The organism is Streptomyces sp. NPDC052064 (assembly GCF_055585925.1).
The window spans coordinates 173,015-226,883 of record NZ_JBVJJE010000012.1 but is presented as its reverse complement, the minus strand read 5'-3'; the positions used below and the strand labels follow the sequence as shown (position 1 = coordinate 226,883).

At 72.0% G+C, this 53,869-nt stretch carries 54 protein-coding genes, 3 tRNA genes and 2 pseudogenes (2 of these 59 cut by a window edge); 30 read left to right on the top strand and 29 right to left on the bottom strand.

Features of this window, described 5'->3' with window-relative positions:
- The 4 genes from ACZ6TU_RS30305 to ACZ6TU_RS30290 form a co-directional block, all read right to left on the bottom strand.
- Nucleotides 1–887, bottom strand: partial view of a copper resistance CopC/CopD family protein gene (locus tag ACZ6TU_RS30305; protein ID WP_469552247.1) — the 5' portion only. Its footprint begins 988 nt before the window's first position; the window shows 887 of its 1,875 coding nt (coding positions 1–887); it begins with the start codon at nucleotides 885–887; the stop codon falls past the left edge of the window.
- Between the two features lie 222 nt (nucleotides 888–1,109).
- Entirely contained in the window at nucleotides 1,110–1,595 is a 486-nt protein-coding gene (locus tag ACZ6TU_RS30300) for a cupin domain-containing protein (RefSeq protein ID WP_467677873.1), read from the bottom strand.
- A complete protein-coding gene (locus tag ACZ6TU_RS30295; RefSeq protein ID WP_469552185.1) occupies nucleotides 1,592–2,200 on the bottom strand; it encodes a GNAT family N-acetyltransferase in 609 nt (202 codons plus the stop codon). Before ACZ6TU_RS30295 ends, ACZ6TU_RS30300 begins: the two co-directional genes overlap by 4 nt.
- On the bottom strand, nucleotides 2,193–4,295 hold the full coding sequence (locus ACZ6TU_RS30290; protein ID WP_469552183.1) for a penicillin acylase family protein: 2,103 nt from the start codon (nucleotides 4,293–4,295) through the stop codon (nucleotides 2,193–2,195). Before ACZ6TU_RS30290 ends, ACZ6TU_RS30295 begins: the two co-directional genes overlap by 8 nt.
- Before the next feature lie 81 nt (nucleotides 4,296–4,376).
- Between ACZ6TU_RS30290 and ACZ6TU_RS30285 the strand changes: the two genes are divergently transcribed.
- The 5 genes from ACZ6TU_RS30285 to ACZ6TU_RS30265 all read left to right on the top strand — a co-directional run bounded on the left by ACZ6TU_RS30285 (nucleotide 4,377) and on the right by ACZ6TU_RS30265 (nucleotide 7,779).
- Complete coding sequence (locus ACZ6TU_RS30285; protein ID WP_469552181.1) at nucleotides 4,377–5,099, top strand: siderophore-interacting protein; 723 nt, start codon at nucleotides 4,377–4,379, stop codon at nucleotides 5,097–5,099.
- 58 nt (nucleotides 5,100–5,157) lie between these two features.
- Entirely contained in the window at nucleotides 5,158–5,751 is a 594-nt protein-coding gene (locus ACZ6TU_RS30280) for an HhH-GPD-type base excision DNA repair protein (protein ID WP_467677881.1), read from the top strand.
- 867 nt (nucleotides 5,752–6,618) lie between these two features.
- On the top strand, nucleotides 6,619–7,182 hold the full coding sequence (locus ACZ6TU_RS30275) for an HdeD family acid-resistance protein (protein WP_467678215.1): 564 nt from the start codon (nucleotides 6,619–6,621) through the stop codon (nucleotides 7,180–7,182).
- A 31-nt stretch (nucleotides 7,183–7,213) separates the two neighbouring features.
- Nucleotides 7,214–7,552: a hypothetical protein gene (locus ACZ6TU_RS30270; RefSeq protein WP_467677883.1), complete on the top strand. Its 339-nt coding sequence runs from the start codon at nucleotides 7,214–7,216 to the stop codon at nucleotides 7,550–7,552.
- Between the two features lie 80 nt (nucleotides 7,553–7,632).
- Nucleotides 7,633–7,779 carry a hypothetical protein gene (locus ACZ6TU_RS30265; protein ID WP_467677885.1) on the top strand — a complete coding sequence of 49 codons (147 nt, stop codon included), beginning with the start codon at nucleotides 7,633–7,635 and terminating at the stop codon, nucleotides 7,777–7,779.
- A 28-nt stretch (nucleotides 7,780–7,807) separates the two neighbouring features.
- On the opposite strand, the gene ACZ6TU_RS30260 is transcribed toward ACZ6TU_RS30265, so the two are convergent.
- Nucleotides 7,808–9,406 (bottom strand): helicase HerA-like domain-containing protein, encoded by a 1,599-nt coding sequence (locus ACZ6TU_RS30260; protein ID WP_469552180.1) that lies wholly within the window; start codon nucleotides 9,404–9,406, stop codon nucleotides 7,808–7,810.
- A gap of 106 nt (nucleotides 9,407–9,512) precedes the next feature.
- Here ACZ6TU_RS30260 and ACZ6TU_RS30255 point away from each other — a divergent pair, with 106 nt between their 5' ends.
- Together ACZ6TU_RS30255 and ACZ6TU_RS30250 are read left to right on the top strand one after the other, a co-directional pair.
- A complete protein-coding gene (locus ACZ6TU_RS30255; protein WP_003991361.1) occupies nucleotides 9,513–9,809 on the top strand; it encodes a type II toxin-antitoxin system VapB family antitoxin in 297 nt (98 codons plus the stop codon).
- A gap of 121 nt (nucleotides 9,810–9,930) precedes the next feature.
- Nucleotides 9,931–10,548, top strand: a complete 618-nt coding sequence (locus ACZ6TU_RS30250; RefSeq protein ID WP_467678216.1) for a LytR C-terminal domain-containing protein — start codon at nucleotides 9,931–9,933, stop codon at nucleotides 10,546–10,548.
- A 50-nt stretch (nucleotides 10,549–10,598) separates the two neighbouring features.
- On the opposite strand, the gene upp is transcribed toward ACZ6TU_RS30250, so the two are convergent.
- Complete coding sequence (gene upp, locus ACZ6TU_RS30245) at nucleotides 10,599–11,234, bottom strand: uracil phosphoribosyltransferase (RefSeq protein WP_467677889.1); 636 nt, start codon at nucleotides 11,232–11,234, stop codon at nucleotides 10,599–10,601.
- Nucleotides 11,235–11,365: 131 nt separating this feature from the next.
- On the opposite strand from upp, the gene ACZ6TU_RS30240 reads away from it, so the two are divergent.
- The 8 genes from ACZ6TU_RS30240 (at nucleotide 11,366) to ACZ6TU_RS30205 (ending at nucleotide 16,015) form a co-directional block, all read left to right on the top strand.
- Nucleotides 11,366–11,689, top strand: coding sequence for a hypothetical protein (locus ACZ6TU_RS30240; protein ID WP_469552177.1), 324 nt, complete (start codon nucleotides 11,366–11,368; stop codon nucleotides 11,687–11,689).
- 275 nt (nucleotides 11,690–11,964) lie between these two features.
- Nucleotides 11,965–12,507, top strand: coding sequence for a tRNA adenosine deaminase-associated protein (locus tag ACZ6TU_RS30235; protein WP_467678217.1), 543 nt, complete (start codon nucleotides 11,965–11,967; stop codon nucleotides 12,505–12,507).
- A gap of 74 nt (nucleotides 12,508–12,581) precedes the next feature.
- Nucleotides 12,582–13,013 carry a tRNA adenosine(34) deaminase TadA gene (gene tadA, locus ACZ6TU_RS30230; protein ID WP_467677893.1) on the top strand — a complete coding sequence of 144 codons (432 nt, stop codon included), beginning with the start codon at nucleotides 12,582–12,584 and terminating at the stop codon, nucleotides 13,011–13,013.
- 45 nt (nucleotides 13,014–13,058) lie between these two features.
- Nucleotides 13,059–13,143 (top strand) — tRNA-Ser (locus tag ACZ6TU_RS30225).
- Nucleotides 13,144–13,259: 116 nt separating this feature from the next.
- Complete coding sequence (locus tag ACZ6TU_RS30220) at nucleotides 13,260–13,436, top strand: hypothetical protein (protein ID WP_467677895.1); 177 nt, start codon at nucleotides 13,260–13,262, stop codon at nucleotides 13,434–13,436.
- Nucleotides 13,436–13,729: a Dabb family protein gene (locus tag ACZ6TU_RS30215; RefSeq protein ID WP_467677897.1), complete on the top strand. Its 294-nt coding sequence runs from the start codon at nucleotides 13,436–13,438 to the stop codon at nucleotides 13,727–13,729. Before ACZ6TU_RS30220 ends, ACZ6TU_RS30215 begins: the two co-directional genes overlap by 1 nt.
- Before the next feature lie 177 nt (nucleotides 13,730–13,906).
- Entirely contained in the window at nucleotides 13,907–14,773 is an 867-nt protein-coding gene (locus tag ACZ6TU_RS30210; protein WP_467677899.1) for an RNA polymerase sigma factor SigF, read from the top strand.
- A 336-nt stretch (nucleotides 14,774–15,109) separates the two neighbouring features.
- Nucleotides 15,110–16,015, top strand: a complete 906-nt coding sequence (locus ACZ6TU_RS30205) for an RNA polymerase sigma factor SigF (protein WP_243380166.1) — start codon at nucleotides 15,110–15,112, stop codon at nucleotides 16,013–16,015.
- Between the two features lie 354 nt (nucleotides 16,016–16,369).
- On the opposite strand, the gene ACZ6TU_RS30200 is transcribed toward ACZ6TU_RS30205, so the two are convergent.
- Complete coding sequence (locus ACZ6TU_RS30200) at nucleotides 16,370–16,567, bottom strand: hypothetical protein (RefSeq protein ID WP_467677901.1); 198 nt, start codon at nucleotides 16,565–16,567, stop codon at nucleotides 16,370–16,372.
- A gap of 215 nt (nucleotides 16,568–16,782) precedes the next feature.
- Here ACZ6TU_RS30200 and ACZ6TU_RS30195 point away from each other — a divergent pair, with 215 nt between their 5' ends.
- From ACZ6TU_RS30195 to ACZ6TU_RS30185, 3 genes are all read left to right on the top strand, one after another.
- On the top strand, nucleotides 16,783–17,271 hold the full coding sequence (locus ACZ6TU_RS30195; RefSeq protein ID WP_467677903.1) for a MarR family winged helix-turn-helix transcriptional regulator: 489 nt from the start codon (nucleotides 16,783–16,785) through the stop codon (nucleotides 17,269–17,271).
- A 97-nt stretch (nucleotides 17,272–17,368) separates the two neighbouring features.
- A complete protein-coding gene (locus ACZ6TU_RS30190) occupies nucleotides 17,369–19,825 on the top strand; it encodes an MFS transporter (RefSeq protein ID WP_467678218.1) in 2,457 nt (818 codons plus the stop codon).
- An 88-nt stretch (nucleotides 19,826–19,913) separates the two neighbouring features.
- Nucleotides 19,914–20,735 (top strand): YceI family protein, encoded by an 822-nt coding sequence (locus ACZ6TU_RS30185; protein ID WP_469552173.1) that lies wholly within the window; start codon nucleotides 19,914–19,916, stop codon nucleotides 20,733–20,735.
- Here the strand turns inward: ACZ6TU_RS30185 and ACZ6TU_RS30180 are convergent.
- Nucleotides 20,718–21,419, bottom strand: a complete 702-nt coding sequence (locus ACZ6TU_RS30180; protein WP_467677907.1) for a GAF and ANTAR domain-containing protein — start codon at nucleotides 21,417–21,419, stop codon at nucleotides 20,718–20,720. The two genes, ACZ6TU_RS30185 and ACZ6TU_RS30180, sit on opposite strands and share 18 nt — an antisense overlap.
- A gap of 57 nt (nucleotides 21,420–21,476) precedes the next feature.
- Nucleotides 21,477–22,199: an ANTAR domain-containing protein gene (locus ACZ6TU_RS30175; RefSeq protein ID WP_467677909.1), complete on the bottom strand. Its 723-nt coding sequence runs from the start codon at nucleotides 22,197–22,199 to the stop codon at nucleotides 21,477–21,479.
- A 208-nt stretch (nucleotides 22,200–22,407) separates the two neighbouring features.
- Here ACZ6TU_RS30175 and ACZ6TU_RS30170 point away from each other — a divergent pair, with 208 nt between their 5' ends.
- Entirely contained in the window at nucleotides 22,408–22,770 is a 363-nt protein-coding gene (locus ACZ6TU_RS30170; protein ID WP_469552171.1) for an STAS domain-containing protein, read from the top strand.
- Between the two features lie 10 nt (nucleotides 22,771–22,780).
- Nucleotides 22,781–23,251, top strand: a complete 471-nt coding sequence (locus tag ACZ6TU_RS30165) for a PPOX class F420-dependent oxidoreductase (RefSeq protein WP_467677913.1) — start codon at nucleotides 22,781–22,783, stop codon at nucleotides 23,249–23,251.
- A 23-nt stretch (nucleotides 23,252–23,274) separates the two neighbouring features.
- On the opposite strand, the gene ACZ6TU_RS30160 is transcribed toward ACZ6TU_RS30165, so the two are convergent.
- The 8 genes from ACZ6TU_RS30160 to ACZ6TU_RS30125 all read right to left on the bottom strand — a co-directional run bounded on the left by ACZ6TU_RS30160 (nucleotide 23,275) and on the right by ACZ6TU_RS30125 (nucleotide 33,169).
- Nucleotides 23,275–24,033, bottom strand: coding sequence for a TetR/AcrR family transcriptional regulator (locus ACZ6TU_RS30160; protein ID WP_467677915.1), 759 nt, complete (start codon nucleotides 24,031–24,033; stop codon nucleotides 23,275–23,277).
- Nucleotides 24,034–24,179: 146 nt separating this feature from the next.
- Nucleotides 24,180–25,676: an MFS transporter gene (locus tag ACZ6TU_RS30155; RefSeq protein WP_467677917.1), complete on the bottom strand. Its 1,497-nt coding sequence runs from the start codon at nucleotides 25,674–25,676 to the stop codon at nucleotides 24,180–24,182.
- Between the two features lie 105 nt (nucleotides 25,677–25,781).
- Nucleotides 25,782–27,965, bottom strand: a complete 2,184-nt coding sequence (locus ACZ6TU_RS30150; RefSeq protein ID WP_469552168.1) for an ArnT family glycosyltransferase — start codon at nucleotides 27,963–27,965, stop codon at nucleotides 25,782–25,784.
- Complete coding sequence (locus tag ACZ6TU_RS30145) at nucleotides 27,962–29,371, bottom strand: bifunctional glycosyltransferase family 2/GtrA family protein (RefSeq protein ID WP_469552166.1); 1,410 nt, start codon at nucleotides 29,369–29,371, stop codon at nucleotides 27,962–27,964. Before ACZ6TU_RS30145 ends, ACZ6TU_RS30150 begins: the two co-directional genes overlap by 4 nt.
- A gap of 14 nt (nucleotides 29,372–29,385) precedes the next feature.
- Complete coding sequence (locus ACZ6TU_RS30140) at nucleotides 29,386–30,972, bottom strand: sensor histidine kinase (protein WP_469552164.1); 1,587 nt, start codon at nucleotides 30,970–30,972, stop codon at nucleotides 29,386–29,388.
- Nucleotides 30,969–31,709, bottom strand: coding sequence for a response regulator transcription factor (locus ACZ6TU_RS30135; protein WP_467677925.1), 741 nt, complete (start codon nucleotides 31,707–31,709; stop codon nucleotides 30,969–30,971). Before ACZ6TU_RS30135 ends, ACZ6TU_RS30140 begins: the two co-directional genes overlap by 4 nt.
- A 127-nt stretch (nucleotides 31,710–31,836) precedes the next feature.
- Nucleotides 31,837–32,709 carry a DUF2797 domain-containing protein gene (locus ACZ6TU_RS30130; protein WP_469552161.1) on the bottom strand — a complete coding sequence of 291 codons (873 nt, stop codon included), beginning with the start codon at nucleotides 32,707–32,709 and terminating at the stop codon, nucleotides 31,837–31,839.
- Nucleotides 32,710–32,755: 46 nt separating this feature from the next.
- Nucleotides 32,756–33,169, bottom strand: a complete 414-nt coding sequence (locus ACZ6TU_RS30125; RefSeq protein ID WP_469552159.1) for an HGxxPAAW family protein — start codon at nucleotides 33,167–33,169, stop codon at nucleotides 32,756–32,758.
- A 102-nt stretch (nucleotides 33,170–33,271) separates the two neighbouring features.
- Here ACZ6TU_RS30125 and ACZ6TU_RS30120 point away from each other — a divergent pair, with 102 nt between their 5' ends.
- The 3 genes and pseudogenes from ACZ6TU_RS30120 to ACZ6TU_RS30110 form a co-directional block, all read left to right on the top strand.
- Nucleotides 33,272–33,748, top strand: a complete 477-nt coding sequence (locus ACZ6TU_RS30120) for a MarR family winged helix-turn-helix transcriptional regulator (RefSeq protein WP_467677931.1) — start codon at nucleotides 33,272–33,274, stop codon at nucleotides 33,746–33,748.
- A complete protein-coding gene (locus tag ACZ6TU_RS30115) occupies nucleotides 33,745–34,017 on the top strand; it encodes a hypothetical protein (protein ID WP_469552245.1) in 273 nt (90 codons plus the stop codon). The genes ACZ6TU_RS30120 and ACZ6TU_RS30115 overlap by 4 nt, the downstream gene beginning before the upstream one ends.
- Nucleotides 34,014–34,208: pseudogene (locus ACZ6TU_RS30110) on the top strand (DNA-binding protein); the annotation flags it as partial. The gene ACZ6TU_RS30115 and the pseudogene ACZ6TU_RS30110, both read left to right, overlap by 4 nt.
- A gap of 86 nt (nucleotides 34,209–34,294) precedes the next feature.
- On the opposite strand, the gene ACZ6TU_RS30105 reads toward ACZ6TU_RS30110, so the two are convergent.
- The 3 genes from ACZ6TU_RS30105 to ACZ6TU_RS30095 all read right to left on the bottom strand — a co-directional run bounded on the left by ACZ6TU_RS30105 (nucleotide 34,295) and on the right by ACZ6TU_RS30095 (nucleotide 35,137).
- A complete protein-coding gene (locus ACZ6TU_RS30105; protein WP_467677933.1) occupies nucleotides 34,295–34,624 on the bottom strand; it encodes a GYD domain-containing protein in 330 nt (109 codons plus the stop codon).
- Between the two features lie 151 nt (nucleotides 34,625–34,775).
- Nucleotides 34,776–34,848 (bottom strand) — tRNA-Arg (locus tag ACZ6TU_RS30100).
- 198 nt (nucleotides 34,849–35,046) lie between these two features.
- Nucleotides 35,047–35,137: transfer RNA gene (locus ACZ6TU_RS30095), tRNA-Ser, on the bottom strand.
- Nucleotides 35,138–35,390: 253 nt separating this feature from the next.
- Here ACZ6TU_RS30095 and ACZ6TU_RS30090 point away from each other — a divergent pair.
- Together ACZ6TU_RS30090 and ACZ6TU_RS30085 are read left to right on the top strand one after the other, a co-directional pair.
- Complete coding sequence (locus tag ACZ6TU_RS30090) at nucleotides 35,391–35,999, top strand: SSI family serine proteinase inhibitor (protein ID WP_467677935.1); 609 nt, start codon at nucleotides 35,391–35,393, stop codon at nucleotides 35,997–35,999.
- Nucleotides 36,000–36,319: 320 nt separating this feature from the next.
- Nucleotides 36,320–41,200: a hybrid sensor histidine kinase/response regulator gene (locus ACZ6TU_RS30085; RefSeq protein ID WP_469552156.1), complete on the top strand. Its 4,881-nt coding sequence runs from the start codon at nucleotides 36,320–36,322 to the stop codon at nucleotides 41,198–41,200.
- A gap of 6 nt (nucleotides 41,201–41,206) precedes the next feature.
- Here ACZ6TU_RS30085 and ACZ6TU_RS30080 read toward each other — a convergent pair whose 3' ends face one another.
- Nucleotides 41,207–41,785, bottom strand: a complete 579-nt coding sequence (locus ACZ6TU_RS30080; RefSeq protein ID WP_467677939.1) for a TetR/AcrR family transcriptional regulator — start codon at nucleotides 41,783–41,785, stop codon at nucleotides 41,207–41,209.
- A 130-nt stretch (nucleotides 41,786–41,915) separates the two neighbouring features.
- Between ACZ6TU_RS30080 and ACZ6TU_RS30075 the strand changes: the two genes are divergently transcribed.
- Entirely contained in the window at nucleotides 41,916–43,127 is a 1,212-nt protein-coding gene (locus ACZ6TU_RS30075; RefSeq protein ID WP_467677941.1) for an MFS transporter, read from the top strand.
- A gap of 28 nt (nucleotides 43,128–43,155) precedes the next feature.
- Here the strand turns inward: ACZ6TU_RS30075 and ACZ6TU_RS30070 are convergent, their stop codons facing one another.
- The 6 genes from ACZ6TU_RS30070 to ACZ6TU_RS30045 form a co-directional block, all read right to left on the bottom strand.
- A complete protein-coding gene (locus ACZ6TU_RS30070; RefSeq protein WP_467678222.1) occupies nucleotides 43,156–44,799 on the bottom strand; it encodes a long-chain fatty acid--CoA ligase in 1,644 nt (547 codons plus the stop codon).
- A 157-nt stretch (nucleotides 44,800–44,956) separates the two neighbouring features.
- Nucleotides 44,957–45,517, bottom strand: coding sequence for a SigE family RNA polymerase sigma factor (locus tag ACZ6TU_RS30065; RefSeq protein WP_467677942.1), 561 nt, complete (start codon nucleotides 45,515–45,517; stop codon nucleotides 44,957–44,959).
- 133 nt (nucleotides 45,518–45,650) lie between these two features.
- Complete coding sequence (locus ACZ6TU_RS30060) at nucleotides 45,651–46,823, bottom strand: lipid-transfer protein (protein WP_469552154.1); 1,173 nt, start codon at nucleotides 46,821–46,823, stop codon at nucleotides 45,651–45,653.
- Complete coding sequence (locus tag ACZ6TU_RS30055; RefSeq protein WP_469552153.1) at nucleotides 46,820–47,203, bottom strand: MaoC family dehydratase; 384 nt, start codon at nucleotides 47,201–47,203, stop codon at nucleotides 46,820–46,822. The genes ACZ6TU_RS30060 and ACZ6TU_RS30055 overlap by 4 nt, the downstream gene beginning before the upstream one ends.
- Nucleotides 47,200–48,141, bottom strand: a complete 942-nt coding sequence (locus tag ACZ6TU_RS30050; RefSeq protein ID WP_467677948.1) for a bifunctional MaoC family dehydratase N-terminal/OB-fold nucleic acid binding domain-containing protein — start codon at nucleotides 48,139–48,141, stop codon at nucleotides 47,200–47,202. Before ACZ6TU_RS30050 ends, ACZ6TU_RS30055 begins: the two co-directional genes overlap by 4 nt.
- A 161-nt stretch (nucleotides 48,142–48,302) precedes the next feature.
- Nucleotides 48,303–48,521: a hypothetical protein gene (locus ACZ6TU_RS30045; RefSeq protein WP_469552151.1), complete on the bottom strand. Its 219-nt coding sequence runs from the start codon at nucleotides 48,519–48,521 to the stop codon at nucleotides 48,303–48,305.
- Here ACZ6TU_RS30045 and ACZ6TU_RS30040 point away from each other — a divergent pair.
- Genes ACZ6TU_RS30040 through ACZ6TU_RS30030 form a run of 3 tightly spaced genes read left to right on the top strand, consistent with a single transcriptional unit; the run spans nucleotide 48,520 to nucleotide 50,419 of the window.
- The gene (locus tag ACZ6TU_RS30040; RefSeq protein ID WP_469552148.1) at nucleotides 48,520–49,386 is read left to right on the top strand and encodes a bifunctional DNA primase/polymerase; all 867 of its coding nucleotides are present in this window, start codon (nucleotides 48,520–48,522) and stop codon (nucleotides 49,384–49,386) included. The two genes, ACZ6TU_RS30045 and ACZ6TU_RS30040, sit on opposite strands and share 2 nt — an antisense overlap.
- Nucleotides 49,387–49,420: 34 nt before the next feature.
- Nucleotides 49,421–49,885, top strand: coding sequence for a hypothetical protein (locus ACZ6TU_RS30035; protein WP_467677953.1), 465 nt, complete (start codon nucleotides 49,421–49,423; stop codon nucleotides 49,883–49,885).
- A 9-nt stretch (nucleotides 49,886–49,894) separates the two neighbouring features.
- Nucleotides 49,895–50,419, top strand: coding sequence for a DinB family protein (locus ACZ6TU_RS30030; protein ID WP_469552146.1), 525 nt, complete (start codon nucleotides 49,895–49,897; stop codon nucleotides 50,417–50,419).
- Here ACZ6TU_RS30030 and ACZ6TU_RS30025 read toward each other — a convergent pair.
- Nucleotides 50,416–50,730 (bottom strand): annotated as a pseudogene (locus ACZ6TU_RS30025) (GNAT family N-acetyltransferase); the annotation flags it as partial. The gene ACZ6TU_RS30030 and the pseudogene ACZ6TU_RS30025 overlap by 4 nt on opposite strands.
- A gap of 244 nt (nucleotides 50,731–50,974) precedes the next feature.
- On the opposite strand from ACZ6TU_RS30025, the gene ACZ6TU_RS30020 reads away from it, so the two are divergent.
- Nucleotides 50,975–51,544: a GNAT family N-acetyltransferase gene (locus ACZ6TU_RS30020; RefSeq protein ID WP_467677956.1), complete on the top strand. Its 570-nt coding sequence runs from the start codon at nucleotides 50,975–50,977 to the stop codon at nucleotides 51,542–51,544.
- A gap of 180 nt (nucleotides 51,545–51,724) precedes the next feature.
- Here ACZ6TU_RS30020 and ACZ6TU_RS30015 read toward each other — a convergent pair whose 3' ends face one another.
- A protein-coding gene (locus tag ACZ6TU_RS30015) for an nSTAND1 domain-containing NTPase (protein ID WP_469552143.1) crosses the window boundary here: on the bottom strand, nucleotides 51,725–53,869 show its 3' portion. The gene runs 1,929 nt beyond the window's last position; only the last 2,145 of its 4,074 coding nucleotides appear in the window; the start codon falls outside the window, past its right edge — the gene reads right to left on this strand; its stop codon occupies nucleotides 51,725–51,727.

The window sequence follows — 53,869 nt, the reverse complement described above, 5'->3', positions numbered from 1 at the left end:
CAGACGCCCGTCGCGACCAGGTGCAGCACGGACGACGTCATCGCCAGCGGCACCTGGATCCCGGCGGAGGCGTGCTCGGCCGCCGCCCAGGTCAGGGCCAGGGCGACGGCCAGGGCCGCACCCACCGCCCGCATCACGGGCTCCCGGTGGTCGCGGTGCCGGGACAGCCGCAGCAGGAGGGCGGCGGTCAGCAGCAGGACGGCCAGCCTGGCGAGCAGGGCCAGGCCCGGGCGGCTGGTCAGGGTGCGTTCGAGGGCGGAGATGTCGAAGGCCGCGGCCGGGCCCGCGCCCGTCTCGTACGGGGCGCGCAGCATCAGCAGGACGACCGTCGAGCCGAGCAGGGTCCACCAGGCCGCCACCAGCGGTCTGCGCAGCGGGGACGTGTCCGGGGGCCGGCACAGCAGCGCGAACGCCACCGTGCCGACGAGCAGCGCGGCGGCGAGGTAGGCGAGGTAGCGGGCAGCGTCGTAGAGACCGCCGGTGAGCAGGTCCTCGTCCGGACCGGTGTCGACCTGCGCGGTCGTCGCGGACCGTTTGCCGACGGAGAAGGTGAAGGCGCCGGAGACCGGGTGGCTGTCGGCGGACACCACCCGCCAGGCCACCGTGTAGGTGCCCTGGGCGAGTTTCCCGGGCAGTCCGACCCGGGCCGTGTCGGAGCGGCCGTCCGCGTGCCTCGCCTCGCCGGTGTGCACGCGGCGCTGGTCCGGGCCGAAGACCCGGAAGGAGTCGTCGAGCAGGCCGACGGACTCCGTGAAGGTCAGGGTGAGGTGGCGGGGGGCACGCTGAACGACGGATCCGTCGTCGGGGTCGGTGGTGCGGAGGGCGGCGTGGGCGGAAGCGGGGGCTCCGCTGAAGAGGAGCAGGACCAGCACGGTGCCGAGCAGCACCAGGGCTTGACGTCGCCGGGGGTGTCCGCCATTGGGCTCCTCGTTCCGCCGATGGTGCACGTGGTTCTCCGGGGTCGGGATGTACGGCTCCCGGTTATGTACGGAAGGGAGTTGTGCAGCGCTCAGCGGGGGAGGTCGGTGGCTGTGGATTGGCGGCTGCGGGTGCGTTGGGGTTGTTCGCGCCCGCGCGGCGGAGCCGCAGATCGACACAGCCCCGCGCCCCTAAAAAGCAGGTCGGCACAGTTCGGCGATGCGGTCGGCCGCTGCCGGACAGCGTGCCGTCAGCTCCGCCGCGTCCCCGTGCTCATAGCCCTCGAAGGTGAAGCCGGGAGCCATCGTGCAGCCGAACAGGGTCCACTGCCCGCCCTCGCGCACCCTGCCGCCCATCCAGGTGCCCGCCGGGACCGTGAACTGGACGTGCTGGCCGCCGAGGACATCCGGCCCCAGCACCGCCGTCCGCGTGCTTCCGTCCGGGGCGAGCAGGAGGAGCTCCAGGGGATCGCCGAGGTAGAAGTGCCAGATCTCGTCGGTCGGCAGGCGGTGCAGGGCGGAGAAGTCGTCGGGGCCCGCTGTCAGCAGGGCCACGATCGCCGTGCCCTCGGGTCTGCCGTCCGGGCGTTCGGGGCCGGCCCAGGTCTGGCGGAACAGGCCGCCTTCGCGGGGGATCGGCTCAAGGCCGTAATGGGCGATGAGGTCGTCGGGCGTCACCCGGGGAAGAGTATCTCCCGGTCGAGGAAGGCGAGCTGGGCCTTCTTCTCGGGCAGGTACACGTCCGGGAGGTCGATCTCCGGCATGACCACAACCGGCCCCGCCGTGAAGCCCAGTCCGAGGAAACGGGTGACCGCCTTCTCGTTGCGGACGTCCGGGTCGACCACGACCCGCCTGCGGTCCAGGCCGAGCAGGACGTACCGGGCGACAGCGGTCACCAGCCGTGCGGTCCAGCCGGAGCGCGCACCGCCCGGGCCGGCGGGGGCGAGCAGCAGGTGGACGCCGATGTCACCGGGGCGGACGTCGTAGCACTCGCCGACACGGTCCGCCTCGGGCTCGTAGGTCTGGAGGAGCGCGACCGGCTCGCCGTCCCGTACGACGAGGAAGGCGTGGTGGGTGGTGAGCGTGCCCATGTGGGCGTAGATCTCGGCCACCTGCCGCTCGGTGAGGCCGGTCATGCCCCAGAAGGCGGCCCGTTCCTCGCTCACCCAGCGGTGGACCGTCCCGGCGTCGGCCTCCGGATCCAGCGGCAGGACGCGGACGGTGCCGAAGCCGTCGGTCACCCGCTCGTGGACGGCGGTGCGGGAGGCGTACGGGTCAGACATCGGTCTCCTTCTTCAGCAGGGTCCAGTCGGTGACGACCGGGACGAGGTCGCCGGCGAGCCACAGGGGGAGCTGGTCGCGGTGGTGGGGCGAGCCGGGGACCCCCGAGGCGCCGAGCGGGACGACCCAGCGGCTGTCCTCGCGCCGGGCCAGGTCCCAGACGTACCGGGCCGCCGGGCCGCGCGCGGCGCGATCGGTGAGGCCCGGCACGCCCGAGGTGCACAGCACGCAGTCGTGGTCGCCGGACAGCCCCGGTTCGTCGTACGGCGTCTCCGGCTCCAGCGCCCGCCAGTGGACGAGCCGGTGGGTGTCGCCCCAGACGCCGGCGGGTGGCCGGGCGGCCACCTCCTCGACCGCCGCGCGGACGGTCGACGCGCGGTCGATTCCGTACAGCTCCTCGGCCCGCAGCAGGTGTTCGAGGGCGAAGCCGACGCGCGGGAGGAGGGCGAGCCAGGGCCGGAACACCTCCGGGTACGCCGGCGGCGCGGCGAGTGCGGCGAAGGCGGGGTGTGCCGCCAGCTGCCGTACGACCGCGCCGCGCACGGCCGAGTAGAGGGCCGCGTCGGCGCTGTCGGCGTCCATGCGGCGGTTCCAGGCGAGGAGCCGGTCCCGGAGGGCGGAGGCCTCCGGAGTGAGGGCGTCGAGGGCCCGGAGGTGGTCCAGGAGGGCGGACGCGGAGGCGAGGTGGGTGTCCGTGTGGATGGCGGGCATGTCGGCGGCGGACCAGCGCTCCTTGCCGGCCAGCAGCGCGGCGATGCGGTCGTGGCGGTGGGGCGGGGCGAACTCGATGCCGAGGGGTTCGGCCGGGCCGCGCTGGTTGGCCATGACGGCGACGCCGTCGGTGAGCCCGGCGCGGGGTGTCTCCTGCCAGCCGTGCCACTCGTGGCCGGGCTCCCAGGCGGGCACCAGGCGCAGGCGGTTGGCCTCGGCGCGCAGCGGCACCCGCCCGGCGACGCGGTGCAGCACACCGCCCTCGGTGTCGGCGGCCTGGACGACGTTGACCGGCTCGGCCCACCGGTCGAAGGCCCGGTCCACATCGGCGACCCGGCGGGCCCGCAGCAGCGGCAGCAGGGCGCCGAAGCCGAGGTCGCCGGTGACGCGGGGCGGGTGGCGCAGGCTGATCGCCACGGGCGTGCCGGAGGGGTCGGCCGGGTCGGACGGATCGTCGTCGAGTCCCTCGGGGCCGCCGATGACCACCGGGCCCCGGTCGGTCTCGATCACCTCGACCTCGACCGGCTCCTCGCCCGCCACCTCGACGACCTCCGTGTGCCGGGCCGCCCGGTGCCAGATCCCGTCCGGGCCGAGGGCCTCCACCCCGGCACCGGTGCGCCGCAGCCGCTCCCGGTACAGGTCCTGGTAGTCGGCCATGGCGTTGGTGATGGCCCAGGCGACCGTGCCGGTGTGCCCGAAGTGGGCGATGCCGGGGACACCGGGCACGGCCAGGCCGACCACGTCGAACTCCGGGCAGGAGAGGTGGATCTGCTGATAGACGCCGGGGTCCTCGATCCATCGGTGGGGGTCGCCGGCGATGACCGCCTGCCCGGTGACGGTTCGTTCGCCGCCCACCAGCCAGCCGTTGCTGCCGGAGGTGCCGGGGCCGTCGGTGGCGAACAGGCCGATGGCGTCCGCGTCCAGGTGGGCCGCGACCTGCTCACGCCAGAGCTTGGCCGGGAACCCGGCGAAGAGGATGTGGATGGCGAGCCAGACACCGAGGGGGGTCCAGGGGCGCCAGATGCCGGGGGTGAGGCTGGTGCGGGCGAACTCGGGGGCCGCGTCGGCGCCCTCCGCCAGCCCGGCGTTGACCCCGTCGACGTACGCCCGCACCCAGTCCGCCGTCTCTGGGTCCCGTCGCTCCAGGTCCGAGAAGCAGCGTCTGGCGGTGTCGTCGAGTCCGGCCCGTCTGGCGAACCGGTCCCAGGCCAGGGCGCTCTCGCCGAGGAAGGACGCCGAGGTGCCCTGGGCCCGGTGCCGCTCGACCTCCAGTTGCCAGGCCCGGTCTCGGGCGGTGACGAGGCCCTGGGCGTGGGCGAGTTCGGCCGCGCTGCCCGCGCGCAGATGCGGAATGCCCCAGGCGTCGCGGTAGATCTCGGTGGCCACGCTGTGCCTCTACTTTCCTTTAGGTTAGCCTTGCCTAAGTCAGAGCTGTGGCGGAAATCGTACGCGAAGGGTGAATACGGGATGGCGCAGGGGCGGGGTTGGGAGGGCGCGGTCCTCAAACTGCTGCGCGCGAAGGATTTCGTGTTCACCGTGACCGACACGGAGGACGTCACCCCGGACTACCGGCGGCTGCGCCTCACCGACGGCGGTCTGCTCGCGGCGACCGGCGTGCACCCGACCATGTGGGTCCGCCTGTGGTTCGACAACGCGGGCAAGCCCCACCAGCGGGCCTACACCCTGGTCGACCCGGACCCGGCGGCCGGGGCCTTCAGCCTTGAGTTCGCCCTGCACGAGGGCCGCGCCAGCGACTGGGCCAGGGCGGCGAAGCCCGGCGACACCATCGAGGCGACCGTCCAGGGCACCGGCTTCGAGCACCCGGACCCCGCCCCCTCCCACGTCTTCGCCGTCGGCGACCCGGCCTCGCTGCCGGCCATCAACTCCCTGCTCGACGCGCTGGGTTCCGCCCCCGCCACCGTCTGGTTCGAGGGCGGCGACGAGGAACTGCCGTTCCGCACCGACCCGGCCCGGCACGAGCTGCGCAAGGTGCCGCGCCAGGACTCCGGCGCCCACCTGGTCGACCAGGTGAAGGCGGACCTGCCCGGCCTGCTCCAGGGGGCCTGCGACCCGTACGTCTGGATCGCCTGCGACACGGCGACGACCCGGTCGCTCGCGGCATACGTCCGCAAGGAACTGGGCCTGCCCAAGCAGCGGGTGCACGCGCTGGGCTACTGGCGGGCGACCTAAGCCCCGCGCGGGCCGGGCTCCGGACGCGGCCGGGCCCGTGCCGGGGGATGATCGGGACATGGACGTCACTCTTCACCTTGCCCAGGAACCCGAGGCCGACGCGCTGCTCGGGCGCAGTCCACTCGCCGCGCTGGTCGGGATGCTGCTGGACCAGCAGATCCCGATGGAGTGGGCGTTCAAGGGCCCGGCGACCATCGCCCAGCGGCTCGGCACGGACGACCTGGACGCGCACGAGATCGCCGCGCACGACCCCGAGGCCTTCGCCGCGCTGCTCTCCGGGAAGCCGGCGGTGCACCGCTACCCGGGCTCCATGGCCAAGCGGATCCAGCAGCTGTGCCAGTACCTGGTCGAGCACTACGACGGTGACGCCGAGGCCGTCTGGAAGGACGCCGCCACCGGCAAGGAACTGCTGAAGCGACTGGCCGAGCTGCCCGGCTTCGGCAAGCAGAAGGCCCAGATCTTCCTCGCCCTGCTCGGCAAGCAGCTCGGCGTGCAGCCGACGGGCTGGCGGGAGGCCGCGGGCTCCTACGGCGAGCCGAAGTCCTTCCGCTCGGTCGCCGACATCACCGGCCCCGAGTCGCTGGCCAAGGTGCGAGCACACAAACAGGAGATGAAGGCAGCGGCCAAGGCCGCGAAGGCGGCCGGAAAGTAGGTTCCTGCGGGGTACGTGGGTGCCAGCCGCGAGGCCCGACGCAGCCGGCGGGTGCCAGCGGCGCGGCCGGGCCCGAGTGACGGGCGTCGACCGCGCGGCCGGACCCATGGCGGACGTCAACCGCGCGGCCGGAGGCGGACGTCAGCTGCGGGCCCGCCCAAGTCGCAGCCGTCAGCCACACGGCCGACCCGAGTCACAGGCGTCAGCCACGCCCCCCGCCCAGACAGCGGGCGTCAGCCACAGGCCCGCCCCAGACAACAGGCGCCAGCCACACAGCCCACCCCAGCTCCCGGCGTCAGCCAGAGGCCCGGCCACGTCCCGGGCGTCAGCTAGAGGCCCGGCCACGTCCCGGGCGTCAGCCAGAGGCCCGACCATGTCGCGGGCGTGAGCCAGAGGCCCGACGTCGCGGGCGTCAGCCACGCGGCCGCGCTCAGGTCTCGGTCGTAAGCCACAGGCCCGCCCAGGCCGTAGGCATCAGCCAAGCGGCCCGCCCCGGACGACAGACATCAACCGCACGGCCCGCCCCAGGTGGCGAGCCCTTCCCAGCCGGTCCCAGCATGGACCATGACCGAGCCACCGAGCGGCTCCCCGTGGGAGCCGGAGCGCGGCCCCTCCCACGGGCACATGACCCGCCCGCCCCAGGGCTTGGAACCCCACGTCCCCCAGGGCCCGGGGCCGGACGGCCCTCACACCCACGAACGGCCCGGTCATACTCTGCCCAACCCGCACGCCCCCACCCCGCCCGGCGCACAAGGCCACTGGCCGCACGACCCGCACGCGCCCCGGGGCGCCGGCTCCCTCCAGGGGACGCACACCGCGAGCCCGCCCTCAGGCAGTCACGAGCCGGAGTCCCCCTTCCCCGGGCCCCTGCACCAGCTCTCCCGTGCCGCCTGGCAAACCGTGCTGGTCACCGGGGCCGCCTCCCTCGTGCTGGGGCTTCTCATCCTGGTCCGGCCGGGCGCGTCCCTGTTCGCCGCCGGGGTGCTGTTCGGGCTCTATCTGCTCGTCAGCGGCGTCCTCCAGCTCGCCTCCGCCTTCGGCACCCACCGCACAACAGCCCTGCGCGTCCTCGCGTTCATCAGCGGCACACTCTCGATCCTGCTCGGCCTGTTCTGCTTCCGCCGCCCCATGCAGTCGATCCTGCTGCTCGCCCTCTGGATCGGCATCGGCTGGCTGTTCCGCGGCATCACCCAGACCCTGGCCGCCGCCCACGACCCGGCGATGCCCGCCCGGGGCTGGCAGATCTTCCTCGGGATCCTCACCGTCGTCGCCGGCATCGTCCTCATCGACGCGCCCTTCGAGTCCGTCGCCGTCCTCACCCTGGTCGGCGGCTGCTCGCTGCTCGCGGTCGGCGCCGTCGAGATCGTCACGGCCCTGCGCATACGGGGCCGCCACACGCCGAGCGAGCGGATCTCGCAGCCGGTGGGATGAACGACATACGCACCACGGGGAGCCGCCTCCCGTGAACCCCGCACCCCAGCCGGCCCCCCGTGGCACCCGCCGGAACACATGGCCGCGGGTGCTCGTCCTGCTGCTCGTCCTGCTCGTGTCCGGCGTGCACGCCGAAGCGCACACAGGGCAGACGACCACCGTCTCCGGGGGGAGCACGGCCGTCGAGTGCGACGTCCTCGACACCGCCCTGCGCCCACCGGCCCGGGGCACCCGGCGCACGGCCGTCGCCCTGCGCCCCGCCCCGCTCCCAAGTCCCGGACCCGCGTACGCAGCGCCGCGTCCCGCGCCCGTGCCGCCGGGCCCACGGCACGACCCTCGCCCCCTGCGTTCCGAAGTCCTGCGCTGCTGACGGGACCGGACTCCGGTCCCGTCAGCCCGTACGCAGCAATACGCAGCAATACGCAGCAATACGGAACGAGGAACACAGCCATGCTCGAAGACCCGTACGCAGTCCTGCGCGCCCTCCTGCGCGCCGAGGCCGTCCGCACCGCCCCCAAGCCACCCCAGCCCCAGTCCCAGCCCAAGCCGCAGACGGGAGAGCGACAGCAGCCCGGGAAGGGAAGGGAACGCGGCTGACCGATCCTCGGTGGCGGAGGCGGCCGAACTAGCGCCTCCGCCGCCCCGAGCGCCGTGCCGTCCCGAACAGTGACCGCGTGATCTCCCGCCCGATCTGCGTCCCCACCGACCGGGCCAGCGACTTGAACACCCCGCTGTCGGCCACCCGCTCCACGACGGACGGCCGCTCTTCCCCGCGTTCCCCACGCCCGGCGACGTCCCGCATCTCGTCCGGCCCCTTAGCCCCCCGGCCACCCGCCAGCCACTCGTACGCCGACTCCCGGTCCACGGCCCGCGCGTACCGCTCGTACAGCGGCGACCCCGCCACCGCCCGGTCCAGAGCTTCCTTCCCGACCGGCCCCATCAGCGACTCGGGCGCTCGCAGCCGGGTCGCGGCGACAGGGGTGGGCGCGCCCTTCTCGCTCAGCACCGTCACCACCGCCTCGCCCGTCCCCAGGGTGGTCAGGACCTCCTCCAGGTCGTAGGGCGACTTCGGGAAGGTCTTCACCGTGGCGTTCAGGGCCTTCTGGTCGTCGGGGGTGAAGGCGCGCAACGCGTGCTGGACGCGGTTGCCGAGCTGGGCGAGGACGTCGCCGGGTACGTCCTCCGGTGTCTGCGTCACGAAGAAGACCCCGACCCCTTTCGAGCGAATCAGGCGCACCGTCCGCGTGATCGACTCCAGGAACGCCTCGGAGGCGTCGTCGAAGAGCAGGTGCGCCTCGTCGAGGAAGAAGACCAGCCGGGGCCTGTCGACGTCGCCGACCTCGGGCAGATCATGGAAGAGGTCGGCGAGCAACCACATCAGGAAGGTCGAGAACAGCTGCGGCCTGTCCTGCACGGCGCTCAGCTCCAGCACGGAGACCACGCCCCGCCCGTCCTCCGCCGTGCGCAGCAGCTCGGCCGTGTCGAACTCCGGCTCACCGAAGAAACCCGACGTGTCCTGCGCCTCGAAGGACGTCAGGGACCGCAGGATCACCCCGGCCGTGGCCGCCGAGAGACCGCCGATCGTCCTCATCTCCTTCCTCCCCTCGTCCGAGGTCAGGAAGGTCACGACCGCCCTGAGGTCCTTGAGGTCGACCAGCTCCAGGCCCTTGCTGTCGGCGTAGCGGAAGATCAGCGCGAGGGACTGCTCCTGGGTCCGGTTCAGCCGCAGCACCTTGGACAGCAGCACCGGGCCGAAGCCGGTGACCGTCGCCCGGACCGGGATGCCCTGGCCGATGCCGCCGAGCGCGTAGTACTCGGCGGGGAAGCCGGTCGCCGTCCACCGCTGGTCGACGTCCCCGGCCCGGCCCTCGACCCGGGCGTCCGAGCGGCCCGGCACGGCGATCCCGGAGAGATCGCCCTTGATGTCGGCGAGGAAGACGGGCACCCCCTGGGCGGACAGTTGCTCGGCGACCAGCTGGAGCGTCTTGGTCTTGCCGCTGCCGGTGGCGCCCGCGACCAGGCCGTGGCGGTTGAGCATGGCCAGCGGCACCCGGATCTGCGCGTCCGGCAGGCACTGCCCGTCCCACAGCAGGGCGCCCAGATGCAGGGCGGGGCCGGAGAAGGCGTAGCCGGAGGCGATCCGCAGGACCTCCTGGGGAAGAGCGGCGGCGCGGGCGGACACCTCGGGTGCGCGGGCCGACGGCTTGGTCTCGCGGTCCGGCATATACACGCCCCTGCTCCCGGTATGCACCGCCTTGTGGGGTTTTTTTCAGCGTCGCACTCCGTCGCCACGGCTGCGCCCGGAAGGTCCCGCCCGGTAGGCTTTCCGTGTGATCTTCAAGCGCATCGGAAACGGCCGGCCGTACCCCGACCACGGCCGGGACAGCACCCGGCAGTGGGCGGACGTCGCGCCGCGCCCGGTCCGCCTCGATCAGCTCGTGACGACGAAACAGCAGCTCGATCTCGAGACGCTGCTCGCCGAGGACTCGACGTTCTACGGCGACCTCTTCGCGCACGTCGTGAAGTGGCAGGGCGATCTGTACCTGGAGGACGGCCTGCACCGCGCGGTGCGGGCGGCGCTCCAGCAGCGCCAGGTGCTGCACGCGCGCGTGCTCGAACTCGACTGACCTCCGCCGGTCACGGGTTGACCCTTTCGGGTTCTGCTGGGCGACGTCGAATGATCATCTAGTAGGCATCGTCGCCCAGGCGCACTACGCTGCGTTCATGAGCATGCTGACTCCCCCCGGCATGGGCGGCAAATACCGCATCAAGGGAAACAAGTACCCGCGGATGCGCCGGCCCCGGCGGCGCGGCAGGCTCGTCGTCCTCGTAGTCGCCTCCGCCGCCGTGCTCGGCGTGGGCGGCTGGGGCACGTTGCAGCTCATCGACGTCTTCACCGGCGGCGGCAGAAAGGCTTCGGCCGCCGGCAGCGGGACGGACTGCGCCCCCGAGACCAAGGCGAGTCCCTCGCCCAGCGCCAAGCCCCTGCCCGAACCGCGCGCCATCACGGTCAACGTGCTCAACGCCACCACCCGCAGCGGCCTGGCCAAGAAGACCGCCGACGAGCTGAAGAAGCGCGGCTTCAAGATCGGCGACGTGGGCAACGCGACCGAGCAGTACGACAAGAGGGTCAAGGGCACCGGCCTGCTGCTCGGCCCCGCCTCCGCCCTCGACACCTCGCTGCCGGTGCTCGGCACCCAGCTCCCGGGCGCCGAACGGCGTACCGAGGCGGCCCGCAAGGGCGCTGCCGTCGACCTCGTCATCGGCGACGGCTTCAAGGAGCTGGCGAAGAAGCCGGACGCCGACCGGGCCCTGACCGAGCTGGCCAGGCCCGAGCCGGCGCCGTCGTCGAAGAAGGGCTGCTGAGCAGCTCAGGCAGAAGGGCTGCTGAACCGCCCGGGTCCAGCTTCCGGGACCTACTCGGCGGCCCCGTACATCCGGTCCCCCGCGTCGCCGAGGCCCGGCACGATGTAGCCGTGCTCGTTCAGGCGCTCGTCGACCGACGCGGTCACGACCGTCACGGGGGTGCCCGCCAGCTCGCGCTCCATGATCTCGACGCCCTCCGGCGCGGCCAGCAGCACCACGGCGGTCACGTCGTCGGCGCCGCGCCGGATCAGCTCCTGGATCGCCGCGACCAGCGTGCCTCCGGTGGCGAGCATCGGGTCCAGCACGTACACCTGTCGTCCCGACAGGTCCTCCGGCATGCGCGTGGCGTACGTGGAGGCCTGGAGCGTCTCCTCGTTGCGGATCATGCCGAGGAAGCCCACCTCGGCGGTCGGCAGCAGCCGGACCATGCCGTCCAGCATGCCGAGGCCGGCCCGCAGGATCGGCACCACCAGCGGACGCGGGTGGGACAGCTTGACGCCCGTGGTCGTGGCCACCGGCGTCTGGATGTCGACCTGTTCGGTGCGCACGTCGCGCGTGGCCTCGTAGGCGAGCAGGGTGACCAGCTCGTCGGCGAGACGGCGGAAGGTCGCGGAGTCGGTGCGCTGGTCGCGCAGCGTGGTGAGCTTGTGGGCGACCAGGGGGTGGTCGACGACGTGGAGACGCATGTCCACAACAGTAACCGGGCCCGGTGACCCCGGCCGCGCGGCAAGGCCGCCGCCCGCCCGTCACCCGTTCGCCGGCGTCAAACCGCCCGTCCGGGGAAAGTGGGAAGGACGGACTGGGGGTGGTGAGCCTGATGCCCGACCGGGATTCCCGAGACGTTCCGTCGCCGCGCGCACAGCCCGCGACGGACCCGGAGACCTACAAGACCTACAAGACCGGCAGGACCGGCAGGACCGGCAGGACCGGCAGGACCGACGAGACTGCCCGGACCGACCAGGCCCAGAGGGCCGGTGCGACGGACGGGACGAGCGAGACCGACGCCGAGCGCCGTCGGCGGCGCGCCCGGTTCCTGCGCGATCTGGCCGAGGCCCGGGAGCTGCGCGACCGCGTCCAGCCGCGCCGCGTCAAAGTCGCCCGGCTGCGGCACGCGATGCGCATGCGCACGTTCCGCTGGTAGGAAACGGGTGAGGAAACCCCCGGGGAAGATCACGAACCGCAATGACGTTGCCGAGGTGACCGTGCGTGGAGCGGGGGAAAGCCGCGTACGATCCGCAGGTGGCGGCAACGAGCGTGCGATCAAAACTGCTGGACACAGGGAGCCGAAGACGTCCCCTGAACGCCTTGTTTCTGCCACGATTCCGAGTGGGTGGGGCTCGGACGAGCACTCCCCGCCCTCAACCTCCGCCGGGGGGACCCCCAACCGGCATGCCTATGACCAGTGGGAGAGTCACGGTGTACTTCGCCGCACTGCTCGCGCGCACCGAAGACGGGTGGGAAGCGAGCGACACAGAGCTCGACGATGTGGAAACCCTGTCGGATCTGGCCGACCTGGCCCGTGAAGCCTCCCCCGACGAGGACACGGTGCTCGTGCTCATCGAGCAGGAGGACGCCTGGTTCGGGGTCGTCCGCGTGGACGGCGAGGAGGACCCTCGCATCTACGTCTCGGACGCCGCCGCCGCTGCCCGCAGCAGCTACGGCGAGATCCTGCTCACCGACGAGCTGCTCGGACGCGACCCGGACGACGGGGACGACCTGGACGCCCTCGACCTCGACGGCACCGAGGACGGTGACTCCGACGACGACGATGCCGACGACGGCGACGGCGACGCGGTCGCCGGAGCCGGCGAGGCCGTGCCGCACGGCCCGGTCGGCGACGCCCAGATCCTGGACGACCTCGGCGTGAGCGAGAAGGAGCTGCGCTCGCTGGCGACGGACGCCGTCACGGAGATCGCCGAGGCCCTCGGCGCCTCGGAGACCCTGGAGACCGTCCGCTGACCGCTCGCACCACCCCTGGACCGCCGGACTCGCCGGACCCGCCGGATCCGGTACGGGACCCCTGGCGGCCCGCGATGCGACTCGCCCTGGACGAAGCCGCCGAGGCCGTCCGGGGCGGGGACGTCCCCGTCGGAGCCGTCGTGCTGGCCCCGGACGGCACGACGGTGCTCGCGGCCGGGCACAACGAACGCGAGGCCGGCGGCGACCCGACGGCCCACGCGGAGGTCCTCGCCCTGCGGCGGGCCGCGGCCGCGCTCGGCCGGTGGCGGCTCGCCGGCTGCACCCTCGTGGTGACGCTGGAGCCCTGCACCATGTGCGCGGGCGCGATCCAGCAGTCCCGCGTCGACCGGCTCGTCTACGGCGCCCGCGACGACAAGGCCGGCGCGGCCGGCTCCCTCTGGGACCTCGTCCGCGACCGGCGGCTCAACCACAGGCCCGAGGTGATCGAGGGCGTGCTCGCCGAGGAGTGCGCCAGAGCCCTCACCGAGTTCTTCCGCGGTCGCTGAATACCGATTTCAAAGCACGCCGCACCTTGCTGTAAGGTCTCCCTCGGTAGCGTGTCCGAGCGGCCGAAGGAGCTCGCCTCGAAAGCGAGTGTGGCGCAAGTCACCGAGGGTTCAAATCCCTCCGCTACCGCTTGAGAAAGGCCCCGTCCTCGGACGGGGCCTTTCGTGCGATCTGCCCCTTCGTGTGATCGGCCCTTCGTGCGATCATGTGCCCTGTTTGAGACACCAGTGACAGGGGAGGCCGCGATGGCGGTGAACGCCAAGAAGGTCGCCGTCTACGTCGTCGTGGTCTTCGCGCTGTACGTGATCATCACGGACCCGAAGACGGCCGCCGGCTACGTCCAGATAGGGTTCGAGGGCATATCGGACGCCGCCCGGGCCCTCGGCGACTTCGCTACGTGGGTCGCCAACGGAGGAAAGTGATGATCCGCCACCTGGTCCTCTTCAAGCTGAACGAGGGTGTCGAGCGCGACGACCCGCGGGTCGTGAAGGGCGTCGAGGCCTTCCGCGCCCTCGACGGCGCGATCCCCGAGATCCGCTTCTGGGAGCTCGGCTGGAACGTCAGCGACCGCCCCATCGCCCATGACTTCGCCATCAACTCGGCCTTCGACGACGCGGACGCGCTGCGCCGGTACGTGGAGCATCCCGACCACCAGGCGGGTGTCGCGCTGTGGCACGAGTTCGCCACGTGGGTGATCGCCGACTACGAGTTCTGAGCCCGCCGCTTCGAACCCCCCGTCGTCCCGACGGGGGGTTCTTCCGTTGTCGGCCCGTTGCCGACCCGCCGCCGGTCCATTGTCGGTGCGCATCTATGCGGTATTTCATCCCTCAACACGTACTTATGGGGTGCTTGCACACAGTGCTCATGTGTTGTGATGCTATGACCGCTTTTGATGGAAGAGCTGACGGATGGGTTGACGGATGACGAGGTGGAGTTGACCGTGCTGGCCAGTACCGCACCTCAGGCACCATCCTCGGAACCGGCTCCCCAGCGGAGCCGCGGCGCCGACACCCGCGCCCTCACGCAGGTCCTCTTCGCGCAGCTCAAGGAACTCCAGCCGGGGACGCCCGAGCACGACCGGGTGCGCGGGGCGCTCATCGAGGCCAACCTCCCGCTCGTGCGTTACGCGGCCGCCCGGTTCCGCTCCCGGAACGAGCCGATGGAGGACGTCGTCCAGGTCGGCACCATCGGGCTCATCAACGCCATCGACCGCTTCGACCCGGACCGGGGCGTGCAGTTCCCGACGTTCGCGATGCCGACGGTGGTCGGCGAGATCAAGCGCTATTTCCGCGACAACGTCCGTACGGTCCATGTGCCGCGCCGGCTGCACGAGCTGTGGGTGCAGGTCAACAGCGCGACCGAGGACCTCACGACCGCCTTCGGGCGCACCCCGACCACGGCCGAGATCGCCGAGCGGCTGCGCATCACCGAGGACGAGGTGCTGTCCTGCATCGAAGCCGGGCGGTCGTATCACGCGACCTCCCTGGAGGCCGCGCAGGAGGGCGACGGGATGCCGGGGCTGCTGGACCGGCTCGGCTACGAGGATCCCGCACTGGACGGGGTGGAGCACCGGGATCTCGTACGGCACCTGCTCGTACAACTGCCCGAAAGGGAGCAGCGGATTCTGCTGCTGCGGTACTACAGCAATCTCACGCAGTCTCAGATCAGTGCGGAACTCGGCGTCTCACAGATGCATGTCTCGCGGCTACTCGCACGTAGCTTCCAGCGGTTGCGGTCTGCGAACCGGATCGACGCGTAGCCGCGAACCCGGGGGCGGGTGGCTGCGAACCGGGGTGATGGGCGGCCGCGAACCCTCTCGGCACGTAACCGCAAACAGTTGCGAATGCTAACCGTGACGAGCGAATCACTCATCAGGGCGTTTCCCGACAGTTGCAGGCCGAAAAGTCGTCAGACCCCTTGTTTGCAGGGCGGATTGGCGTCTCAGATGTCGACATGTCACTACAGCGTGTTGCCGACATGTGACATTCTGCGGGAAGCGCGTTTGCCGGGGCTTCGGCTCCGGTATTCAGGTGAAGGCTGCGTTCCTCAGACGGGAGCGTCCGCCGCGACCGTCCCGCGACCCAAAGGGGGTGGCATGTCCGCAGAACAGGGCAGCTCGAAGGTGCTCACGCTCGCGGAGAGCGACACAGCTCCCCATGCTCTCGACTCACTTGGCCCCATCGACGACGTTCCGGCCGAGCTCGCGACCGAGCCCGCCCCGGCGCTTGTGGCCACGGGGGCCATCGACACCCGCACCCTGTCCCGCTCCCTGTTCCTGCGGCTGGCCGCGCTCGACGAGGACAGCCCCGAGCGTGCGTACGTCCGTGACACGCTGATCGAGCTCAACCTGCCGCTGGTGCGGTATGCGGCGGCGCGGTTCCGCTCCCGCAACGAGCCGATGGAGGACATCGTCCAGGTCGGCACGATCGGGCTGATCAAGGCGATCGACCGGTTCGACTGCGAACGGGGCGTCGAGTTCCCGACGTTCGCGATGCCAACCGTCGTGGGTGAGATCAAGCGGTTCTTCCGCGACACGTCGTGGTCGGTGCGGGTGCCGCGCCGGCTTCAGGAGCTGCGGCTGGCGCTGACGAAGGCCAGTGACGAGCTCTCGCAGAAGCTGGACCGCTCGCCGACGGTCACCGAACTCGCGTCCGTGCTCGGGGTGTCCGAGGAGGACGTCGTCGACGGGCTGGCGGTGGGGAACGCGTACACGGCGTCCTCGCTGGACTCGCCGGCGCCGGAGGACGACGGCGGCGAGGGCTCGCTGGCGGATCGTCTGGGGTACGAGGACAGCGCCCTGGAGGGCGTCGAGTACCGGGAGTCGCTGAAGCCGCTGCTGGCCAAACTGCCGCCCCGTGAGCGGCGGATCATCATGCTGCGGTTCTTCGCGAACATGACTCAGTCGCAGATCGGCGAGGAGGTCGGCATCTCGCAGATGCACGTGTCCCGCCTGCTGACGAGGACGCTGGCGCAGCTCCGGGAAGGCCTCATCTCGGACTGAGCGCGTCGGACTGAGCGCACCCCGACCCATCGCGGTGCAGGTGGGTCGGGGACGCGCCGGGGCGTGCCCGTCCTCGGAACGGCGCGATGGGGTCGGGTACCGACTGACTGTCCGTTAAGGGCCTGGGAGGTGCCCCCAGGGCGGCACGGGTGGGCGCTGGGGGTACCCCCTGCTCGAAGAGCTTGGGGGAGGCACCCCGCTCCGCCGGGCCGCGGACCCGCCCGGCCTGAGCGGCAGCGCCGAGCACCCCGCAACGCCCGGCTGCGGGCCCACCCCGCACCGGCAGCGACGCCGGGCAACCGGACAGCCCCCGGTTTCAGTAGAACCGCCGTACGCGCCGCACGGCCGGCGGCGTCAGCCCAGGGCCAGCCACGCCACCGCCGCGATCACCGCGACGGCGACGACGACGCCGAGGATGAGACCGATACGCGGCCCGCCACCGCTCGTCGGCGCGGCCTGCCGCCCCTGCGGCGCCTCGTCGACGAACGCGCGGAACATCTGGGTGCTGCCGGCGGGGTCGTGGTTGCCCTGGGGGGCCTGGTTGTTAGCCATGGCCCGAGACCCTAGCGAAAACGCCGGGGCTCCCCAAGTGGGGGTTGGCATTCCGCTCAGTCCCACCCGGCTCCACCCCCAAGCCTCACGACCTGCACATTTACTGCCGCAATACTTGCCTTTGCCAACTTTTTATACCGCGCTCACCTTTTTTATTTGCCTGTAGCAACCAACCTCTCCTATGGTTGCCCTAAGCAACGAAAGCGGGAGGTGTCATGGCCGAGAGGGCGCAGTACGAAGAGCTGGTCCGCCAGTTCAGTGCCTTCGGCGCCGTGAAGCGGGAGCTCGGCCGGATCATGCCCGCCGAGTGCCCCGGCGGGTCGGCGACCGTGCTGACACTGCTGGGCCGTCACGGCGACATGCGCATGAGCAAGCTCGCCGAGCTGCTCGCGGTGGACATGTCGGTCACCAGCCGCCATGTCGCGCACGTCGTGGCCCGGGGCTGGATCGAACGCTCCCCCGACCCCGCGGACAAGCGCTCCCGCATCCTGCGCCTCACGCCCGCGGGCCACGCACAGCTCGACGAGCTGTCCCGGCGGACCACCGAGGTCCTCGCCGAGCGCCTGAGCGACTGGACCGACGAGGACGTCGGCCGGCTCACGGATCTGATGGCGCGGCTGCGGAAGAGCTTCGACTGCCGGCCCGCGCCCCGGGCGGCACCCCCCGCTGTCGAACAGACCACCCGTACACCCGCAAGCACGTAAGAAAAGGAAGCCCATGGCAACGACCACACCAGCCGGTGTGCGGGCTCATGCCAAGCACGGGGGAGGCTCCCACGGCTCCTCCGACGGCGGCGCTCCGATGACGCACCGGCAGATCATGGAGGCCCTCACCGGCCTTCTGCTCGGCATGTTCGTCGCGATCCTGTCGTCGACGATCGTCTCCAACGCCCTGCCCCGGATCATCGGCGACCTCGGCGGCGGCCAGAGCGCCTACACCTGGGTCGTGACCGCGTCCCTGCTGACGATGACCGCGTCCACGCCGCTGTGGGGCAAGCTCGCCGACCTGTTCTCCAAGAAGCTGCTGATCCAGCTCGCCCTGGTCGTCTTCGTGCTGGGCTCGGCGGCGGCCGGCATGTCGCAGAACCCCGGCATGCTCATCACGTTCCGCGCGGTCCAGGGCATCGGCATGGGCGGTCTGTCCGCGCTGGCCCAGATCATCATGGCGGCGATGATCTCGCCGCGTGAGCGCGGGCGTTACAACGGCTACCTGGGCGCCGTCTTCGCCACGGCCATGGTCGGCGGTCCGCTGGTCGGCGGTGTCATCACCGACACCGACTGGCTCGGCTGGCGCTGGTGCTTCTACGTCGGCGTGCCCTTCGCCGTGATCGCCCTGATCGTGCTCCAGAAGACCCTGCACCTGCCCGTCGTGAAGCGGAAGGTCAAGGTCGACTGGGCCGGCGCCTTCTTCATCACCGCGGCCGTCTGCCTGCTGCTGGTCTGGGTGACCTTCGCCGGTGACAAGTACGACTGGGTGTCGTGGCAGACGTACGCGATGGTCGGCGGCTCGGTCGTGCTGCTGGCGCTGTTCGTCCTGATCGAGGCGAAGGCGAGCGAGCCGATCATCCCGCTGCGGCTGTTCCGCAACCGCACCATCACGCTGGCCTCCGTGGCCTCGCTGTTCGTCGGTGTCGCGATGTTCTCGGGGACCGTGTTCTTCAGCCAGTACTTCCAGCTGGCGCGGGACAAGTCGCCGACGATGTCCGGCGTCATGACCATTCCGATGATCGCGGGCCTGTTCGTCTCCTCCACCGTCTCGGGCCAGGTCATCACCCGGACCGGCCGCTGGAAGGGGTGGCTGCTCGGCGGCGGTGTGCTGGTGACGGCCGGGCTCGGGCTGCTGGGCACGATCCGGTACGACACCGAGTACTGGCACATAGCGATCTTCATGGCGCTGCTGGGTCTCGGCATCGGCATGATGATGCAGAACCTGGTGCTCTGCACGCAGAACCAGGTGGAGCCGGGCGACCTGGGTGCCGCCAGCTCCACGGTGACCTTCTTCCGGTCCCTGGGCGGTGCCGTGGGCGTCTCGGCGCTGGGCGCGGTCCTGGGCAACAAGATCACCGACTACGTCAAGGACGGCCTCGCCGGCCTCGGCGCCAAGGGCGCGGCCCTCGGCCACGCCGGCACCGGCGGTGGCGGCATCCCCGACCTCGACGCGATGCCCGCGCCGATCCGCACCGTCGTGGAGAGCGCCTACGGCCACGGTGTCGCGGACGTGTTCCTCTACTCGGCCCCGCTGGCGCTGCTCGCACTGCTGGTGTCGCTGTTCATCAAGGAGGTCCCGTTGAAGACGAAGGGCGGGCTGGCGCAGGCGGCGGACGCCGACGCGGAGGCTCCCTCCGAGGTGGCCTCCGAGGCACCCACCGCGGAGAAGGCCTTGCCGAGCTGGGCCGTGGCGGACACCGAGGCCGCCGACGGCACCGGGCCCGAGGGCACGCAGCGGCTCGCCGCCGTCGCCACGGTGGCCCGGGCCGAGGAGCCCGCGTCCGGTGGGGGCGGTGTGCCGGTGCGCGGCTTCGTCCGCGGCAACGAGAGCGCGCCCGTGCCGCGGGCCGCCGTCACGCTGATCTCGCTGGCAGGACGTCAGCTGGGCCGGTCCGTGGCGCAGGCCGACGGTTCGTACGCGGTGGACGCCCCGGGCTCCGGGTCGTACGTCCTGATCGCCTCCGCCGACGGCTTCCAGCCGCAGGCGTCCACGGTCGTGGTGAACGGCGAGCCGGTCGCCTACGACATCCTGCTCAGCGGCACCAGCGGGCTGACCGGCCTGGTGCGGGCCGCCGAGGGCGGGCAGCCTGTCAAGGACGCGATGGTGATCGTGACCGATGTGCGCGGGGATCTGCTGGCCACCGGAACCACCGGTGAGCAGGGCGAGTTCTCCTTCGCCGAGCTGGTGCCGGGGGCGGTGACCGTCGCGGTGAACGCCACCGGGTACCGGCCGCGCGCCCTGCCCGTCGAGGTGGGCGGCACCGGGGTCACCCGGGTCGAGATCGACCTGGACTCGGGCGCCCGCGTCCAGGGTGTCGTCCGCGCCCCGCACGGCCCGCTGGCCGACGCCCGGGTGACGCTGGTCGACCAGGCGGGCAACGTCGTCGGGTCGGCCACGACCGGCACGGACGGGGCGTACGCCTTCACCGACCTGGACGGCGGCGAGTACACCGTCATCGCCACGGGCTACCCGCCGGTGGCCACCGCCCTGACGGTCACGGGCCCCGGCACCGACGCCCACGACATCGAACTCGCCCACCCCGGCGAGTAGTACCGACCCCGGCCCGTGGCGGTGGGCGCGCTCCGAGCGGAGGCGCGCCCCTGCCACGGGCCGGTTTCATTCCGAGGAGTTAGCTGAGATGGGACTGACCGCGAGGATCCGTACCCGGGACGGTTGGGCCGTGTCGCACGCGGTCGTCACCGTGGCCGACATGACCGGTGCGCAGGCGCTGCGTGCCGAGGCCGACGCGGAGGGCGCCGTCCGGGACGCGACGCCGCTGGAGCCGGGGGCGTACACCGTCATCGTCACCGCCGTCGGCTACGCGCCCGCGGCCTCCAGCGTGATCGTCACGGCGAGCGGCCGGGCCGAGGTCGGCACGGTGACGCTGGCGCGGCAGGGCGGCACCGAGCTGCCACCACCGGGGCCGTGGACCGTCGACCCGGTGCACTCCAGCGTGGCCGCCGTGGCACAGCACCTGGGCATCTCCAGCGTGCACGGCCGGTTCACGGAGTTCTCCGGCTCGATCGAGATCGCCCCGGACGACGTCACGAAGTCGCGTGTGGAGGCGGTGATCCGGGCCGGGTCCATCGACACCGGCAACGGCACACGCGACGGGCACCTGAAGTCGCCGGACTTCCTGGACGTCGAGCGGTTCCCCGAGATCACCTACCGCTCGACGGGGCTCACGGCGACCGGGTCCGACCGGTGGACCGTGCACGGCGAGCTGGGCATGCACGGCGTCGTCCGGCCGGTCGACCTGGACCTGGCCTACCTCGGCACGGGCCCGGACCCGTGGGGCGGCACCCGCGCGGCGTTCCGTGCCACGACCGAACTGCACCGCGAGGACTTCGCGATGAACTACAACCAGGTCCTCCAGGCCGGCATCGCCGCCATCGGCACCACGCTCAAGGTGGAGCTGGACATCCAGGCCGTGCAGGGCGAGTCACTTCCGGCCGCCTGAGGCCGGGGCGGAGACCTTCGCCACCAGCTGGCCGCACAGGTCCCGGAGTTTGACGTTCCGGTGCTGCGAGGCGCGGCGCAGCCGCTCCAGCGCGTCCCGGGCGTCGATCCGCTCCCGGGCCATGAGGATGCCGATCGCCTGGTCGATGACGCTGCGCGAGAGCAGCGCGGTGCGCACGTCGGCCGCCGACTGGCGCCGGTGCTCGATGCGCAGCGACACGTCGATCGCGTCGCCCGCCCGGGCCGCGAAGGTCCGGGCCGTGTCCCGGTCCGTGCCGAGCACCCCGGGCCGCAGGCCGTAGTAGTTGATCGCCGCTCCCGTCTCGCCCTCGACGGCGAGCGGCACCGCGAGTACGCACCGGACGCCGTTGGCCAGCGCGTACGGCGTGTACGCCGGCCAGCGGGACTCGTCGGCCAGGTCGGGGGCGTACTGCTCGGCGCCGGTCTCGGCGGCCTCGACGCAGGGACCCGAGCCGTTCTCGTACTGACGCTGGTCCAGGCCACTGGGCAGGCCGTCGCTGCCGGCCAGGGTGAGCAGCCGTCCGCCGCGGCTCACCGTGATGCTGCACGCGGCGGCGCCGGCCACCTCCTGCACCGCACGGTCGGTCAGATCGCGCAGCAGGGTGTCGAGACCGCTGCTGCGCACCATCGCCTGGTCCAGCGTGTCGGACGTCTCGGAGCTCATGAACGTACGGGTATCCCGTCGGCGTCCCTTAACGCCCCCGCCCTAACTCTCGGTGCCCTACGTGGAATTGTGCGTGCCGACGATCCGGCGGGCGAGGTCGCGCAGTTTCACGTTCTCCCGCTGGGAGGCCCGCACCAGGCTCTCGAAGGCCGCGGCCGCGTCGATGCCCTGGCGCTCCATGAGGATGCCGGTCGCCTGGCCGATCAGGTCCCGGGTGTGCATGGCCTCGGTGAGCTGCTCGCGCACGGTGGCGGAGTCCAGGGCGATGCTGACGTGCGTGGTGAACAGCCGGCCGATGCGCGTCGCGTCCTCGTCGAAGGCGCCGGGTTTACGCGCGTACGCCGTGAGCACGGTCAGCCGACGGCGGTCGGCACGCAGCCGCAGCGACAGTGCCGAGCGCAGCCCCAGGGCCGACAGCACGTCCCAGCCGTCGTCGTCCTCGCTGTCCGTTATCCGCGCCACCGGGCTGTTCCACAACTGGTCCCAGTGCCTGTGCGGTTCCCGGCCGCCGTGCCGGGCCTCGGCGGAGCGCACGACGTCGTCGGTCCAGGCGAGCGTACGGAACTTGTTGCCGCGCTCGATCTCGGAGATGCCGGCGTGCTCGGCACCGGGCATGATGTGCACGGCCAGCCGGACCGCCGTGCGCAGCGTGTTGTGCCGTGTGGGGGTCTCGTGCAGTTGCTGAGACGCCACCGTCAGGGCCTCGGCCAGCTCGAAACCGACCTTGAAACGGGGCAAATCAGGAAACTCGGACGCAGCCACCACGAACCTCTTCGGCATGCACGACCATGGCCGTGCGCAGGAGAGCTCCGCAGCACATTCCCGACTGCGAGCACAGGACGAACAGCACTCTAGCTGCTCGGTTGCGTCCGGGTGACGTCCCGGCCGACGGCCGCCACAGGCGCTTCCGCAGTCGCGCCCCGGCATGGTGGAATGGGCCCGAGGGTCAGGAAGCGGCCTTACCGGAATCCGGACGAACGTCTGCCAGGTGAGTGCTGTGACTTTCCTCCCGGATCCCACCGAACCGCGAGACCTGCCCGGCCGCATCCGCCTCACCATGCCCGCGGAGATCGACTTCTGCAACGCGGAGCAGTTGCTTCCGCTCGTCATGTCCGAGGCTCAGGCCCGTGGTGACCGCCTTGAGGTGCTCGTCCTCGACCTCACCGCGACCTGCTTCATGGACTCCCAGGGCGTCCGCCTCATCAACGACATCCGCCACCGGCTGCGCCCCGGGGCCCGGATGCGCCTGGTGGCCCGGCCGGACGGCGTCACGAACCGCGTACTGGAGCTGACCGGCCTGCGCCGGGACGTGCCCGTGTACGACAACCTCGCCGAGGCCATGGCGTCGTAGGCTGCCCGGCATGGCACCGAACATCGCTACGAACACTCGCGTCTCCCTCGACGAGTTGCTCGACTTCGTACGCCCCCGTCACCACGCCATCCTGCTGACCCGGCGGACCGACGGCGGCCCCCAGGGCTCACCGCTGACCTGCGGGGTCGACGACTCCGGCCGGATCGTGGTCTCGACGTACCCGGAGCGGGCCAAGACCCGCAACGCCAAGCGGGACCCCCGGGTGAGCCTGATCGTGCTCAGCGACGACTGGAACGGCCCCTGGGTCCAGATCGACGGCACGGCCGAGGTCGTCGACACGCCCGACTCCGTCGAACCGCTCGTGGAGTACTACCGGAACATCGCCGGGGAGCACCCCGACTGGGACGAGTACCGCGCGGCGATGCTCAAGCAGGGCAAGTCGATCATTCGCATCACACCGGAGCGGTGGGGGCCGGTGGCGACGGGTGGGTTCCCGGCGCGGCTGGCCGAGGGGGAGTAGCCGGTCCGCCCGCCAAAGGCGCCTCACTCCCGGGCGACCATCGCCTCGATGCCCGCGATCAGCAGTTCCAGCGCGAACTCGAAATCGCGCTCCAGCATCTCGGCGACCGTGTCGCCGCCGCGCGCCGCCATGATCTCCTGGGACTCCTGGATGACGTCGGCGGCCTGCGGGGCCGCGGTCACCGTGCTCAGGGCCTGCTGGAAGTACTCGTCCACGGTCATGCCGCCGGCCGCGGCCCGGGTGGAGAGGTGGCCCTCCAGCGTGCCGTAGCCGTAGACGAACTGGAAGACGGCCGAGATCGTGCTCGTCAGTCGTTTCGCGGGCAGCCCGGTCCTGCGCACGACGCGCTGTACGGCCCGGGAGAACGCCAGGTTGTTGGGGCCGATGTTGAGGAAGACGCCGACCAGCGCGGACACCCAGGGGTGCCGCACCAGCAGCGTCCGGTACTCCCGGGCCAGCGCCCGCACCTCGTCCCGCCAGTCCTCGTCGGCGTCCGGATCGGGCAGCCGCATCTCGCCCATGACCTGGTCCAGCGCGAGTTCGAGGAGGTCGTCCTTGGTGTCGACGTACCAGTAGACGGACATCGCGGTGACGTCCAGCTCACCGGCCAGCCGCCGCATCGAGAACTTGGCCAGCCCCTCGGCGTCGAGCAGCCGGACGGTGACCTCGATGATGCGTGCGCGGTCCAGCCCCGAGGGCTGTCCACCACCGCGCCGCCGGTGCGCTGTGCTTTCCAGCCAGACGCTGGTCCGCGGCTGACTCGCCCGAGCCGCTTTCGCCATGGCGCACCTTCCTCAATCTTGCAATGCCGCTCATGCTAGACGCGCTTCCTGGGGACGCGGGGCTGTGTCGACTTGCGGCTCCGCCGCGTGGGCGCGACCAGCCACAACGGTCCCGCAGTCGCCCGACTACCCAGCCGTCCGAGCTGTTAGGCGGACTCTGCCCGCTCAGCCCGCCGCAGCAACGCCGCCGCGACCAATCCCCCGGCCAGCACAGCCACCGCCCCCACCAACTGGCTGGTTTCCAGCCCGGAGGCGAACGCGTCGGAGATACGCGCCTTCTCCTCAGCGCTGTCCGCCGCGGCCAGCGCCGCCGGCAACGACGCCGCCGATACGGCGACCAGCGACGCGAACCGAGAGTTGAGCACCGCACCGAGCACCGCCACACCGAGGCCGTTGCCGAACTCCGCGAGCGTCCCGTTGATCCCCGCTCCCACACCCGCCTTCTCCGGCGGTATCGCACTCATGATCGCGTTGGCCATGGCAGGCATGGACAGCGCCACACCCGCGCCCATCACGACCAGGCCGAGCAGCATCCCGCCGTACCCGTGCCCGCCCAGCAGTGCGATCGCCGCCAGCCCGGCCGAGACCAGGCTCATACCGAGCGCGATGGCCGCCGGCGTGCCGGCCTTGAGCACCAGCTTCGCTCCGAGTCCGGTGAAGTTGAGCGCGACCACGGTCAGCGCCAGTGGCGCCGTCCGCAGACCGGCGTCCAGCGGTTCGTAGCCGAGTACGAACTGGAGGTGCTGGGTGAGCAGGAACAGCGAGCCCGTCATGCCGAAGGCCACGAGGATCGCGCCCGCGACCGCGCCCACGAACTTCTGGTTGCGGAAGAAGTGCATGTCGAGCATGGGGTGCTCGATCCGCAGCTCCCACGTCACGAACAGGCCGAGAACGACCATGCCGATCAGCGCGGAGACCAGCACCTGCGCGGAGGTCCAGCCGTGCTCGGGGCCGGTGATGATCGCGTACACGACGGCCGTCATGCCGATGGTCGACAGCACCGCGCCGACCAGGTCGGGCCGGTCGCCCGCCTTGTGCTTGGACTCCGGCACGAGTGCGGCGACCGCGATCAGGCCGAGCACGGCGACGGGGATGTTGATCAGGAAGATCGCCCCCCACCAGAAGTGGTTCAGCATCACGCCGCCGATCAGCGGCCCGGCCGCGAAACCGAGCGAACTGACCGTGGACCACAGCGCGATGGCCTTGACCCGCTCCTTGTCGTCGAAGATCTGCACGACGACGGCGAGGATCGTGGTCATCAGCAGCGCGCCGCCGACGCCCATGCCGGCGCGGGCCGCGATCAGCTGGGCCGGGCTCTGGGAGAGTCCGGCCACCAGCGAGCCCACACCGAAGATCGCCAGGCCCGACATCAGCAGCAGCTTGCGGCCGTAGCGGTCGGCGGCGTTGCCCGCCGTGAGGAGCAGGCCGGACTGCACCAGTGAGTAGGCGTTCATCATCCACTGGACGTCGGCGGTCGTCGCGTCCATCTCGCGGGTGAGCGAGGGGATCGCCACGTTCAGGATCGTGTTGTCGAGCAGCACGGTGAGCTGCGCGAGGCAGATGACACCGAGGATCAGCCAGCGCTGGGGGTGGCCGCCGTGCGCCGTCTGCGGCGGGGCCTCTTCCTGGGGGGACGTCGTCATGCTGTACACCGTAGAACACTTCCCATACGCTGTACAACCGAGTAATCGAGCAACGGAGAAGGGCGGTGGCTCTCGGCCACCGCCCTTCTTCCGGTCAGAGGACTGTCAGCCGCTCGCCTTCTGCGTGAGGTCGTAGAAGGTGGCCGAACCGACCGTGACCTTCTTGAAGTTGGCCTCGACCCAGGAGGTGATCTGGGAGGACGTGCCGTCGCTGCTGCCGCCCATGCCACCGCCCGCGCCGGAGGCGATGAAGTAGTGGATCTTTCCTTCTTCCACGTACTTCTTGAACTGGGCCAGGGTCGGGGACGGGTCCGTGCCGTTGAAGCCGCCGATGGCCATCACCGGCTCGCCGGTGGACAGCTGGTAACTCGCGGCGTTCTGGGCGCCGATGGCCGCCGCGGCCCAGGTGTACTGGTCGGCGTCGGTCTCCAGCAGCTTCTTGGCCTCAGAGCCGACGCTGGCGCCGTTGAGCAGACCGCCCATGCCGCCACCGCCGCCCATGCCGCCCATACGGCCGCCGTCGCCGGTCTGGCCGCCGGGGGTGGTGTTCTGGCCCTGCTGGTTCCGGCCGCCGCCCGGGAAACCGCCGCCGGGGAAGCCGTTGCCCTGCTGCCCCTGTGCGTTGCCGTTCCCGGTGCCGGGCCGCTGCCCCTGCTGGTTCTGGCCCCTACCCGGGAAGCCGCCACCACCGGGACCACCGCCGCCGCCCGGCCCACCGCGTCCGCCCGCGACCGCCGGACCCGCCGTGACGATCGAGCCCGTGTGCCCCTCGTTCACCGTGGTGAGCGTGTACGCCGCCGGGCCGGCCAGTGCCGCGACGAGACCGAGCCCGGCCGCTCCCAGGGCCAGTCGGCGCCCCAGCCGGCCGGCGAAGATCAGGCCGAGGGCCGCCGTCAGGCCGCCGACCAGGACGAGCCACTTCAGCCAGGGCAGGTAGTCGGAGGAGCGGTTGAGCAGGACGTAGCCCCAGGCCGCGGTGGCCGTCATCGCTGCCGCCAGGGTCAGGGACGCCCACGCCTTGTCACGCTTGTCCCAGAGCAGCGCCGAGCCCATGCCGACCAGCGGTGCGATGTAGGGAGCGAGCGCCACCGTGTAGTACTCGTGGAAGATGCCCTGCATGTAGCTGAAGACCAGCATGGTCGTGATCAGCGCGCCGCCCCAGACGAGGAACGCGCCGCGCGTCACCGACGTACGCCGTGCCTTGCCCGTGGCCACCAGGCCCGCGACGAGCAGGATCAGCGCGGCCGGGATCAGCCAGGAGATCTGGCCACCGATGCTGGAGCTGAACAGACGGTCCCAGCCGGTCTCGCCCCAGTTGCCACCGCCACCGCCACCGCCACCACCGCCTCCGACGCTGCCGGTCTCGTCGCCGTTGAGGCGGCCCAGGCCGTTGTAGCCGAAGGTCAGTTCCAGGAAGCTGTTGTTCTGCGAGCCGCCGATGTACGGGCGGGAGGACGCGGGCCACAGCTCGACGATCGCGACCCACCAGCCGCCGGAGACGACCAAGGCGACGGTGGCGAGGGCCAGTTGCCCGAATCGCTTCTTCACCGACACCGGTGCGCACACCGCGTGGACGAGCGCCAGCGGCGGCAGGATCAGGAAGGCCTGGAGGGTCTTGGCGAGGAAGGCGAAGCCGATGGCCACCCCCGCCCACACCAGCCACCTGGTACGGCCGTCCTCCAGGGCCCGGATGACGAAGTAGCAGGCCACGGCCATCAGCAGGGCCAGCATCGCGTCCGGGTTGTTGAAGCGGAACATCAGCGCCGCGACGGGGGTGAGCGCGAGCACAGCGCCCGCGATCAGACCGGCCGCGGGGCTGAACCGGCGGCGTACGGCGGCGTAGACGACGGCCACCGTGCCGACGCCCATGAGCACCTCGGGGACGAGGATCGCCCAGGAGCTGAGGCCGAACAGCCGCACCGACAGGGCCATCGGCCACAGCGCGGCCGGGGGCTTGTCCACGGTGATGGCGTTGGCCGCGTCCAGCGAGCCGAAGAAGAGGGCCTTCCAGGACTGGCTGCCCGCCTGGACGGCCGCCGAGTAGAAGGAGTTGGCGTAGCCGGAGGCGCTCAGGTTGTAGAGGTAGAGCACCGCGGTCGCCAGCAGCAGGCCGAGGAAGGCCGGTCGGGCCCAGCGGGGGTCCTCGGGCCGGCCGCGCCACAGTCGTTGCGGCAAGGGCCGCTTGGGTTCACCGGCGTCGGGAGCCGGTGCGGGGGCAGCGGGGTGACTGGTCCGGGTGTCGGGACTCGGGCCTCTGTCGGTGGTCTGCTGGTCGTAGTGGACGGTCATCGGAAGTCCCTCGCATCGGTGTCGTGGGGGCGCACCGGCAGCAGCTGCACGGTGGCGTCCTGCCAGGTGCCGTCCGCGGCTTCACCGGCGCGGAACTGGGCGTTGGGGTACGCGGTGTTGGGGTATGAGGCGGTGGGGTATGAGGCGACCACCGTCGTCTCGCTGTCGCGCCGGTCCGGGAACACCCACGCCCGGAAGAGCAGGAAGCGCAGCACGGTGGCCGCGAGGTTGGCGGCGATGAGCACCGCCAGTTCGGTGGAGTGCGCGGGCTCGGACGTGGCCGCGCCCAGCGCGGCGAGCGAGCCGCTGGTCAGGGCGAGCCCGATGCCGAAGACGACGAGGCCCTGCGCCTGGTGCCGTACGGCCCCGCCGCACCCGCGCACCCCGAAGGTGAGCCGCCGGTTCGCGGCGGTGTTGGCGATCGCCGAGACCAGCAGGGCGAGCGCGTTGGCGACCTGGGAGCCGGTGAAGACGCGGAAGCCGCTGTAGAGGAGCAGGTAGAAGAGGGTGGAGAGGCCGCCGACGACGCAGAAGCCGACCAACTGCCGGGCGAGGCCCCGCGGTACGTCCTTGATGTCCCGGTCGCGCGGGTCGTCGCCGAACGGCCGGGTGAGCCGGTCCAGCGGCAGCGAACCGGTGGCCAGGGCCCTGCCGATCCGCCACACGCCCTTGAGGTCGTCGGTCGCGGTCTTGACGATGTGCACGGTCGAGTCGGGGTCGTCGACCCAGTCGACCGGCACCTCGTGGATACGGAGTCCCGCGCGCTCGGCGAGCACCAGCATCTCGGTGTCGAAGAACCAGCCGGTGTCCTCGATCAGGGGCAGCAGCACCTGCGCCACGTCACGGCGGATCGCCTTGAACCCGCACTGGGCGTCCGAGAAACGGGCCTGGAGCGAGCCGCGCAGGATGAGGTTGTAGGCCCGGCTGATGAACTCCCGCTTGGGGCCGCGCACCACGCGCGAGCTGCGGGCCAGCCGGGAGCCGATCGCGAGGTCCGAGTGGCCGGAGATCAGCGGCGCCACCAGCGGGAGCAGGGCGTTGAGGTCGGTGGACAGGTCCACGTCCATGTAGGCGAGGACCGGGGCCTCCGACGCCGACCAGACGGCTCGCAGGGCCCGGCCGCGGCCCTTCTGCTCCAGGCGGAAGGTGGTGACCTCGGGGATCTCCGTTGCCAGCCGTGCCGCCACCTGCGGGGTGGTGTCCGTGGAGGCGTTGTCCGCGATCGTGATGCGGAACGCGTACGGGAACGTGCGGGCGAGGTGCTCGTGCAGTCTGCGGACGCACGGCTGGAGGTCCCTCTCCTCGTTGTAGACGGGGATCACTACGTCCAGGACAGGCGTACCGGCTGGTCCGGCCGGGAGGTGCTCCCGCGCCGGCAGGGTGCCGGGAGAAGAGTCGGTTCGCATGGAACCGACTTTCGTCAGGCGCCCTGTTGTGCCCATGTGGTGACGCTGTGGCGTGCCTGTGAGTGCTGTTGCCGGCTCATTTCCGGCTGCGGCTGGGCCGGCAGCGCGGGCAGGTGCACCGTGAACACGGTCCGCCCGGGCACGCTGTCGACGGCCACGGCACCGCCGTGCGCGGTCGCCACGGCCTGCACGATGGCGAGGCCGAGACCGGTCGAGCCGGTGGCGCGGGACCGCGCGGAGTCGCCGCGGGCGAACCGTTCGAAGACGTGTGGGAGCAGCTCGGCCGGGATGCCCTGCCCGTTGTCCTCGACGTCCACGCACAGCCAGGTGCCGCGCCTCTGGACGCGGGCGGTGACCGTCGTACCGGGCGGGGTGTGGGTGCGGGCGTTGCCGAGCAGGTTGACGAGGACCTGCTGGAGCCGGGCCGCGTCCGCCGCCACGATCGCGGGCTCGTCGGGCAGGTCGAGACGCCAGTTGTGGTCCTGGCCTGCCGCGCGGGCATCGCTGATGGTGTCCACGACGAGCGGTACGAGGTCGGTCTGCTCGAACTGCAACGGCCGCCCGGCGTCCAGCCGGGCGAGCAGCAGCAGATCCTCGACGAGCAGCGTCATGCGCCCGGCCTCGGACTCGATCCGCCCGAGGGCGTGCCGGGTGTCTGGCCCGACGTCCTCTCTCCCGCGCCTGGTCAGCTCGGCGTATCCGCGAATGGAGGCGAGGGGCGTCCGCAGCTCGTGACTGGCGTCGGCGACGAACTGCCTGACCCGCATCTCGCTCTGCTGCCGTGCGTGCAGCGCGCCGTGGACGTGGTCGAGCATCCGGTTGAGCGCGGCACCGACCTGACCGACCTCGGTGTGCGGATCGGTCTCGGAGTCGGGGACCCGCTCACTGAGGTTCACCTCGCCGGTGTGCAGGGGGAGTTCGGAGACCCGGGTGGCGGTGGCGGCGACGCGGCGGAGGGGGCGGGTGGCTACGCCGATGAGGACGGAACCGGCGATGGCGGCGGCGACGAGGCCGGCGCCGGTGACGCTGACCTCGACGAGGATGAGGGTGTTGATCGTGGTGGTGACCGACTCGGTGGGCAGCGCTACGTAGTAGCTGCCTCCGTCGGCCCCGGGGACGTACTGCACGCGGTACGCGCCGAGGCCGGGTAGGTCGACGGTGTGCATTCCACTGGTCGGCACCTCGGCGAGGGCGGCCTTCTGCTCGTCGGTGAGGCTGACGGCCGAATTCCGCTGGAAGGGGCCGATCTCGTTGGAGGCCTCCTTGGCGATGAACGCCCGGGTGACCGTGCCGTCGGCACCGATCTCGGCGGCGATGGTCTCCGGCTGGGCCGGTCCCCTGACGAAGCCGGTGATCCTCTCGATCGAGTCGGAGTCGTTTTCGCCCCCGGGTTTCATAGGACCCGACAGGCGCTTGCCGGCGTCGTCGACCTGCCCGTTCAACTGCTCGTACAGATGCGACCTGAGGGCAAGCGTCGTCACCGTTCCGATCACCGCACACACCACGGCGATCAGCACCACGGACGCGACGACGAGCCGCGTCCGCAGCGTGCGCGGCTTGCCCGCCCACTGCTGCGTATCCGGCCGTCGCCGCCCGCTCATGACGCCGCGGGCTTGATCAGGTAACCGGCACCACGCCGGGTGTGGATCATCGGCTCCCGCCCCGCGTCGATCTTCCGCCGCAGATACGAGATGTACAGCTCGACGACATTGGCCTGCCCGCCGAAGTCGTACGACCACACGCGATCGAGGATCTGCGCCTTGCTGAGCACGCGCCGCGGATTGCGCATCAGGAACCGCAGCAGCTCGAACTCGGTCGCGGTCAGGTGGATGTTGTCACCGCCCCGGGTGACCTCGTGACTGTCCTCGTCGAGGGTGAGGTCGCCGACGACCAGCGTGGAGTCGGAGCGCCGGTCGGCGGCACCGGACCGCCGTATCAGCCCGCGCAGCCGCGCGACGACCTCTTCGAGGCTGAACGGCTTGGTGACGTAGTCGTCTCCACCGGCCGTCAGCCCGGCGATCCGGTCCTCGACGGCGTCCTTGGCGGTGAGGAAGAGAACCGGCACGTCCGGCAGCTCACGGCGCAGCCGTCCGAGAACCGCCAGCCCGTCCATGTCGGGCAGCATCATGTCCAGGACGACGGCGTCGGGCCGGAAGTCGCGCGCCGTCTGGATCGCGCCCGTGCCGTCACCGGCACTCCGGATCTGCCATCCCTCATAGCGCAGGGCCATGGACAGCAGTTCGGTGATCGACATCTCGTCGTCCACCACAAGCACTCGGACGGGGCTCCCGTCCGGCCTCAGCAGTTCGGTGCGCCCTTGGGGCGAGGTCGTGGTCATGGTGAACACGGTGTCGGGGTGCTCTGAGAGCACCCTTTCGAGAACCTGTGATTTCCCTGAGAAACCCACAGGCACTTCTCAGGGAACGCCTGGGAATGCCAGCGAGCGGGGTTCATCAGCGGGCGGGTCAGAACAACCCCTCCTGCACACCCACCTCCTCCTTGAACTCCCTCACCGGAACGGTCAGTTCCGTACCCGCGGCGGGCACCAGCCCCCACCCGCTCATCAGCCGCGTGTCCAGCACGACGACCCCGCCCCCGGTCGCCAGATGCAGATCGGGTCCGGCAGCAGCCACGAGTTCCCCGCTCACGACCCCACCGGCGACGAGCTCGCCGACCTCCCCGACGGCGACGGGCAGCCCGGCGAGCCCGAACACCTCCACATGATCGACAACTCGCAGAGGCTCCCGCACGAGCGACTCCGGCCACCCACCCAGCGCGACCGCCCGCGCATGCAACTCGGCGACCTCGACGGCCCGGTCAGCCGCCGCCTCCGGAAGCACGGACCGCACGGCCCGCTTCTCGACGTATGGAATCCGGTCGGGCACCCCCAGCGCGGCCCGCAACAACTCCTCCGTACGCCGCGCGGCCATCAGGGGCCCGGCACCGAGCCAGCTGAAGCACACCGCCCCCTGCTCGAGCAGCCGGGCCGACCCCCGCTCCTCCGCCGTGATCCCGACCTTGACCATGCCGGGCCCGAACCACGCCAGATACACGCGATACGGCCGCGGATCGTCCGCGATCGTGTCGGCGGCCACGGAGTGCGCCCGGTCCAGCCGCGCACACTCCTCGCACCGCGCCCCCGTACTCCGCGCCGACACGGCCGCCCCCGTCGGACACGCATGCCCCCGAGCCCCCACGCACGTCCGCCCACCACCCTCCGCGACCCCGAAGGCCACCCGTTTCCCCCAGGTCAGCGCGCTGCGCCGCCCGCCGCCCCACGCCAGGACGGGACCGTCCGCCGACCACCGCAGCCCCGAGCATTTCCATGCCTGTGCCATCTCTGACGAGACTAGAGGGCACCACTGACAACGGCGTCCGCGCGAGTCAGCGCCCGGAGTCGGCACCCAGGGCAGCGGCCTCGGGCTCCCCGCCCACACTCACATCGCCGCGCACGGAAGCGCCCCCGGCCACCTCGGCCGTACCGCCCGCACTCGCCGTACGCCGCCGCCCGGCCAGCCGGCACCCGAGGCACTCGTCATGCCCGGCCCGCGCCCCCGAGTCCCGCACCCGCCACCCCCACTCCTCGCGGGGCCGGGTCCCTGGTCCCTTCCCCCAGCCGGCCAGATGCAGCGCCCAGGTGACGAGCAGACCGACCACAGCGATCCCGAGCCCACCGGCGATCAGCACACCCGAAACGAAACACACCCCCGCCCCCGCCACAGCGGCCCCGACACTCGCGATTCCCGTTCCGACCCACCCCGCGACGGTATGCCCGTGGTCATACTGATGTGCGCTCATGCGCTGCCCCCTTACGGACGAAGGTCTCGGGAACCCACCCCCGAATCCCTCACCAACAAGACTTTTAGAGCCCAAACATCTCACGAACTAAGGGATCTGGGAATGCGAGCCAAGCCGCGTCCGGCCGCCACGGCGGAGCAGGCACTGTTGGCGATGGACCACCTCATCGCGACCCACCTGGTCGGGCAGCATGAGATCGCCGAACAGGTAGGCCTGAGTGTGACCGACCTCACCTGCTTCGCCTACGTCATCGAGGCCGGTGAGAACCTGCCCACGGCCGGCGACCTGGCAGCCCGCGTCCACGTCACGACGGGCGCGGTCACCGGCATCCTCAACCGCCTGGAACGCGCCGGCTACATCACCCGCCGCCCCGACCCGACCGACCGCCGCCGCATCCGGGTAGCCGCCCAGCCCGACGCGGTCGCCCGCGTCCGAGAGGTCTACGAGCCGTACTACGCCCGCCTCACGGAACTCTTCACGGACTACTCCCCCGACGAAATCGCGGTCCTGAACGACTGGTTCACCCGCGCGAGCGCGCTGGCGGCGTGCTACCTGGAGGAGCACTGCCGCACTGACTGAACGCCGACCGAGAACCGCAAGACGGCCCCACCAGCGGTATCTCCGTCACCCTGACCGCCGGAACGCTGCGGGCGATCCGTGAGCGGGTCGGCAAGCGGGGAGTCTCGGCGTACCTGGAAAGGGCTGCCCAGCGGCAGATCGAGCGGGACAACCTCGACGAGCTGATCGCGGACTTCGACAAGGTGCTCGGCCCGACCGACCCGGAAGTCGTGGCAGCCAAGCGCGCCCGGCTGACCGACGGCTCCTCCGATGCCGGCGCGGCAGCGTGAGCGGTGCCCTGGCCCTCGGCAGCGAGGCCCTGGCGAGGGCCGTACAGCGTGATCGAGAGATCCACGAGTGGCTGACGGCGGCCCGCGACGCGGACCTTCCGGTGGTCACGTCTGCGGCGGTGCTGCTCGAGGTGATCCACCCGGAGATCAACGACGCCGCACTGAAGTGGACCCTGTCCCGCCTGACGGTCCTGACGTCGACACGGAAGACGCCGGGCTGCTCACTGCCGAGCATCGACGTGTGAGCCGTGGAGAAGGTCTGAGCCGAGGCCTTCCGCTACGCGCCAGGAGCCCGGTACTGGACCTGCTCGGCTGTGCGCAGGGCCTCGATCGTCTCGTCGACGGTCAGGAGAACTGTCGTCTCGAACGAACTCAGCGCACCGCCTCCGCTGATCGCCAGCGCAACCGCGGCCATGGACACGTTGTCCGGAGCCTCCCACAGGTTGTAGCCGTCGTGCGTGCCGAAGGCATACCAGAAGCCGTGGAGCTTCCCGCCGACGGACTCGATGTACGACTGAGCTGCCTGTGCCCGGTCCTCCGGGCGGCCGATCAGCCTCGCCCAGGTCTCCGGGGTATAGCTGAACCTCGACAGGTAGAGCGGCATCATGTCTCCCTTGCGTCCATCAAGGGATGCCCCGCGGGGCGGTAAAGGCGCCGGCGGCGACCCGCGCATCACCCGAATGGCCGGAGACGTTGAGCGCCCATCGAGCCTGGGAAACGCCAGAGGCCCCGGAGTGATCCGGGGCCTCTGATTTGTGTGCACTCGGCAGGATTCGAACCTGCAACCTTCTGATCCGTAGTCAGATGCTCTATCCGTTAAGCTACGAGTGCTTGTTCTGTTTTTTCGCCGCTCCCGGGCCTTTCGGCTCGCTCGCGGCGACAGGAAGAACATTACATGACTGCCGCCGCCATGTGAAATCCGTTTGCCGTACCCCTTGTGACCTGCGGAAACCGCCTCAGAGGCCCATCGGCGCCGGGGTCGACGACAGCGAAGCCCCGGTCGGGTGACCGGGGCTTCGTGATCAGGTGCGGAGGCGGAGGGATTTGAACCCTCGATGGGCTTTAAGACCCAAACCGCATTAGCAGTGCGGCGCCATAGACCGGACTAGGCGACGCCTCCAGGCACATCCTCCCGCGCGACCGCGAGTCGGTGCGTGCCGATGATGACACAGTCGAGCGTGCTGTCACCAATCGACCCCCACGGTACTAGGCGGGAAGGGCGCAGGGCAAAGGCCTTGTCCGGCCGGTGCGGCGGTACGGGGGCGCTGCCGTGACCGGCGTGGCGGGGTGTGGGGCGGCGAGGGGCGCGGTGGAGTCGTGCGGTATCTCGGCCCGGCGCGCAACGTACCGGCCCGCGCCGCGTTAGTCAGGTCATGTCGCATGCCATTCGCCGGGCTGAACCCGGAAACGCCCCCCGAACCTCCTGGACCTCCTGGACCTCCCGGACCTCCCGGACCACCGCTCGCCCCGGTCTGCGGCGGCTCGTCGTCGGTGCCGCCGCCTCCGCCGCCGCCTTCGGGTCGCTGGCCGCGGTGTCTCCGGCCGCGTACGCCCTGGCCGGCGGGGGCGGTCCGCTGTCCCCGGCCGGTCTCGACGCAGGCCGGGACCCGGGCCGGGACCAAGGGCGGGATCGGGGCCAGGACCGTGATCACCTCGTCGTCACCGTGCGGAACGCGGGCGGTGCGGCCGACGGGACGTACGAGTTGTACTGCGGGCCCGACGGCGGCAGCCATCCCGACCCGCGCGGAGCCTGTGACGCCCTGGAGCGGGACACGCGGTGGGGGAAGGACGTCTTCGCACCCGCCCCGGAAGGCGGCATCTGCACCATGCAGTACGGAGGGCCGGCCACCGCGCACGTCACCGGCACCTGGGCCGGACGGCCCGTCGACGCCACGTACGACCGCCGTGACGGCTGCGGGATCGCCCGCTGGGACCGGCTCGTGCCGCTGCTGCCGGACATGGGGGCCGAGAAGCGCCCCTGAGTGACTTGAGGGGAGCGCGTGTCGGCATGCGGCGTCCCTATCCGGCCACGCACGCTCCCATCCGGCCACCCGGGCAAAAAGGTACAGAAACACTGTCCTCGTAAAGGTCCCGCGAAGGTCTCGCGACGTCGTTGCAGGAGGGCGGGCGTTTCCGGTTACTCGGTCGTCAGTTCGAGGTCACTTTGTCGTGCGACCTCGCTCTCATCCGGCGTCGCGAGCGCAACCACAGCCCTTAGACTCCCTCGCGTGACACGCTGCGGGACGGTTGGCAAGATGGCCCGAGCGGTCGGCAAGGTGCGGTAACAGGGAGGAAGCGTCTCGTGAGCAGCAGGCCATCCCGAGGCGCTGCTCGCCTCGCAGCCATACTGGACGCGCTTCCCGACGCGTTGGTGCTGGTCAACGCCAATGGGACCGTCGTCAACGCCAACACCATCGCCCTGGAGGCCTTCGAGACGCCGGGGACCGCTCTGGTGGGGCGTGGGCTGCTCGATCTGCTGCCGCAGTTCGACTCCAAGCTCATCCCTGGGTCCATGCGGCGGCCGGAGCACCTCGATCCGCATGCCCGGACCAAGCCGACGCGGATGATCGCGCGCAGGACCGACGGGACCGAGTTCCCCGTCGAGGTCACCAGTGCGAATCTGGAGAACGGGCAGCAGGCCTACGACGGTTACGGCTACACCGGCGACGAGCTGCTCATGCTCGTCGTGCGGGACCTGTCCGGGACCGTGGACACCGAGGCCGAGCTGGCGCGGTCGCAGCGGCAGACCGAGATGATCCTGCGGGCCGCGGCCGAGGGCGTCGTCGGGACCGACACCGACGGGCGGATCGTGCTCGTCAATCCGGCCGCCGCTCAGATACTGGGTTTCCGGGCCAGCGACCTCGGCGGGCGTGCACTGCACGATCTCGTGCTGCACTCGCGCGCCGACGGATCGCCCTTCCCGTACGAGGAGTCGCCGCTCGCCGACACCCTGCGCTCCGGGCGCAAGCACCGGGTGCGCGGGCAGGTGCTGTACGCCAAGGACGGCGGCAAGGTGCCGGTCGATCTGACGACCGCGCCCGTGCGCGACGGCGAACAGCTCGTCGGCGCCGTGATGACCTTCACCGACCGGCGGCCGTACGACGCCGTCGTCGAGGAGAAGGAGGCGGCGGAGAAGCGCCACGAGGAAGAGCTGGAGCGGATCGCCGAGGAGCACGCCTCCGAGCTGACCGCGCTGCGCCAGCAGCACGTCACCGAGCTGGAGGAGCTGCGCGAGCGGCACGCCGAGGAACTCGGCGCGAACGAGGACCGGTACGCCGCCCTCGGGGAGCGGGAGAAGGACCGGTACGAGGCACTCGCCGCGCGGCACGAGCAGTTGCTGACCCTGCTCGGTCAGTCGCTGCGCGGGCCGCTGGAGGAGCTGCGCCGCGAGCTGGCCGCGCTGGCTGCCGACGACGCCGGGCAGCTCTGGCCCGAGGCCAACCAGGTGCTGCACCACCTGTCCGCCGGGTATTCGCGCATCACGACGCTCATCGACAACGTCCTCGGCTACCAGCGGCTCGACACGGGCAGCGAGGGCATCTCCCGTACGAAGGTGATGCTGGACGCCGTCGTCGCCGCCGGTGTCGACGGGGCCGTCGAGCTCATCGGGCCCGGGCGGGTGCAGTTCGCCGTGCACGCGCCGCCCATCGAGGCCGAGGTCGATCCCCGGCTGCTCGCGACCGCCCTCGCGCACCTGGTCGCGGACGTGGCGGGGGTCGACGCGACCGGCAACACGCCCGTGTCCGCGGGCGGTTACATGGACAACACCGTCGTGGTGGCGGCGGCGCAGCGCGGCGAGGTCGTACGCATCGAGGTGCGCGGGCCGTACACCGGCGGCGACACCGTGCACGAGCCCATCGTCCGCGGGATCGTCCGGGCTCACGGTGGCGTGCTCCAGACGCATGAAGTGCCGGGGATGAGCGGTAACGCGTACGTCCTCGAAGTGCCGATCGGGGGCGGGGCCGGGGCGGTTGTCGCGGATGCCGTCCAGGCGGTCGACGAGGGGCTGCCCGCTGCCTTCGGTGAGCAGACCTCCGGCGAGTACACCTCCGGTGGAGGACGGCGCCGGGCGCGGCGGGCCACCACCGATGCGTTCCTGGACGGTGACGTTCCCGCTGAGGGCGACGGGGCCGAAGGGTCCGGTGCCGAGGGGGTTACGCCGACCGGGCGGCGGCGGAGGCGGGCCGCCGGGGAACCGGCTGCCCTTCCCGCGCAGGCTTCCGGTGAGGGTGCGGCCGTTTCGGGCGGTACCGGACGGCGGCGGCGCAGCGCCGAGAACGCCGGCGCGGTTGCGGCCCTGCCCGTCGGGGGTGCCGTCCAGGGCGTCGCCGAAGGGGCCGTCGTCACGGCCGCCGAGCATGCGGCGGGGACCGCCGCATCGGGCACGGGGCTGGGCGGCACCGTGCCGCCGCAGGGCGTGCCCGCGCCCTCCGGGCGGCGGGCCCGGCGTGAGCCCGGCGAGCAGCACGCGCTGCCGCCGGCACTGCCCGCGCCGTCCGGCGAGGCCGCCGCGGAGTCCACCGACGCGGCCCAGGGCCAAGCCCAGGCTTCGCAGCCGACCGGGCGTCGGCGGCGGGCGCTGGCTGCCGCCGCCGAGCGGGCGGCCGCGCAGGAGGCGGCGGGTCCGCGTCCGGTGTTCGCCCTGCCGCCGGCCGAGGCGGATCAGGCCCCGGCCGGACCGGCCGGACCGTCCGACCAGGGGCAGCAGGTCGCGCCAGGTGGTGTGCCCGGTCAGGGGCCGGTGCCGGGTCAGGCGCAGGGGGCCGCGGCGGTTCCTGGTTCGGCTGCCACCGGTGACGGGGTGGCCGAGGAGGGTCGACACGACGCCGTTCCGCACGACCAGTCCGCCGATCACACCCCGCCGCAGCCCCATCCCACGAGTGCGCCGACGGGGCGTCGGCGGCGGGCCGTGGCGGCTCAGCCGACCGACGGCGGCGGAGTTCAGGCGCCCGGTACGGCACCTGTGCAGGGGGCTGGACAGCACGCTCCTGTGCAGGGCGGTGCCGGTCAGGCGGGTCTCGCCCCGGCGGGTTCCGTACCCGCCGGGTCCGAGCAGGGAGTTCCCGCTCAGCAGGACGTCACCGGTCAGATTCCGGCGGGCCAGGCCGGTCCGGGGCAGGGTGCCCCGGGTCAGGGTGTGCCCGTCCAGGCCGGGGTGACCGCCGGGCAGGTCGCGCCCGGTACGGCCGTGCCGCCGCAGGTTCCGGCGCAGGGCAACGCAGCTCACCCGCAGGGCGACGCCGTGCACCCGCAGGGCAACGTCGCCCAGCCGCAGGGCACCGCAGTCCCGCCCCAGGGTGTCGCCGCACCCCCGCAGGGCGTGTCCGTCCCCGCCCCGGGCGGTCTCGGGCACAGCGTGCAGGCGGCCCTCCCCGGTCAGGCGCTTCAGCCTGCGTCCCTGAACCAGCCCCACGGCGCCCAGCCCCTGCCGCAGCAGAACACCGTCACACCGGAGCAGCAGCCCTCCGCCGGTCAGCCGCTCCCCGCCGAAGCCGCCCCCGGGCACGGCGCCCCGGCTCCGGGCACCCCGGCTCCGGGCACCCCGGCTCCGGGCACTCCGGCCCAGGGCACCGCCACCCCCGGAGCCCCGTCCGCGGCACAGGGCACCCCCGCCCCCACTCCCCAGCCACAGCCCTGGCCCGCCGCCGACCACAGCACGGGGGCCGGTGTCGCCGTACCTCCGAACGGTGCGGCGCAGTCGGTACCGCCCAAGGGCGCGGCACAGTCCGCAGCCCCCAACAGCACCGCCCACCCCGTGCCACCGAACGGCACCCCCGCGGCCGGAACCCAGGCCCAGGCCCAGTCCCCGCAGCCCCACACCCCGGCCCCGGGCACCCCGCTGCCCCCGGAGGGCGCGGCGCGGGCGGCTCAGCCCTTGCCCGCGGAGGCGGCCGCGCCCGTCGATCCGAACTCGACGCAAGGGCGGGCGATCAGCGTGCGGACGCTGGGTCAGGGCGTGCCGTTCAACCGGCAGGCGGCCCACGTGCAGCAGCCGTCGGGCGTGCCCGCCTCGCGTCCCTCCGCCGCTTCCGCCCCGCAGGCGCCGGGGGTGCCCGCGTCCCAGCAGTCGGCGACGCCGCCGCCGCACCAGTCGAACGGATCGGGCCGGCGCCGCAAGCTGGGCACGCCGCCCGACCCGGCCGCGCGGACGGAACAGGCCGGGCGGACCGAGCAGACCTCGCGCCAGGAACCGGCGCCCCGCCCCGAGCAGGCCGCCCGCCCGCATCCGGCGACCGAGCCGACGCCCGCGCAGGGCACCGCCCAGGTCCCCGCGCCCGTCCCGGCGCAGCCGTCCCTCGCCGGTCAGTCGCGGCTCGCGCAGATGACCGAGGGCGGTGGACGGTCGTACGCCATAGGCGCGCCGGACGAGAACGCCGCCGAGGGGCCGGAGCCGCTGGACGGGCCGGGCGGTGCCGTCGAGGTGGCCGATCCGCCGCTGCCGCAGCCGATGGACGACGAATTGCCGCCGGAGCCGCTGGACAACCCGCGGCGGCTGCTGGTGTGGCCGGCGCCGGACGTCAGCACCTCGCAGGCGCTGAGCGACCGCGGCTACCGGCCCGTGATCGTGAACTCGCGCGAGGAGGTCGACGCGCAGATCGCGGCCTTCCCCGCCGCGCTGTTCGTCGATCCGCTGACCGGGCCGATCACGCGTACGGCGTTGCAGTCGCTGCGGCAGGCCGCCGTCGCCGCCGAGGTGCCCGTCCTGGTCACGGCCGGACTCGGGCAGGCCTCACGGGACGCGGCGTACGGTGCCGATCCCGCCGTCCTGCTGAAGGCGCTGGCGCCGCGCGACAGTGAGCAGCACCCGCCGCGCGTACTGCTGATCGAGGAACACGCGGAGATCGCGCTGGCGCTGACGGCGACGCTGGAGCGGCGCGGAATGCAGGTCGCGCGGGCGGCGAGTGACGCCGACGCGGTGACGCTGGCGGGGCAGTTCCGGCCGAACCTGGTCGTGATGGACCTGTTGCAGGTGCACCGGCGACAGGCCGGGATCGTGGACTGGCTGCGCGCGAACGGGCAGCTCAACCGCACCCCGCTCGTCGTCTACACGGCCGCCGTCGACCAGGCCGACCTGCCGCGGCTGGCCTCCGGAGAAACGGTGCTCTTCCTGGCTGAGCGGTCCACCAGCAACGAGGTACAGTCCCGGATCGTCGAGCTGCTGTCCCGGATCGGGACCAACTAGCGGGCCCTATCGGGCCGTCAGGCGGCGGGCCGCCTCCTTGACCGAGGTGCGCAGGCGGTCCCGGTCGGGGTCCTCGCCCCCGACCAGGATGCGCCGCATCTGCGGCACGACCGCGGTCCAGTTGGCCAGGGCGGTCAGCAGGAACAGCAGGTCGGCCGCCGGGATGGCGTCGGTGACGACGCCCCGGTCCTGGCCGTCCCGGAGGGCGGCGACCTTGCGGGCGTAGTGCTCCTGGCGGTCGGACTCGTGGGGCAGTTCGGTGCTGCCGTACTCCAGTCCCTCCCAGAAGAGCAGGCGCAGCAGCTCCGGGTGGGCGGCGTGGTAGTCCATCAGGCGGTCGACCCAGCCCCCGATGTCGTCCGGGTCGACGGGGACGGCTTCGGCGAGGTGGAGCATCTTCTTCTCGAGGACGATCGCGAACAGCTCCGCCTTGTTGCCGAAGTAGGCGTAGATCAACTGCTTGTTGGCCTTCGCCTCGGCGGCGATGCGGTCGATGCGGGCGCCGGCGATGCCGTGCCGGGCGAACTCGGCGACCGCCGCCTCGAAGATCCGGGCCTTGGTGGCCTCAGGGTCCCTTGCTGCCATGGGGGAGAGGGTAGCGCGCCAGGTAACCAACTGTTTGGTTGACAGGGAATCGAAGGGCGCCCCACACTGTTGCCCCGTTATCCAACCAACCAGTTAGTTGTTAGAGCCGACTCCAAGGAGTCCTCCTCCCATGCCGCCAGCGACCACGAGTACGACCACGTCCCGCCGGGCAGGCACCGCCCCCGCGCGGCCGGCGCGTACCCCGTCCCCCGGTCTCTTCCTCGTCCTGATCGCCGTGTGCAGCGCGGTCACCGCCGCCAACATCTACCTCGCCGCCCCGCTGCTCTCGCTCATGGCACGCGACTTCGGCTCGGCCCCCTCGGCCGTCGCCTGGATCGCCTCGGTCGCGCAGCTCGGCTACGCGGTCGGCCTGCTGTTCTTCGCGCCGCTCGGCGACAGCGCGAACCGGCGTCGGCTGGTCGGCGGGCTCACGCTCGTCACCACCGTCGCGCTGGCCGCGAGTGCGGCCGCCCCGGGGGTCACCGCCCTCGCAGTCGCCGTGTTCGTCGCCTCGGCCGCGACCGTCATTCCGCAACTGCTCGTCCCGCTGGTCGCCGAACGCGCTCCGGCCGAGCGGCGTGCCCGGCATGTCGCGGCCGTCATCGCGGGCCTTTTCACCGGCATCGTCGCCGCCCGGGTGCTGGGCGGACTGGCCGGGCAGGCCTTCGGGTGGCGGTGGGTGTTCGCGGGCGCGGCCGTGCTCACCCTCGTCCTGGGGCTCGCGACCACCCTCGTCCTGCCGTCGCAGCGGCGACGGGAAGGCCCGCTGTTCGCCGGACTCGCCGCGCTGCCCTCGGTGCTGCGCCACTCGCCCGACCTGTGGCGCGCCTGCCTGCGGCAGGCCGGGATGTTCGGGGCGTGGAGCGCGCTGTGGACCTCGCTCGCCCTGCTGCTGACCGGGCCGGCGTACGGGCTGTCCACCGCGGCGGCCGGGCTCTTCGGGCTCTTCGGGCTGACGGCGAGTGCCGTGGCGCCGCTGGCGGGCGGGCTGGTGGACCGGTTCGGCGCGGCGCGTGTCGTGCGGTCCGCGTACCTGCTCGCCGCCGTGTCCGTGCCGCTGTTCTGGCTGGGCGGGCACACACTGGGCGCGCTGTTCGCCGCCGCGGTCGCGATCCACGCGGCGCTGGTGGCGTCCCACGTCGCCAACCAGACCCTCGCCCTGACCGCCACGTCCACCCCGGCCACCGCCAACACCGCCTACGTGGTCGCCGGTTTCGCGGGCGGTGCCGGCGCCTCGGCCCTCGCCGGGTTCGCCTTCAGCCACTTCGGCTGGGGCGGGGTGTGCGGGGTGGCGGGCGTGTGGCTGGTGCTGGGGTGGGGGCTGACCGCCGTACGGCGGTGACGGCGGTCAGGCAATGCGTCCCCGGAGGTCAGAGCCGGGTGATGTCCAGCTCCCCCTGCGCGTACTGCCTGCGCAGCACCTTCTTGTCGAACTTGCCGACGCTCGTCTTCGGCACCGCCGGGATGACCGTCCAGCGCTCCGGGAGCTGCCACTTGGCGATCCCGCCCTCGGCGGCGAGGAAGGCGCGCAGGGTCTCGAAGGTGGCGGTGGAGCCTTCCTTGAGGACGACCGTGGCCAGGGGGCGCTCGCCCCACTTCTCGTCGGGGACGGCGACGACGGCCGCCTCGGCCACCTCCGGGTGGGACATGAGGGCGTTCTCCAGCTCCACCGACGAGATCCACTCGCCGCCGGACTTGATGACGTCCTTGGCCCGGTCGGTGAGGGTGAGGTAGCCGTCGGGGGAGATCGTCCCCACGTCGCCCGTCTTGAGCCAGCCGTCCTCGCTGAACTTGTCGGCGGGACGGAGGGGGTCGGCGTCCGGGCCGTTGTAGTAGGCGCCGGCGATCCACGAGCCGCGCACCTCCAGCTCGCCGGCCGACTCGCCGTCCCAGGGAAGGCGTTCGCCGCCCGGGCCGGTCAGCCGGGCCTCGACACCGGCCGGGAAACGGCCCTGGGTGAGGCGGTAGGCGAACTCCGCCTCCGTACCGGCCACACCGGCCGGGGGACGGGCGACCGTGCCGAGCGGGGACGTCTCCGTCATGCCCCAGGCATGGCAGACCCGCATGCCCAGCTTGTCGAAGGCCTCCATCAGCGACGGCGGACAGGCGGAGCCGCCGATGGTGACCTGGGTGAGGGAGGAGACGTCGCGGGGGTGCGCGGTCAGCTCGCCGAGCAGGCCCTGCCAGATGGTCGGGACGGCGGCGGCGTGGGTCGGCTTCTCGCTCTCGATCATCGCGGCGAGCGGGGCCGGCTGGAGGAAGCGGTCCGGCATCAGCATGTTCACGCCGGTCATGAAGGTCGCGTGCGGCAGGCCCCAGGCGTTCACGTGGAACTGCGGCACCACGACCAGCGAGGTGTCCTCGTCGGTCAGGCCCATCGACTGGGTCATGTTGACCTGCATGGAGTGCAGATAGATGGAGCGGTGGCTGTAGACCACGCCCTTGGGGTCGCCGGTGGTGCCGGAGGTGTAGCACATGGCGGCGGCCTGGCGTTCGTCCAGCTGCGGCCAGTCGTACGAGGAGGGCTTCCCGGCGATCAGGTCGTCGTACTCGTGGACCCGCGCGGTCGCGTCCGCGAGCAGGGAGCGGTCCCCGGGCCCGGAGACGACCACGTGCTCGACCGTCTTCAGGTGCGGGAGCAGCGGGGCCAGCAGGGGGAGCAGCGAACCGTTGGCGATGATCACGCGGTCGGCCGCGTGGTTGACGATCCAGGCCAGCTGCTCGGGGGGAAGCCGGAGGTTCAGGGTGTGGAGGACCGCGCCCATGGAGGGGATCGCGAAGTAGGCCTCCACATGCTCCGCGTTGTTCCACATCAGGGTGGCGACCCGGTCGTCGCCGGCGACGCCGAGCTCCTCGCGCAGGGCGTGTGCGAGCTGGGCCGCGCGGGCGCCGATCTCGGCGAAGGAGCGGCGGTGCGGCTCGTCCTCACCGGTCCAGGTGGTCACCTGTGATGTCCCGTGGATCGTCGACCCGTGGGTCAGGATCCTCGAGATCAGCAGCGGTACGTCCTGCATGGTGCTCAGCACGGCGTCCTCCCGGGCGACATTGCCTACGCGGTGGTAAAGGTTGCGCTGATTCTGCGCACATACCGCGCGGTATGTCACTAGCCCCGGGCGATCGATCACGTCACGGCTACCGACGGAACCGCTCACCGCCGACCGACACATCCGCTCACTGACGCACAAGCCCCAGCTCAGCGTCCTCGCGGAGCTTGCCGAGCGCGCGGGAGACGGCCGACTTCACCGTGCCCACCGAAACGCCGAGCACCTCGGCCGTCTGGACCTCGCTGAGGTCCTCGTAGTACCTGAGGACGACCATCGCCCGCTGCCGGGCCGGCAGCCGCATGATCGCCCGCCACATCGCGTCGCGCAGCGCCTGCTGCTCGGCCGGGTCGTCGGCGCCGCGCACCGGCTCCGGCTCGGGCAGCTCGTCGCAGGCGAACTCGTCGACCTTGCGCTTGCGCCACTGCGACGTCCGCGTGTTCAGCAGCGCCCGGCGCACATAGCCGTCGAGGGCGCGGTGGTCCTCGATGCGCTCCCAGGCGACGTACGTCTTGGCGAGCGCGGTCTGCAACAGGTCTTCCGCGTCGCTCGGGTTGCCGGTGAGCGAGCGGGCGGTACGCAGCAGCACCGGCTGGCGGGCCCTGACGTACGACGAGAACGACGGGTACGGAAGAGCCCGCGCCGCTGGTGCAGCGGCCTTCGACGCGCTGGTGCAGACGAGTGTGGTCATGGCTCAACGCTATGAGCGGGGCCGCCGTCAGCGGATCGGCCGCAGGTCCCGAAGCGGGGTCCCCCTCAGGTTGTAGGAGTAGGGCTTGCTGGACCTCCTGTAGGTGGAGCGGGGGGCCCGGCGTACTGCGGGTTCACCCCTGGGGGTCGGCGGTAAGTACGAGCCCCGACGTCGGCACGCCCGTCCCCGCCGTCACCAGGACCCTCTCCGCCCCCGGTATCCGGTTCACCGCCGTCCCCCTGATCTGCCGGACGGCCTCCGCCACCCCGTTCATGCCGTGCAGGTACGCCTCCCCCAGCTGCCCGCCGTGCGTGTTGAGCGGCAGGCGCTCCTCGGCCACGAAGTCCGGCGCCTCGCCGGGGCCGCAGAAGCCGAACTCCTCCAGCTGCATCAGCACGAACGGCGTGAAGTGGTCGTAGAGGATCCCCACGTCGATGTCGGCGGGCGCGAGCCCCGAGGTCCGCCACAGCTGCCGGGCCACCACCGCGGTCTCGGGCAGGCCGGTCAGGTCGTCGCGGTAGAAGCTGGTCATCTGCTCCTGCGCGCGTCCCGCGCCCTGGGCGGCCGCCGCGATCACGGCGGGCGGATGGGGCAGGTCGCGCGCCCGCTCCACGGAGGTGACGACGAGCGCCTGCCCGCCGTCCGTCTCCTGGCAGCAGTCCAGCAGCCGCAGTGGCTCGGCGATCCAGCGGGACGCTGCGTGCTCGGCCAGGGTGATGGGCCGGCCGTGGAAATAGGCCGCCGGGTTGGTCGCCGCGTATCTGCGGTCGACCACGGCCACGTGCCCGAAGGCCTCCGGTGTCAACCCGTGGGTGTGGAGGTACCGCTGGGCCGCCATCGCCACCCATGAGGCCGGCGTGAGCAGGCCGAACGGCAGTGCCCAGCCGAGCGCCGCGCCCTCCGCCGACGGCTCCCGGTGCCGTACCCCGGAGCCGAAGCGGCGGCCCGAGCGCTCGTTGAACGCCCGGTAGCAGACGACCACGTCCGCCACTCCCGCGGCGATCGCCAGGGCCGCCTGCTGGACGGTGGCGCAGGCCGCGCCACCGCCGTAGTGGATCCGGGAGAAGAAGGAGAGCTCGCCGATGCCCGCCGCCTGGGCCACGGTGATCTCGGGGCTGGTGTCCATGGTGAACGTGACCATCCCGTCCACGTCGGCGGTGGTGAGCCCCGCGTCGTCCAGGGCCGCCCGCACCGCGTCGACGGCCAGGCACAGTTCGCTGCGGCCCGAGTCCTTGGAGAACTCGGTGGCCCCGATGCCCGCGATGGCGGCGCGCCCGCCGAGACCGTCCCGCCGTCTCAGGCTCATTCCGGAACCCTCACTGTCACCGCGCCCGTGACGTGCTCGCCGATGCCGTTCGCGCCGACGACCCGGACCGTCACCATGTCCCCGTCGACCTCTTCGACGGTGCCCGTCAGCACCATCGTGTCGCCGGGGTGGTTGGGCGCGCCGAGCCGGATCGCCACCCGGCGCAGCACGGCCCGGGGCCCGAAGTGGTCGGTGATGTACCGCCCGACCAGACCGTTGGTCGTCAGGATGTTCATGAAGATGTCGGGGGAGCCCTTCTGCCGGGCCAGTTCCGGGTCGTGATGCACGTCCTGGTAGTCCCGGGAGGCGATCGCCCCGGCGACGATCAGGGTGCGGGTGATCGGGATCTCCAGGGGCGGGAGGCGGTCGCCGGTGTTCACCGCGTCACCCCCTGGAAGACGGGCAGCACCAGCTCGTCGTCGTACTGCCGGAAGAGGAGCCGTACGGGCATCCCGACGCGCACCTTGTCGTACGGCACCCCCACCACGTTGCTGACGATCCGCACCCCTTCCGCGAGCTCGATCAGCCCGACCGCGTAAGGACCCGCCGCGGCAGCGGCGTGATCGGATGCGGTGAAGGCCGGGAAGGGCGGGTGGTGCATGACGACGTAGGAGTAGACCGTCCCCTCGCCGCTCGCCTCGACGGTGTCCCAGTCCAGGGAGCCGCAGCTGTTGCAGCCCGGCAGCCAGGGGAAACGCAGGGTGCCGCAGCCGGTGCAGCGCTGGATCAGCAGCTCGTGGCGCGCCACGCCCTCCCAGAAGCCGGCGTTGTCGCGGTTGACGACGGGGCGCGGGCGGCGTTCCTCCGGTTTCTTCGGGCGGCGTGCGGGGGCGTACTTGAGGATGCGGAAGCGGTGGGTGCCGGCGAGTTCGCCGCCCGCCCTGATGTCCGTGCGGGTGGTGACGAAGTAGCCCGTCCCGAGCCTCGTGGTCTTGCGGCCGGACACCGACTCGATCACCGAGTCGAAGGTGATCTCGTCCCCGGGGCGCAGAGGGCGGAGGTACTCCTGCTCGCAGTCGGTGGCGACGACCGCGTCGTGGCCCGACTCGTCGAGCAGGCCGAGGAGTTCGTCGTACGCCGCCGTGCGTTCCGGGCGGCGGGAGAGACCGGCCATGGTCCACGCCTGGAGCATGGTGGGGGGAGCGATGGCGTCCGGGCCCGTGTACGCGGGATTGGTGTCGCCCATGGCCTCGCACCAGTGCCTGATCATCGGCTCGTTGACGGGGTCCCGGCCGACCTCGGTGGCGGCGGCCGGGCGGCCCTCGTAGGCCTTCAGGCGCGCCTCGAACTCCTCGTGGACCTCCGGCTCACCACTCACGGTTTCTGACTGTCCGTCAGATCCACGGCCACGTCAAGGCCCCCGCAGCCGCGAAAACGCCCGCGCGGCGGCACCGAGGTACCGCCGCACAGGCGCTCGCCACCCCACGAAGCACACCCGCACAGGGCGCGGGCCGACGCCGGTACACCGGTCCGCTCGGCTCACCACCACAGCGGGGCGAAGCCGGCGGCGGCGTCGGCGTCGCCCTGGTTGACGGCCATGAACGCCGAGCCGTCGGCCTGGGCGGTGTCGCTCTGGTTGGAGGCACCCTCACCGACGGCCTGCTGCCGGGTGGTGGCCGCCCGTCCGGCTCTCCGCCCCGGCGCGTCACACCCGCTCCCTCTTTCCTTTTTCGAACGTACGTACGAAACTAGGAGCATGGCCACCACCGACCGGCAGGCCACGACGCTGGCCCTCGTACACGCCCTGTCAGCCGCCGAACGCGGACTGGCCGTCATCCCCCTGTCCCGCACCAAGCTCCCGGCGCTGCGTTCCCCGCACCGCGACGACCGCGCCCCCTCCCCCTGCCACGGCGAGTGCGGCCGGCTCGGCCACGGGGTCTACGACGCCTCCAGCGACCCGGCCCGCATCCGCGAACTGTTCGCCGCGGCGCCCTGGGCGACCGGGTACGGCATCGCCTGCGGCCTGCCCCCGCACCATCTGATCGGCGTCGACCTGGACGTGAAGACCGGTGCGGACTCCTCGGCCGCCCTGCGCGAGCTGGCGCTGCGGCATCTGTTCACCATCCCGCCGACGGTGGTCGTCGTGACCCCGTCCGGCGGTCGCCACCTCTGGCTGAGCGGCCCGCCCGACGTGGTCGTCCCCAACTCGGCGGGCCGTCTCGCGCCCGGCATCGACATCCGGGGCGCCGGCGGTTACCTCGTGGGCCCCGGCTCCCGCACCGGCCAGGGCGTGTACGCCGCGGCCCCGGGGAGCGCGCACCTGGCCCCCGCACCCTGCCCGCGCTCCCTCCTGCGCCTGCTCCTCCCGCCGCCCCGCGCCCACCACCCCACGCCCCCGACGACCGGCGGACACGGCCAGGGCCTGGTCCAGTTCGTCCTCGCCGCGCACGAGGGCCAGCGCAACACCCGGCTGTTCTGGGCGGCCTGCCGGGCCTACGAGGACGGCATCGGCCCCGTACTCGTGGACGCCCTGGTCGAGGCCGCGCGGGGCACCGGCCTGTCCGAGCGCGAGGCCCGGGCGACGATCGCGTCGGCGGCGCGGATGACGGGGCATCGGCCGTGAGTGACACCCCGTCCATGAGCACCGAAAGACCTCCATGCGACAGCACGCCACATCGCCGGCCCTGGCGCTCGCCCGCCTCGTCCTGGCCTCCGGCCGCTCGGTGGATCTCGCCGAGCTGCGGTTCACGTCGACGTACGGCGACCTGCTGGAGGGCTATCCCTGCAAGCCGGTGAACGACCTGCGGATCCGACGGCTGCTGCGCGCCGCCGAGCGGGCCCGCCCCGGCACGCCGGTGCACCTGGTCCCGCCGCCGCGCGCATACCCCGACCAGTACGCGGGCGGCCTCGGGCCCGTCGAGGTCCTGCCCGCCGTGGCCTGCGTCGGCACGTTCCACTCCACGGCTCTCGATCCGGCCCGCGACCCGGTCGCGTACCGCTCCCGTCTCACTGTTCTCTGGTTCCAGGCCACGCCTCGCCTGCCCTCGGACTGCGACGCGGAGCCCGGGCTGCGGGACCTCGACTGGGCGGGACTGGCCCGGGACGCCCGGGCGCTTGCGTAGGGTCGTCCGATGAGCGTTTCCCGTACGGAACTACCGCGCTGGCAGTTCGAGTTGACATGGTCGTTGTTCGAGTACCACCTGGAGCGGCTGGAGCCGGAGGACTTCCTCTGGGAGCCGGTGCCGCTCTGCTGGACGATGCGCAGGGGCCCCGACGGCACCTGGATACCGGACTGGGCGGACACCGAGCCCGACCCCGTGCCCGTCCCCACCATCGCCTGGGTGAGCTGGCACATCGGCTGGTGGTGGAGCGTGGCCCTCGACCACGCCCAGGGCCGCCCGCCCCGCGACCGCACGGACGTCGAGTGGCCCGGCGCGGGCACACCGGCCATCGAGTGGCTGCGCGGCCTGCGCACACAGTGGCTGGCCGTCCTGGACGACCTCACCGACACCGACCTGGACGCCACGGCAGCGTTCCCCTGGCCCGACGATCCTCAGTACACCGTCGCGCACATGGTGGCCTGGGTGAACGCGGAACTGATGAAGAACGTGACCGAGATCGGCCAGCTGCGACTGCTGCGAGCGGCCTCCGCCTAAGGCGATGTGCGGTAGACCGTTGACTCGCGGGCCCGGAATCCGAGCCGCTCGTAGAGGCGGTTCGCGGCGGCACGGTCCGGCCGGGAAGTGAGATCGACCGTACGGGCCCCGGCCTCGCGGGCGATCCGCAAGGCCTCCTCGATGAGCAGGCCCGCGACGCCCTGCCCGCGCACCGCGTCGTCGACGACCACGTCCTCGACGCGGCCCCTCAGCCCGGACGGCAGGGGCAGCAGCACGAGGGTCAGGGTGCCGGCGATCGCGCCACCCGCCCGGGCCACGAGCAGGGTGGTGGCGTCACAGCGCACCATCCGAGCCGCTGTTCTGCTCGTCGCGCTCGTCGTCCTTCAGGGGGGTTCCTCCGCCCTGGCCGCCGAACCCGGCGGTGGTGGCGGCAGCCCGTCGGGGTGATCGACCCGATCACGCCGTTCGCGCAGGGCGCCTCTGCGCTCGCCGGCATGGCCCAGCCGTTCTACAACGCGTTCAGCCAGGCCGTCTCGCCGGCTTGGAGGGCCTGGACGAGCGGCGCGGCCGCGCGCTGCGTGAGATCGTGGTGGCATGAGTATCGACGTTCGTCCGGCCTCGGACTTCGAGGACGTCCGTGCCGTGCTCGGCCCGAAGTCGCCCGGGGCGAACGTCTGTTGGTGCCTGAGCTACCGGATCCCGTCCAAGCTCAACAACGAACTGCGCGGACCGGCCCGCGGTGAATACGTCGCCGGGCTGTGTCACAAGGATCCCGCGCCCGGCGTGCTCGCCTACGACGGCGACGAGCCGGTCGGCTGGGCCGCCGTCGCCCCGCGCGCGGACACCTCCTTCGCCCGCAACCGCAAGATCCCGCACGTCGACGACCTGCCCGTCTGGTCGCTGTGGTGCGTCCGGGTGCGCCCCGGTCACCGGAAGCAGGGCATCTCGCACGCCCTCATCGCCGGCGCCGTCGAGTTCGCCCGCGCCCACGGCGCACCGGCGATCGAGGCGTACCCCCTGGACAACGGCGACGCCAAGGTCGACCTGACGATGGCGTACGCCGGCCTCCGGAAGAACTTCGAGCGGGCCGGCTTCAGCTACGCGGCGGACACCACCTCGGTGCTGGCCGGCCACCCCCGGATCCTGATGCGGCTCGACCTGTGAGGCCACGCGCACACACAAAGGCCCGACCGCTGGCGACGGGGGATGCACCAGCGGTCGGGCTATGGCCAAGGGTAACAAGCGCTTGCCCATCGGAACCGACTGTTCGTCAGTAAAGCCGGTGTTGTGACTCGCATCACTCAACTGCCGTGATTGCGCGGCCCGTTGTGTGGCCCGGCCCCGTCAGGGCTCGCACGGCGGGTCGTAGGACAGCCGGGGCAGGTACTCGCGCCAGGCCTCCGGCGTCAGCACGCCCCGGGTCATCGTGCAGACGCGGCGTGCGGCCTCGTCGACGTCCAGGTTCCAGAGCCGGATGGTGTCGGTGCCGCTCGACACCCCGAGCATGTGGCTGTTCGGGCTGAACGCCAGGAAGGTGCCGCTCTTGGCGTTGGGGCTCATCGACTGGCCGATCGCGCCGGCCCTGGCGGGGTCGGAGACGTTCCAGAGCCGGACGCTGCTGTCGTTGCCGCCGCTGGCCAGGGTGCGGCCGCTCCGGCTGAAGGTCAGTGACACGACCGCCTCCGTGTGGCCCGTGAGGCTCGTCTGCTCCGAGGCGTTGGAGGGGTCCTCGATGTCCCAGAGCCGGACCGAGTTGTCGTCGCCGCCGCTGGCCAGCGTGTGCCCGTCGGGGCTGTAGGCGAGGACGTTGACGGCTCCGAGGTGGCCCTTGAGAGGTGCGCCGCGCAGGACGGCGTGTCCGGGGTCCGTCGCGTTCCACAGCCGGATGGTGCCGTCGGCACTGCCGCTCGCGAGCGTATGCCCGTCCGGGCTGAAGACGAGGGAGTTGACGTAGCCCTTGTGACCGGTGAGGAGCGCGCCGAGCGGACGGGGGCGGGACGGGTCGTCGATGTCCCACAGCCGGATGGTGCGGTCGTCGTAGGCGGTCGCCAGGAGGCGCCCGTCCGGGCTGAAGGCCAGCGGGTCGGCGAACCGGATGGACAGGGGGATGGGCGCCCCGTGGGGGACGGGGCGGTCCGGATCCCCGACGTTCCACAACTGCAGGGTCCGGTTTCCCGTCACCACCGCGAGGGTGCGGCCGTCCGTGGAGAACTCCAGGGAGCCTACGCCGCCCTTCGGCAGGAACGGCTCGCCCATCGGCACGGGTCTGCCGGGCTTCCGCACGTCCCACAGCCGGACCCGTCCGTCGAGCGCCGCCGTCGCGAGCACCCGCCCGTCCGGCCGGAACGTTCCGGTCCGGCCGACCATGTCGGACGTCGGAAGCGCCCACAGGCGGACCTTGTTGTCGCCCGTCCCGGTGGCGAGGGTGCGCCCGTCGGGGCTGAAGCCGAGCGCGTACATCTCGCCGCTGCTGCCCGCCAGGGGCCCGCCGACCTGCGACGGGTACGCCGGATCACTGACCTTCCACAGACTCGCCGTGCTGTCCGCGCTGGCGGCGGCGAGCATGCTTCCGTCGGGGCTGAAGGCCACGGACCACACGGCCCCCGTGTGGCCGGTGAGCGGCGCTCCCATCGGTGCCGGGCGACGCCGGTCGGCCATGTTCCAGAGCCGGACGGTGTCGTCCGCGCTGCCGCTGGCGAGCGTACGGCCGTCGGGGCTGAAGGCCACGGAGTGCACCGTGTCGGTGTGGCCGGTCAGCGGCCGGCCGACCGGCTCCGGACGCCGGGGTCGCGTCACGTCCCACAGCCGGATCGTGCCGTCGTCACCACCGGCCGCCAGCGTCCGGCCGTCCGGGCTGAACGCCACCGAGCGCACGGCGGCCTTGTGCCCGGTGAGTGGTTTGCCCAGGGCCTTCGGACGCTTCGGGTCGGCGACGTCCCACAGCCGTACGGTGTGATCGTCACCGACAGAGGCCAGCGTGCGCCCGTCCGGGCTGAAGGCGATCAGGTAGATCGTGCCGTCATGGCCGGTCAGCGGCCGGGCGAGCGGCCGCGGGTGGACGGGGTCCGTGACGTCCCACAGCCGGATCGTGCCGTCGTCGGCGGCGCTGGCCAGGGTGCGGCCGTCCGGGCTGAAGACCGCGCTGCTCACCCAGCTGGTGTGGCCGGTGAGGGGCTTGCCCAGGGGCTTCGGACGCTTGGGGTCGGCCACGTTCCACAGCCGTACGGTCCGGTCGTAGCTGGCGGTGGCCAGGGTCCGTCCGTCCGGGCTGAACGTGGTGAGGTAGACGGCGCCGGTGTGGCCGACCAGCGGCGTGGCCAGCGGGGCGTTCACGATGGAGAGCAGGCGGCTGTTCGCGCCCTTGTCGTCCGGCCGCAGCCGGTGTGCCACCAGGTCGAGCTGCGCGGACAGCGAGGGATCCGTGTCCTGGACGCGATCGGCCTGGGCGAGCACCTGTTCGAATACGGCTTCGTTCCGCTGCTTCCAGGC

Excerpts from the sequence above, each read along its gene's own strand:
- ACZ6TU_RS30295 (WP_469552185.1), bottom strand. The coding sequence starts at position 2,200 with ATGTCTGACCCGTACGCCTCCCGCACCGCCGTCCACGAGCGGGTGACC.
- ACZ6TU_RS30285 (WP_469552181.1), top strand. The coding sequence starts at position 4,377 with ATGGCGCAGGGGCGGGGTTGGGAGGGCGCGGTCCTCAAACTGCTGCGC.
- ACZ6TU_RS30280 (WP_467677881.1), top strand. The coding sequence starts at position 5,158 with ATGGACGTCACTCTTCACCTTGCCCAGGAACCCGAGGCCGACGCGCTG.
- ACZ6TU_RS30265 (WP_467677885.1), top strand. The coding sequence starts at position 7,633 with ATGCTCGAAGACCCGTACGCAGTCCTGCGCGCCCTCCTGCGCGCCGAG.
- ACZ6TU_RS30260 (WP_469552180.1), bottom strand. The coding sequence starts at position 9,406 with ATGCCGGACCGCGAGACCAAGCCGTCGGCCCGCGCACCCGAGGTGTCC.
- ACZ6TU_RS30250 (WP_467678216.1), top strand. The coding sequence starts at position 9,931 with ATGGGCGGCAAATACCGCATCAAGGGAAACAAGTACCCGCGGATGCGC.
- upp (WP_467677889.1), bottom strand. The coding sequence starts at position 11,234 with ATGCGTCTCCACGTCGTCGACCACCCCCTGGTCGCCCACAAGCTCACC.
- ACZ6TU_RS30240 (WP_469552177.1), top strand. The coding sequence starts at position 11,366 with ATGCCCGACCGGGATTCCCGAGACGTTCCGTCGCCGCGCGCACAGCCC.
- tadA (WP_467677893.1), top strand. The coding sequence starts at position 12,582 with ATGCGACTCGCCCTGGACGAAGCCGCCGAGGCCGTCCGGGGCGGGGAC.
- ACZ6TU_RS30220 (WP_467677895.1), top strand. The coding sequence starts at position 13,260 with ATGGCGGTGAACGCCAAGAAGGTCGCCGTCTACGTCGTCGTGGTCTTC.
- ACZ6TU_RS30215 (WP_467677897.1), top strand. The coding sequence starts at position 13,436 with ATGATCCGCCACCTGGTCCTCTTCAAGCTGAACGAGGGTGTCGAGCGC.
- ACZ6TU_RS30210 (WP_467677899.1), top strand. The coding sequence starts at position 13,907 with ATGGAAGAGCTGACGGATGGGTTGACGGATGACGAGGTGGAGTTGACC.
- ACZ6TU_RS30205 (WP_243380166.1), top strand. The coding sequence starts at position 15,110 with ATGTCCGCAGAACAGGGCAGCTCGAAGGTGCTCACGCTCGCGGAGAGC.
- ACZ6TU_RS30200 (WP_467677901.1), bottom strand. The coding sequence starts at position 16,567 with ATGGCTAACAACCAGGCCCCCCAGGGCAACCACGACCCCGCCGGCAGC.
- ACZ6TU_RS30195 (WP_467677903.1), top strand. The coding sequence starts at position 16,783 with ATGGCCGAGAGGGCGCAGTACGAAGAGCTGGTCCGCCAGTTCAGTGCC.
- ACZ6TU_RS30190 (WP_467678218.1), top strand. The coding sequence starts at position 17,369 with ATGACGCACCGGCAGATCATGGAGGCCCTCACCGGCCTTCTGCTCGGC.
- ACZ6TU_RS30185 (WP_469552173.1), top strand. The coding sequence starts at position 19,914 with ATGGGACTGACCGCGAGGATCCGTACCCGGGACGGTTGGGCCGTGTCG.
- ACZ6TU_RS30180 (WP_467677907.1), bottom strand. The coding sequence starts at position 21,419 with ATGAGCTCCGAGACGTCCGACACGCTGGACCAGGCGATGGTGCGCAGC.
- ACZ6TU_RS30175 (WP_467677909.1), bottom strand. The coding sequence starts at position 22,199 with ATGCCGAAGAGGTTCGTGGTGGCTGCGTCCGAGTTTCCTGATTTGCCC.
- ACZ6TU_RS30165 (WP_467677913.1), top strand. The coding sequence starts at position 22,781 with ATGGCACCGAACATCGCTACGAACACTCGCGTCTCCCTCGACGAGTTG.
- ACZ6TU_RS30160 (WP_467677915.1), bottom strand. The coding sequence starts at position 24,033 with ATGGCGAAAGCGGCTCGGGCGAGTCAGCCGCGGACCAGCGTCTGGCTG.
- ACZ6TU_RS30155 (WP_467677917.1), bottom strand. The coding sequence starts at position 25,676 with ATGACGACGTCCCCCCAGGAAGAGGCCCCGCCGCAGACGGCGCACGGC.
- ACZ6TU_RS30150 (WP_469552168.1), bottom strand. The coding sequence starts at position 27,965 with ATGACCGTCCACTACGACCAGCAGACCACCGACAGAGGCCCGAGTCCC.
- ACZ6TU_RS30145 (WP_469552166.1), bottom strand. The coding sequence starts at position 29,371 with ATGCGAACCGACTCTTCTCCCGGCACCCTGCCGGCGCGGGAGCACCTC.
- ACZ6TU_RS30140 (WP_469552164.1), bottom strand. The coding sequence starts at position 30,972 with ATGAGCGGGCGGCGACGGCCGGATACGCAGCAGTGGGCGGGCAAGCCG.
- ACZ6TU_RS30135 (WP_467677925.1), bottom strand. The coding sequence starts at position 31,709 with ATGACCACGACCTCGCCCCAAGGGCGCACCGAACTGCTGAGGCCGGAC.
- ACZ6TU_RS30130 (WP_469552161.1), bottom strand. The coding sequence starts at position 32,709 with ATGGCACAGGCATGGAAATGCTCGGGGCTGCGGTGGTCGGCGGACGGT.
- ACZ6TU_RS30125 (WP_469552159.1), bottom strand. The coding sequence starts at position 33,169 with ATGAGCGCACATCAGTATGACCACGGGCATACCGTCGCGGGGTGGGTC.
- ACZ6TU_RS30120 (WP_467677931.1), top strand. The coding sequence starts at position 33,272 with ATGCGAGCCAAGCCGCGTCCGGCCGCCACGGCGGAGCAGGCACTGTTG.
- ACZ6TU_RS30105 (WP_467677933.1), bottom strand. The coding sequence starts at position 34,624 with ATGATGCCGCTCTACCTGTCGAGGTTCAGCTATACCCCGGAGACCTGG.
- ACZ6TU_RS30090 (WP_467677935.1), top strand. The coding sequence starts at position 35,391 with ATGTCGCATGCCATTCGCCGGGCTGAACCCGGAAACGCCCCCCGAACC.
- ACZ6TU_RS30080 (WP_467677939.1), bottom strand. The coding sequence starts at position 41,785 with ATGGCAGCAAGGGACCCTGAGGCCACCAAGGCCCGGATCTTCGAGGCG.
- ACZ6TU_RS30075 (WP_467677941.1), top strand. The coding sequence starts at position 41,916 with ATGCCGCCAGCGACCACGAGTACGACCACGTCCCGCCGGGCAGGCACC.
- ACZ6TU_RS30070 (WP_467678222.1), bottom strand. The coding sequence starts at position 44,799 with ATGCAGGACGTACCGCTGCTGATCTCGAGGATCCTGACCCACGGGTCG.
- ACZ6TU_RS30065 (WP_467677942.1), bottom strand. The coding sequence starts at position 45,517 with ATGACCACACTCGTCTGCACCAGCGCGTCGAAGGCCGCTGCACCAGCG.
- ACZ6TU_RS30060 (WP_469552154.1), bottom strand. The coding sequence starts at position 46,823 with ATGAGCCTGAGACGGCGGGACGGTCTCGGCGGGCGCGCCGCCATCGCG.
- ACZ6TU_RS30040 (WP_469552148.1), top strand. The coding sequence starts at position 48,520 with ATGGCCACCACCGACCGGCAGGCCACGACGCTGGCCCTCGTACACGCC.
- ACZ6TU_RS30045 (WP_469552151.1), bottom strand. The coding sequence starts at position 48,521 with ATGCTCCTAGTTTCGTACGTACGTTCGAAAAAGGAAAGAGGGAGCGGG.
- ACZ6TU_RS30035 (WP_467677953.1), top strand. The coding sequence starts at position 49,421 with ATGCGACAGCACGCCACATCGCCGGCCCTGGCGCTCGCCCGCCTCGTC.
- ACZ6TU_RS30030 (WP_469552146.1), top strand. The coding sequence starts at position 49,895 with ATGAGCGTTTCCCGTACGGAACTACCGCGCTGGCAGTTCGAGTTGACA.
- ACZ6TU_RS30020 (WP_467677956.1), top strand. The coding sequence starts at position 50,975 with ATGAGTATCGACGTTCGTCCGGCCTCGGACTTCGAGGACGTCCGTGCC.